The 55,192-nt window shown below is 71.5% G+C and carries 60 protein-coding genes and 1 rRNA gene (1 of these 61 cut by a window edge); 28 read left to right on the top strand and 33 right to left on the bottom strand.

Features of this window, described 5'->3' with window-relative positions; translation table 11 throughout:
• Positions 1–1,200, top strand: partial view of a PP2C family protein-serine/threonine phosphatase gene (locus ACIPUC_RS25200; protein WP_446592357.1) — the 3' portion only. The gene continues 108 nt to the left of window position 1, outside the view; only the last 1,200 of its 1,308 coding nucleotides appear in the window; its start codon lies off the left edge, out of view; the stop codon is at positions 1,198–1,200.
• Between the two features lie 12 nt (positions 1,201–1,212).
• Here the strand turns inward: ACIPUC_RS25200 and ACIPUC_RS25195 are convergent, their stop codons facing one another.
• From ACIPUC_RS25195 to ACIPUC_RS25185, 3 genes are all read right to left on the bottom strand, one after another.
• Complete coding sequence (locus ACIPUC_RS25195; RefSeq protein ID WP_446592355.1) at positions 1,213–1,551, bottom strand: DUF2516 family protein; 339 nt, start codon at positions 1,549–1,551, stop codon at positions 1,213–1,215.
• Positions 1,552–1,692: 141 nt separating this feature from the next.
• Positions 1,693–2,262, bottom strand: coding sequence for a hypothetical protein (locus ACIPUC_RS25190; protein ID WP_446592354.1), 570 nt, complete (start codon positions 2,260–2,262; stop codon positions 1,693–1,695).
• A gap of 23 nt (positions 2,263–2,285) precedes the next feature.
• Complete coding sequence (locus tag ACIPUC_RS25185; RefSeq protein WP_446592353.1) at positions 2,286–2,705, bottom strand: helix-turn-helix domain-containing protein; 420 nt, start codon at positions 2,703–2,705, stop codon at positions 2,286–2,288.
• A 141-nt stretch (positions 2,706–2,846) separates the two neighbouring features.
• On the opposite strand from ACIPUC_RS25185, the gene ACIPUC_RS25180 reads away from it, so the two are divergent.
• Complete coding sequence (locus ACIPUC_RS25180; RefSeq protein WP_446592351.1) at positions 2,847–3,242, top strand: helix-turn-helix transcriptional regulator; 396 nt, start codon at positions 2,847–2,849, stop codon at positions 3,240–3,242.
• 90 nt (positions 3,243–3,332) lie between these two features.
• On the top strand, positions 3,333–3,749 hold the full coding sequence (locus tag ACIPUC_RS25175; protein WP_446592350.1) for a VOC family protein: 417 nt from the start codon (positions 3,333–3,335) through the stop codon (positions 3,747–3,749).
• A 16-nt stretch (positions 3,750–3,765) separates the two neighbouring features.
• Here the strand turns inward: ACIPUC_RS25175 and ACIPUC_RS25170 are convergent, their stop codons facing one another.
• From ACIPUC_RS25170 to ACIPUC_RS25160, 3 genes are all read right to left on the bottom strand, one after another.
• Positions 3,766–4,527, bottom strand: a complete 762-nt coding sequence (locus ACIPUC_RS25170; RefSeq protein ID WP_446592349.1) for a putative protein N(5)-glutamine methyltransferase — start codon at positions 4,525–4,527, stop codon at positions 3,766–3,768.
• A gap of 46 nt (positions 4,528–4,573) precedes the next feature.
• On the bottom strand, positions 4,574–5,818 hold the full coding sequence (locus ACIPUC_RS25165; RefSeq protein WP_446592348.1) for a GNAT family N-acetyltransferase: 1,245 nt from the start codon (positions 5,816–5,818) through the stop codon (positions 4,574–4,576).
• Between the two features lie 71 nt (positions 5,819–5,889).
• A complete protein-coding gene (locus tag ACIPUC_RS25160; RefSeq protein ID WP_446592347.1) occupies positions 5,890–6,432 on the bottom strand; it encodes an RsiG family protein in 543 nt (180 codons plus the stop codon).
• A 186-nt stretch (positions 6,433–6,618) separates the two neighbouring features.
• On the opposite strand from ACIPUC_RS25160, the gene dtd reads away from it, so the two are divergent.
• Positions 6,619–7,044 (top strand): D-aminoacyl-tRNA deacylase, encoded by a 426-nt coding sequence (gene dtd, locus ACIPUC_RS25155; RefSeq protein ID WP_446592345.1) that lies wholly within the window; start codon positions 6,619–6,621, stop codon positions 7,042–7,044.
• 13 nt (positions 7,045–7,057) lie between these two features.
• On the opposite strand, the gene ygfZ is transcribed toward dtd, so the two are convergent.
• From ygfZ to ACIPUC_RS25090, 13 genes are all read right to left on the bottom strand, one after another.
• Entirely contained in the window at positions 7,058–8,026 is a 969-nt protein-coding gene (gene ygfZ, locus ACIPUC_RS25150; RefSeq protein ID WP_446592344.1) for a CAF17-like 4Fe-4S cluster assembly/insertion protein YgfZ, read from the bottom strand.
• Between the two features lie 21 nt (positions 8,027–8,047).
• Positions 8,048–8,521, bottom strand: coding sequence for a Fur family transcriptional regulator (locus ACIPUC_RS25145; RefSeq protein ID WP_446592343.1), 474 nt, complete (start codon positions 8,519–8,521; stop codon positions 8,048–8,050).
• A gap of 90 nt (positions 8,522–8,611) precedes the next feature.
• Positions 8,612–9,184, bottom strand: coding sequence for an FABP family protein (locus tag ACIPUC_RS25140; protein WP_446592341.1), 573 nt, complete (start codon positions 9,182–9,184; stop codon positions 8,612–8,614).
• A gap of 286 nt (positions 9,185–9,470) precedes the next feature.
• On the bottom strand, positions 9,471–10,391 hold the full coding sequence (locus tag ACIPUC_RS25135) for a hypothetical protein (protein WP_446592339.1): 921 nt from the start codon (positions 10,389–10,391) through the stop codon (positions 9,471–9,473).
• Positions 10,388–11,227, bottom strand: coding sequence for a hypothetical protein (locus ACIPUC_RS25130; protein WP_446592338.1), 840 nt, complete (start codon positions 11,225–11,227; stop codon positions 10,388–10,390). Before ACIPUC_RS25130 ends, ACIPUC_RS25135 begins: the two co-directional genes overlap by 4 nt.
• Positions 11,224–12,048 carry a hypothetical protein gene (locus ACIPUC_RS25125; RefSeq protein WP_446592337.1) on the bottom strand — a complete coding sequence of 275 codons (825 nt, stop codon included), beginning with the start codon at positions 12,046–12,048 and terminating at the stop codon, positions 11,224–11,226. Before ACIPUC_RS25125 ends, ACIPUC_RS25130 begins: the two co-directional genes overlap by 4 nt.
• A 113-nt stretch (positions 12,049–12,161) precedes the next feature.
• Positions 12,162–12,425, bottom strand: coding sequence for a DUF3099 domain-containing protein (locus tag ACIPUC_RS25120; RefSeq protein WP_362589897.1), 264 nt, complete (start codon positions 12,423–12,425; stop codon positions 12,162–12,164).
• Between the two features lie 110 nt (positions 12,426–12,535).
• A complete protein-coding gene (locus tag ACIPUC_RS25115) occupies positions 12,536–12,826 on the bottom strand; it encodes a DUF1416 domain-containing protein (RefSeq protein ID WP_446592335.1) in 291 nt (96 codons plus the stop codon).
• Positions 12,827–12,895: 69 nt separating this feature from the next.
• Entirely contained in the window at positions 12,896–13,741 is an 846-nt protein-coding gene (locus ACIPUC_RS25110) for a sulfurtransferase (protein WP_446592334.1), read from the bottom strand.
• Between the two features lie 237 nt (positions 13,742–13,978).
• On the bottom strand, positions 13,979–14,062 hold the full coding sequence (locus ACIPUC_RS25105) for a putative leader peptide (protein WP_350206375.1): 84 nt from the start codon (positions 14,060–14,062) through the stop codon (positions 13,979–13,981).
• Between the two features lie 161 nt (positions 14,063–14,223).
• Positions 14,224–14,940 carry an LmeA family phospholipid-binding protein gene (locus ACIPUC_RS25100; protein WP_446592333.1) on the bottom strand — a complete coding sequence of 239 codons (717 nt, stop codon included), beginning with the start codon at positions 14,938–14,940 and terminating at the stop codon, positions 14,224–14,226.
• A 63-nt stretch (positions 14,941–15,003) separates the two neighbouring features.
• The gene (locus ACIPUC_RS25095; protein ID WP_446592332.1) at positions 15,004–16,449 is read right to left on the bottom strand and encodes a hypothetical protein; all 1,446 of its coding nucleotides are present in this window, start codon (positions 16,447–16,449) and stop codon (positions 15,004–15,006) included.
• A 10-nt stretch (positions 16,450–16,459) separates the two neighbouring features.
• On the bottom strand, positions 16,460–16,714 hold the full coding sequence (locus tag ACIPUC_RS25090) for a MoaD/ThiS family protein (RefSeq protein WP_446592331.1): 255 nt from the start codon (positions 16,712–16,714) through the stop codon (positions 16,460–16,462).
• Between the two features lie 495 nt (positions 16,715–17,209).
• Here ACIPUC_RS25090 and ACIPUC_RS25085 point away from each other — a divergent pair, with 495 nt between their 5' ends.
• The 5 genes from ACIPUC_RS25085 (at position 17,210) to ACIPUC_RS25065 (ending at position 22,606) form a co-directional block, all read left to right on the top strand.
• Positions 17,210–17,986, top strand: coding sequence for a response regulator transcription factor (locus ACIPUC_RS25085; protein WP_446592330.1), 777 nt, complete (start codon positions 17,210–17,212; stop codon positions 17,984–17,986).
• A 109-nt stretch (positions 17,987–18,095) separates the two neighbouring features.
• Positions 18,096–19,118, top strand: coding sequence for a LacI family DNA-binding transcriptional regulator (locus ACIPUC_RS25080; protein WP_446592329.1), 1,023 nt, complete (start codon positions 18,096–18,098; stop codon positions 19,116–19,118).
• Between the two features lie 134 nt (positions 19,119–19,252).
• Positions 19,253–20,371, top strand: a complete 1,119-nt coding sequence (locus ACIPUC_RS25075; RefSeq protein ID WP_446592328.1) for a S1C family serine protease — start codon at positions 19,253–19,255, stop codon at positions 20,369–20,371.
• A 61-nt stretch (positions 20,372–20,432) separates the two neighbouring features.
• Entirely contained in the window at positions 20,433–21,167 is a 735-nt protein-coding gene (locus tag ACIPUC_RS25070) for a response regulator transcription factor (RefSeq protein ID WP_446592327.1), read from the top strand.
• Positions 21,164–22,606 carry a sensor histidine kinase gene (locus ACIPUC_RS25065; RefSeq protein ID WP_446592326.1) on the top strand — a complete coding sequence of 481 codons (1,443 nt, stop codon included), beginning with the start codon at positions 21,164–21,166 and terminating at the stop codon, positions 22,604–22,606. Before ACIPUC_RS25070 ends, ACIPUC_RS25065 begins: the two co-directional genes overlap by 4 nt.
• On the opposite strand, the gene ACIPUC_RS25060 is transcribed toward ACIPUC_RS25065, so the two are convergent.
• Together ACIPUC_RS25060 and ACIPUC_RS25055 are read right to left on the bottom strand one after the other, a co-directional pair.
• Entirely contained in the window at positions 22,586–23,464 is an 879-nt protein-coding gene (locus tag ACIPUC_RS25060; RefSeq protein WP_446592325.1) for a phosphatidylinositol-specific phospholipase C, read from the bottom strand. The two genes, ACIPUC_RS25065 and ACIPUC_RS25060, sit on opposite strands and share 21 nt — an antisense overlap.
• A 124-nt stretch (positions 23,465–23,588) precedes the next feature.
• Positions 23,589–24,158 (bottom strand): TetR/AcrR family transcriptional regulator, encoded by a 570-nt coding sequence (locus tag ACIPUC_RS25055; protein ID WP_446592324.1) that lies wholly within the window; start codon positions 24,156–24,158, stop codon positions 23,589–23,591.
• A 115-nt stretch (positions 24,159–24,273) separates the two neighbouring features.
• Between ACIPUC_RS25055 and ACIPUC_RS25050 the strand changes: the two genes are divergently transcribed.
• Positions 24,274–25,053: an alpha/beta fold hydrolase gene (locus ACIPUC_RS25050; RefSeq protein WP_446592323.1), complete on the top strand. Its 780-nt coding sequence runs from the start codon at positions 24,274–24,276 to the stop codon at positions 25,051–25,053.
• An 82-nt stretch (positions 25,054–25,135) separates the two neighbouring features.
• Here ACIPUC_RS25050 and ACIPUC_RS25045 read toward each other — a convergent pair whose 3' ends face one another.
• Positions 25,136–26,950, bottom strand: coding sequence for a bifunctional metallophosphatase/5'-nucleotidase (locus ACIPUC_RS25045; RefSeq protein WP_446592322.1), 1,815 nt, complete (start codon positions 26,948–26,950; stop codon positions 25,136–25,138).
• A 171-nt stretch (positions 26,951–27,121) separates the two neighbouring features.
• Here ACIPUC_RS25045 and mshD point away from each other — a divergent pair, with 171 nt between their 5' ends.
• The 7 genes from mshD (at position 27,122) to pstB (ending at position 36,009) form a co-directional block, all read left to right on the top strand.
• Entirely contained in the window at positions 27,122–28,051 is a 930-nt protein-coding gene (gene mshD, locus ACIPUC_RS25040) for a mycothiol synthase (protein ID WP_446592321.1), read from the top strand.
• Positions 28,052–28,309: 258 nt separating this feature from the next.
• Positions 28,310–30,586, top strand: a complete 2,277-nt coding sequence (locus tag ACIPUC_RS25035; RefSeq protein WP_446592320.1) for an RNA degradosome polyphosphate kinase — start codon at positions 28,310–28,312, stop codon at positions 30,584–30,586.
• Positions 30,587–30,590: 4 nt separating this feature from the next.
• Positions 30,591–31,634, top strand: a complete 1,044-nt coding sequence (locus ACIPUC_RS25030; protein ID WP_446592319.1) for a CHAD domain-containing protein — start codon at positions 30,591–30,593, stop codon at positions 31,632–31,634.
• Positions 31,635–31,867: 233 nt separating this feature from the next.
• Positions 31,868–33,001 carry a phosphate ABC transporter substrate-binding protein PstS gene (pstS, locus tag ACIPUC_RS25025; RefSeq protein WP_446592317.1) on the top strand — a complete coding sequence of 378 codons (1,134 nt, stop codon included), beginning with the start codon at positions 31,868–31,870 and terminating at the stop codon, positions 32,999–33,001.
• Between the two features lie 130 nt (positions 33,002–33,131).
• A complete protein-coding gene (gene pstC / locus ACIPUC_RS25020; protein ID WP_446592315.1) occupies positions 33,132–34,121 on the top strand; it encodes a phosphate ABC transporter permease subunit PstC in 990 nt (329 codons plus the stop codon).
• Positions 34,121–35,203: a phosphate ABC transporter permease PstA gene (gene pstA / locus ACIPUC_RS25015; protein WP_446592314.1), complete on the top strand. Its 1,083-nt coding sequence runs from the start codon at positions 34,121–34,123 to the stop codon at positions 35,201–35,203. Before pstC ends, pstA begins: the two co-directional genes overlap by 1 nt.
• A 29-nt stretch (positions 35,204–35,232) precedes the next feature.
• Positions 35,233–36,009 (top strand): phosphate ABC transporter ATP-binding protein PstB, encoded by a 777-nt coding sequence (gene pstB, locus ACIPUC_RS25010; protein WP_362876627.1) that lies wholly within the window; start codon positions 35,233–35,235, stop codon positions 36,007–36,009.
• A gap of 131 nt (positions 36,010–36,140) precedes the next feature.
• Here pstB and ACIPUC_RS25005 read toward each other — a convergent pair whose 3' ends face one another.
• The gene (locus ACIPUC_RS25005) at positions 36,141–37,139 is read right to left on the bottom strand and encodes an anion permease (protein ID WP_446592312.1); all 999 of its coding nucleotides are present in this window, start codon (positions 37,137–37,139) and stop codon (positions 36,141–36,143) included.
• A 5-nt stretch (positions 37,140–37,144) separates the two neighbouring features.
• On the bottom strand, positions 37,145–37,765 hold the full coding sequence (locus ACIPUC_RS25000; protein ID WP_008742369.1) for a DUF47 domain-containing protein: 621 nt from the start codon (positions 37,763–37,765) through the stop codon (positions 37,145–37,147).
• Positions 37,766–37,959: 194 nt separating this feature from the next.
• Between ACIPUC_RS25000 and ACIPUC_RS24995 the strand changes: the two genes are divergently transcribed.
• Positions 37,960–38,283: a metal-sensitive transcriptional regulator gene (locus ACIPUC_RS24995; RefSeq protein ID WP_446592310.1), complete on the top strand. Its 324-nt coding sequence runs from the start codon at positions 37,960–37,962 to the stop codon at positions 38,281–38,283.
• A 26-nt stretch (positions 38,284–38,309) separates the two neighbouring features.
• Here the strand turns inward: ACIPUC_RS24995 and ACIPUC_RS24990 are convergent, their stop codons facing one another.
• Together ACIPUC_RS24990 and ACIPUC_RS24985 are read right to left on the bottom strand one after the other, a co-directional pair.
• Positions 38,310–38,465 carry a hypothetical protein gene (locus ACIPUC_RS24990; protein ID WP_199808149.1) on the bottom strand — a complete coding sequence of 52 codons (156 nt, stop codon included), beginning with the start codon at positions 38,463–38,465 and terminating at the stop codon, positions 38,310–38,312.
• Between the two features lie 147 nt (positions 38,466–38,612).
• Positions 38,613–39,443, bottom strand: coding sequence for a hypothetical protein (locus tag ACIPUC_RS24985; RefSeq protein WP_446592309.1), 831 nt, complete (start codon positions 39,441–39,443; stop codon positions 38,613–38,615).
• 132 nt (positions 39,444–39,575) lie between these two features.
• Between ACIPUC_RS24985 and ACIPUC_RS24980 the strand changes: the two genes are divergently transcribed.
• Together ACIPUC_RS24980 and ACIPUC_RS24975 are read left to right on the top strand one after the other, a co-directional pair.
• Entirely contained in the window at positions 39,576–39,818 is a 243-nt protein-coding gene (locus ACIPUC_RS24980) for a hypothetical protein (RefSeq protein ID WP_446592308.1), read from the top strand.
• Between the two features lie 84 nt (positions 39,819–39,902).
• The gene (locus ACIPUC_RS24975) at positions 39,903–40,121 is read left to right on the top strand and encodes a hypothetical protein (protein WP_446592306.1); all 219 of its coding nucleotides are present in this window, start codon (positions 39,903–39,905) and stop codon (positions 40,119–40,121) included.
• A 122-nt stretch (positions 40,122–40,243) separates the two neighbouring features.
• On the opposite strand, the gene ACIPUC_RS24970 is transcribed toward ACIPUC_RS24975, so the two are convergent.
• The 4 genes from ACIPUC_RS24970 to ACIPUC_RS24955 all read right to left on the bottom strand — a co-directional run bounded on the left by ACIPUC_RS24970 (position 40,244) and on the right by ACIPUC_RS24955 (position 43,926).
• Complete coding sequence (locus ACIPUC_RS24970; RefSeq protein WP_446592304.1) at positions 40,244–40,984, bottom strand: phosphatase PAP2 family protein; 741 nt, start codon at positions 40,982–40,984, stop codon at positions 40,244–40,246.
• A gap of 204 nt (positions 40,985–41,188) precedes the next feature.
• A complete protein-coding gene (locus ACIPUC_RS24965; RefSeq protein WP_446592659.1) occupies positions 41,189–42,199 on the bottom strand; it encodes a C40 family peptidase in 1,011 nt (336 codons plus the stop codon).
• A 250-nt stretch (positions 42,200–42,449) separates the two neighbouring features.
• On the bottom strand, positions 42,450–43,244 hold the full coding sequence (locus tag ACIPUC_RS24960; protein WP_446592302.1) for a thioesterase family protein: 795 nt from the start codon (positions 43,242–43,244) through the stop codon (positions 42,450–42,452).
• Positions 43,245–43,317: 73 nt separating this feature from the next.
• On the bottom strand, positions 43,318–43,926 hold the full coding sequence (locus tag ACIPUC_RS24955) for a LysE family translocator (protein WP_446592301.1): 609 nt from the start codon (positions 43,924–43,926) through the stop codon (positions 43,318–43,320).
• 63 nt (positions 43,927–43,989) lie between these two features.
• Here ACIPUC_RS24955 and ACIPUC_RS24950 point away from each other — a divergent pair, with 63 nt between their 5' ends.
• Positions 43,990–44,484 (top strand): GNAT family N-acetyltransferase, encoded by a 495-nt coding sequence (locus ACIPUC_RS24950; RefSeq protein ID WP_446592300.1) that lies wholly within the window; start codon positions 43,990–43,992, stop codon positions 44,482–44,484.
• Between the two features lie 2 nt (positions 44,485–44,486).
• Positions 44,487–45,314, top strand: coding sequence for a pentapeptide repeat-containing protein (locus ACIPUC_RS24945; RefSeq protein ID WP_446592298.1), 828 nt, complete (start codon positions 44,487–44,489; stop codon positions 45,312–45,314).
• A 427-nt stretch (positions 45,315–45,741) separates the two neighbouring features.
• On the opposite strand, the gene ACIPUC_RS24940 is transcribed toward ACIPUC_RS24945, so the two are convergent.
• Complete coding sequence (locus ACIPUC_RS24940) at positions 45,742–46,899, bottom strand: alpha/beta fold hydrolase (RefSeq protein ID WP_446592297.1); 1,158 nt, start codon at positions 46,897–46,899, stop codon at positions 45,742–45,744.
• 536 nt (positions 46,900–47,435) lie between these two features.
• On the opposite strand from ACIPUC_RS24940, the gene ACIPUC_RS24935 reads away from it, so the two are divergent.
• The 6 genes from ACIPUC_RS24935 to ACIPUC_RS24910 all read left to right on the top strand — a co-directional run bounded on the left by ACIPUC_RS24935 (position 47,436) and on the right by ACIPUC_RS24910 (position 54,453).
• On the top strand, positions 47,436–47,744 hold the full coding sequence (locus ACIPUC_RS24935) for a hypothetical protein (RefSeq protein WP_008742356.1): 309 nt from the start codon (positions 47,436–47,438) through the stop codon (positions 47,742–47,744).
• Positions 47,745–47,841: 97 nt separating this feature from the next.
• Complete coding sequence (locus ACIPUC_RS24930) at positions 47,842–48,648, top strand: hypothetical protein (RefSeq protein ID WP_446592295.1); 807 nt, start codon at positions 47,842–47,844, stop codon at positions 48,646–48,648.
• A complete protein-coding gene (locus ACIPUC_RS24925; protein ID WP_446592293.1) occupies positions 48,638–49,963 on the top strand; it encodes a hypothetical protein in 1,326 nt (441 codons plus the stop codon). The genes ACIPUC_RS24930 and ACIPUC_RS24925 overlap by 11 nt, the downstream gene beginning before the upstream one ends.
• A complete protein-coding gene (locus ACIPUC_RS24920) occupies positions 49,960–51,522 on the top strand; it encodes an SCO6880 family protein (RefSeq protein ID WP_446592291.1) in 1,563 nt (520 codons plus the stop codon). The genes ACIPUC_RS24925 and ACIPUC_RS24920 overlap by 4 nt, the downstream gene beginning before the upstream one ends.
• A gap of 19 nt (positions 51,523–51,541) precedes the next feature.
• On the top strand, positions 51,542–52,963 hold the full coding sequence (locus ACIPUC_RS24915) for an ATP-binding protein (protein WP_446592290.1): 1,422 nt from the start codon (positions 51,542–51,544) through the stop codon (positions 52,961–52,963).
• Positions 52,964–52,965: 2 nt separating this feature from the next.
• Positions 52,966–54,453 carry a type VI secretion protein gene (locus ACIPUC_RS24910; RefSeq protein WP_446592289.1) on the top strand — a complete coding sequence of 496 codons (1,488 nt, stop codon included), beginning with the start codon at positions 52,966–52,968 and terminating at the stop codon, positions 54,451–54,453.
• Here the strand turns inward: ACIPUC_RS24910 and ACIPUC_RS24905 are convergent, their stop codons facing one another.
• Positions 54,454–55,008, bottom strand: a complete 555-nt coding sequence (locus ACIPUC_RS24905) for a GNAT family N-acetyltransferase (protein WP_446592288.1) — start codon at positions 55,006–55,008, stop codon at positions 54,454–54,456.
• An 87-nt stretch (positions 55,009–55,095) separates the two neighbouring features.
• A 5S ribosomal RNA gene (gene rrf / locus ACIPUC_RS24900) occupies positions 55,096–55,192 on the bottom strand; the annotation flags it as partial.

The raw sequence follows: 55,192 nt of genomic DNA, 5'->3' as shown, positions 1-55,192 counted from the left end.
ACGCACACGACCCCGCTGACCCTCCTGGTCATCGAGGACGACCCCGCCGGCGGCCTCACCGTCCCCGAGATCCTCGACAGCGACGGCCACCGCATCCGCCTCCGCACCGCCCGCAACCTCACCGAGGCCGCACGGCTGCTCACCCCCGACGTCCACTGCATCCTGCTCGACCTGGCCCTGCCGGACACGGGCCCCCGCACCGCGGCCGCCACCACCACCGCCGCGGACCAGCTGGCCAACCTGCGCCAGGTGCTCCGCATCGCCCCCCGCCACGCCGTCCTCGTCCTCACCGCCGAGGCGGACGCCGAGCGCGCCGCCGAGGCCGTCCGGGTCGGCGCCCAGGACTTCCTCTTCCGGGACGAGCTGGACGGCCGGCTGCTGAGCCGCGCCATCCGGTACGCGGTGGAGAGAAAACGGGCCGACATCGCCCAGTACAAGCTTGCAGAATCGAAACTGCGCGCCCAGGAGAACGCCCGCCTGGAACGCGGACTGCTCCCCAACCCCCTCCTGGAGGGCTCGGACCTCCGCTTCGCCGCGCGCTACCGCCCCGGCCGCAGCCGGGCCCTGCTCGGCGGCGACTTCTACGACACCGTCCGCACCCCCGACGGCACCGTGCACGCCATGATCGGCGACGTCTGCGGCCACGGCCCCGATGAAGCGGCCCTCGGCGTCGAGCTGCGCATCGCCTGGCGCGCCCTGACCCTGGCCGGCCTGTGCGGCGACGACCTGCTGGCCACGCTGCAGGAGGTCCTGGAGGTGGAACGTCCCTGCGAGGAGATCTTCGCGACGCTGTGCACGGTGGACATCGCCCCGGACGGCCGCCGCGCCGGCCTGTGCCTGGCCGGCCACCCCGCACCGCTGATCTCCAGGCCGGGCCGCCCCGCGCGACTGCTCCCGTACGAGAACAGCGGCCCGGCGCTCGGACTGCTGCCCAAGGCCCGCTGGCCCCGGCGCCAGGTCGAGCTCGGCGGTACGTGGAGCCTGATGCTCTACACCGACGGGCTGATCGAGGGCCGGATCGGCGCGGGCAAGGAGCGCCTGGGGCAGGACGGCATGGTCGAGATGATCAACCGCCACCTGGACGACGGCCTGAGCGGCGAGAACCTGCTGGAGGCCTCGGTCACCGAGGCCCGCCGCCTCAACGGCGGCGAGCTCACGGACGACGTGGCCGTGGTCCTGCTCTCCCGCGGCGCGTCCTGACGGCCTGCCCGGTTACCGTCCGCCGTTGTACGGCCCGTACGGACCGTCGCTGCTGCTGCCGCCGCTGCGCCGCCCGCCGCCCGAGACCTGCTTGAGCGCGGGGCGCACGTCGACGAAGAACACGATGGTGGCGACCAGCCCGGCGATCTGCAGGAACAGCATCCCCAGGAAGAAGTCCACGAGGACGGTGATCCCGAGGATGACCAGCCAGAACGTCTTGGTCTGCTTGTCGGCCGCCCGGTACGCGTCCTCGCGCGCGATCAGCGCGAACACGAAGGCCACGACGGCGAGCACCAGCATGGCGAGCCCCAGCATCGGGATCACGCCTTGATCGAACCCGTCCATCAACATCGCTTCGACCGCCTTCTCACGCTCTTGCCTCGCACTGCCGGCGGGATGCCGCCCGCTTCCACGCTACCGGCACCGCCGCCCTCACGAACGACAACGGGCCGGACACCTTCAAGGTGCCCGGCCCGCCGACGCTCAAGCGCTTCAGCCCTCGTCGCCCGCCGTGGCGGCGGCCTTCTTGGCCGTGCTCTTGCGCGCGGTGGTCTTCTTCGCCGCGGTCTTCTCCTCGGAGGCGGACGCCTCCGCGGCGGCCGGCTCGGCCTCGGGCTCCGGCTCGACGGCCACGGCGATCTCGACGATCTCCTCGGAGACCTCGCCCCGCCACGCCCGGACGGCCTGCTCACCGTGCTCGGCGACCTTGTCGTACGTCTCCTTGGCGCGGACCGCGTACTCCGCGGCCACGCCGACGCCGCGCAGCGCCAAGTCCTGCGCGGTCTCCCCGAGCTTCTTCGCGTCGATCGCGCCGAACACCTCGGCGACCTTGGCGCTGACCGCCTCCTGCGCCTCCTTGGCCGCCGCCGCGGCCTTCTCCTGCACGACCTTGGGGTCGGTGTTCTTCACGGCCTCGATGCGCGCCGGGGCCTCGGCGCGCAGCTGCTCGATGAGCCCCGGCACCTTCTTGGCCTGCTGCACGGCCAGGTCGGCCGTACCGGCGGCGAAGTAGAGGGGAGTGGGGTCGGTGAGGGTCTTCTTCAGGTCATCGGCGATGGCCATGTGCTGGTCCTCCCGGATCAAGTTCAGTTCGTTTGCGACGGCTTCTCGCCGGCGGGCGCGTCGGGTACGCCGGGTACGTCCGGCACCTCGGGCGCGTCGAGCGCGTTCTCCTTGCGGAACGACTCGTAGATCTGGAGCAGCACCTGCTTCTGCCGCTCGTTGATGGACGGGTCGGCGAGGATGACGGCCCGCGTCTCCACCTCGTCCCGGTCCCGCTCATCCAGGATCCCGGCCTGCACGTACAGCGTCTCCGCGGAGATCCGCAGCGCCTTGGCCAGCTGCTGGAGGATGTCCGCGCTCGGCTTGCGCAGCCCGCGCTCGATCTGGCTCAGGTACGGATTCGACACCCCCGCCGCCTCGGCCAGCTGCCGCAGCGAGAGCTGGGCCTGCCGACGCTGCTCACGGAGGTACTCGCCGAGGTTTCCGACGTTGAGCGATGCCATGCCCCGATCCTGCCCGACTCTGCTAACTATTGCAAGCGACTGCTTGCAGCATCTCCCACCCGCGGCCGTCACCCGCGGCTGCCGCCCCCGTGACCCGCTGCCGTCCCCCTGACTGTCGGAGCGCCGTGCCATGCTGGTGCCGTGACCCTGGAGGACCTGGTACGGCTGCGCCGCGCCCGGGACGTGATGGACCGCGACTACGCGCTGCCGCTCGACGTCCCGGCGCTGGCCAAGGTCGCCCTCATGTCGTCCGGGCACTTCTCCCGCAGCTTCCGCGCCGCCTACGGCGAGACCCCGTACACCTACCTGATGACCCGCCGCGTCGAGCGGGCGAAGGCGCTGCTGCGCCGCGGCGACATGAGCGTGACCGACGTGTGCTTCGCGGTCGGCTGCACCTCGCTCGGGTCGTTCAGCTCGCGCTTCACCGAGCTGGTCGGCGAGACACCGAGCGCCTACCGGGCCCGCCCCCACGAGGCGGGCGCCCCGATCCCGGCGTGCGTCGCCAAGGTCCTCACCCGACCGGTCAGGAACAGGTAGCGGCAGCAGAAGCGGCAGCGGGCAGCGGGAACACGCCGACGGATCAGCATCGGAGAAGCGGGTTCCGCCGCCGTCTCGTAGCGTCGGGGCATGGACATCAAGCTCTCGACCTGCTTCATCGCCGTCGACGACCACGACAAGGCGCTCGCCTTCTACCGCGACGCCCTCGGCCTGGAGGTGCGCAACGACGTCGGCTTCGAGGGGATGCGCTGGGTGACCGTCGGCTCCCCGTCGCAGCCGGACGTGGAGATCGTCCTCGAACCGCCGCTCGCCGACCCCAACGCCTCCCCGGCCGACCGGCAGGCGATGGCCGAACTGCTGGCCAAGGGCCAACTGCGCGGCGTGATCTTCTCCACGGACGACGTGGACGCCACCTTCGAGCGGATCCGGGCGGCGGGCGGCGAAGTCCTCCAGGAGCCGGTCGACCAGCCCTACGGCGTCCGCGACTGCGCCTTCCGCGACCCCTCGGGCAACATGCTCCGCTTCAACCAGCCCCGCAAGCGGTAGACCGGGCAGAGCACGCTCAGCGCCCGGCGATCACCACCGTCGCGTACAGCTCCTCCGAGGTGGCCACCCGGGTCTTCAGGCCCGCCGAGGCCAGGGCCGAGGCGGTCGACGGGCACTGGCGGGCGCTCGTCTCGATGAGCAGGCGGCCGCCCGGCGCCAGCCAGGCCAGGGCGTCCGCCGCCACCCGGCGGTGGACGTCCAGGCCGTCCGGGCCGCCGTCCAGGGAGACCAGCGGCTCGTGCTCCCGGGCCTCCGAGGGCATGAAGCCGATCTCCTCCGTCGGCACGTAGGGGGCGTTGACCACCAGCACGTCCACCCGCCCCCGCAGCGACGCCGGGAGCGGGGCGTACAGGTCGCCCTCCCACACGCTGCCGCCGTACGGGGCCACGTTGCGCCGCGCGTACGCGAGCGCCGCCGGATCGATGTCCGCCGCGTGCAGTTCCACGCCACCCGGCACCCGCGCCGCGACCGCGGCACCCAGGGCGCCGACCCCGCAGCACAGATCCAGCACCACGGCGCCCGGCCGGGCCGGCGCCACCGCCTCCGCCACCAGGAACTCGCTGCGCCTGCGCGGCACGAAGGCCCCCGCACCCACGTCCACGCGCAGCCCGCAGAACTCCGCCCAGCCCACCACGTGTTCCAGCGGTTCGCCGCCGACCCGCCGGGCCAGCAGCTCCGCCAGGTGGCCCTCGTCCCGGGCGGCGGCGCGCAGCAGGTCCGCCTCCTCCTCCGCGAAGACGCAGCCGGCCGTACGCAGTTGTTCCACCAGATTCGTCAAATACCTCAGTCCTCGGTTCTCTTGCGCGTCAGAAGGAGTCTGCACGTCAGAAGACGTCCGGGCACCACGGCCGGCGCGCCGTACGGAACACCGCGTCGGCCAGCGCCAGCGCGCCCGGCCGCAGTTCGGCCACCCGCCCCAGCGCGCCCAGCCGCACCGCGGACTCGTCGCCGAGGTACAGGGAGCCCAGCGCGGACACGTCCAGCCGCAGGTCCACCGGGTCCTCGGTGCGCTCGCACCCGCCGGTCCCCGCGTCCAGCCGGTAGCGGCCGTCCGCGAGCCCAGCCGCGTCCTCGACCTCGAGCACGAGCACCCCCGGCACGGCGTACGTCCGCGCGCGCAGCGCCCGTACGACGTCCAGCAGCCGCACCCACAGGAAGTCCGCCGAGGTCAGCGGCCGGGCGGACCGCGGATCGGGCAGGAACTGCGTGACGAGGTCGTCGGGGGCCCGGCCGCCGGTGCGGACCTTCAGCACCCAGTCGATGGAGCACAGGAAGTGCCACAGCGCCCGCTCCGCGTCCGGCGTGACCGCGATCAGGTCCTTGACCTGCACGGTATTCAGCGGAACCTTCGCGTCCGTCCAGTGGTCGTCGGCGGTGTAGACGGCCAGCCCGGCCACCTCGCCCGCCGCCGTCCGGTACACGGCGTGGAACTTCTCCTGGTACGGGAGGTGCGACATCTCCTCCAGGCCGGTCGCCAGGCTCCACCAGCGCCCGTCCCGGTCCACCGCCCCATGCGTGACCGCGCGCAGCCGCTCGTGCAGCTGCGGCCCCACCTCGCGGACCCGGGCCGCGTCCACCAGCTCGATCCGCCCGCCGTCCGCGGGCCCCGACCAGCGCCGGTCCAGTCCGGTGCGCGGTACGTCGATCTCCCATTCCGAGATCGAGGCGGCGGGCCCGTACCCGTACCGCCCGTAGATCGGGTACTCGGCGGAGATCAAGGTGGACAGCACGTCCCCGCGCGCGCGGGCGGCGGCGAGTTCGGCGGCCATCAGCCGGGTCAGCAGGCCCTGGCGGCGGTGCGTGGGCAGCACGGTGACGTTCGAGACGGCGCTGGCCGGGACGGCCGCCCCGCCCGGCACGGTCAGCCGCTGGTCGAAGGAGCGGAAGGTCGCCACGCAGCGGCCGGTACCGGCGTCGAAGGCACCCAGCATCCGGGCGAGGTCGCTGTACTTGGCCCGGAGGGCGACATCGGACTCCGTCACCCGGCCCGGGGTCAGGAACCCGGTCCTCAGGGTCCGCATCCACTCGGCGAGTTCGGACTCGGCGATCGGCCGCACTTCAGCACTCATGACAGGCCACGCTAATCGCCCGACCGGCCCCGAGTCGCCCGGTTTTCCGGCGGCCCCGCGCGGGGTGTGCCTCAGACCAGCAGGTCGTCCACCTGCGCCTCGCCCTCCCGGTAGCGGCGGGTGATCTCCGCGCTGCAGTCGTCCACGGTGCGCTGGAGCTGCTGCCGGCGCCGCGAGACCTGCTGCTCGTAGCGCACCAGCTTGCCCATCCCGTCGTAGAGCTCGCCGTCCGTGCGCGCGGCCAGGTCCGAGAGCTCCACGTCGGCCAGCATCTCGGCCGCGAGCAGCCGGTACTCCTCGCTGTGCGGGGTGCCGAGCGTGACGTGCCGGGCGGAGGCGCTGCGGCTGGAGGGCGCGTCGGCGAGGATCTCGGAGAGCCGGTCCACCACCGGCGCCTCGGGGTCGGTACGCCGGGCCAGCTCGGCCCGGAGGATGTCGATGCGGCCCTGCAGCAGGCGGCGCACGTAGCTCAGATCGGCCTCGTCGCGCTGCGCGTCGCGGCGCAGCGCGCGCAGCTCCGGCAGACCGAGGCCGCTGGTCGGCGCGCCGGCCGGGGCCGCGCTGTCGGCGGTGCGCTGCGCGGGCGGTCGTACCGCGGCAGCGACAGCGGCCATGGACGACGCGGCAGCGGGTGATGCAGGTACGGAGGTACCAGAAGTATTCATACGAACGAGTCCGTCCCCTCGACCGGTGCGGCCACCCGCACCGCCTGCGTGCATGGTGCCACTCTCCGTGGCCCCCATGCAGTCCCACTCCACCCGATCGGCCCCGGACGGGTGCACGGCTGGTACACAGGTGGTATGCGAGCTGTGGTTCAGAGGGTGGACGGCGCGAGCGTCGTCGTGGACGGCGAGGCCGTGGGCGAGATCGTCGGCGAGGGGCTGTGCGTCCTGGTCGGGGTGACCCACGACGACACTCCGGAGAAGGCGGCGCTGCTGGCCCGCAAGCTGTGGTCGGTGCGGATCCTGGAGGCGGAGAAGTCCTGCAGCGACGTGAACGCCCCGCTGCTGGTGATCTCCCAGTTCACGCTCTACGGAGACGCCCGCAAGGGCCGTCGGCCCACCTGGAACGCGGCCGCGCCCGGACCGGTGGCCGAGCCGCTGGTCGAGGAGGTCGTGGCGCAGCTGCGGGCGCTGGGCGCGACGGTGGAGACCGGCCGCTTCGGGGCGGACATGCGGGTCTCGCTGACCAACCACGGACCGTTCACCATCGTCATCGACGTCTAGTTGCGACCGGACGTCACGGCGCTACGACGACCTCCTGCGCGGCGGCCGTCTTGCCGGCCAGCAGCGGCGCGTCCACCGGGACGTTCCGCTTGACCAGCGCGAGCGCGATCGGGCCCAGCTCGTGGTGGCGCACGGCCGTGGTCACGAAGCCCAGCTGCCGGCCCTCCTCCCCGTCTGCGGCGAGCCGGACGGGCGCGCCGTGCGCGGGCAGGACCACCTCGGAGCCGTCCAGGTGCAGGAAGACCAGGCGGCGCGGCGGCTTCCCCAGGTTGTGGACGCGGGCCACCGTCTCCTGGCCGCGGTAGCAGCCCTTCTGCAGGTGCACGGCGGTGCCGATCCAGCCGAGCTCGTGCGGGATGGTGCGGTGGTCGGTCTCCAGGCCGAGCCGCGGCCGGTGCGACTCGACGCGCAGGGCCTCGTAGGCGAGGAGCCCGGCGGCGGGGCCGTGGCCGGCGGCGAAGGCCTCCAGCGCGGTGCGCGGCAGGAAGACGTCGCGGCCGTGTGCGGTCTCCCGTACGACGTACTCCTTGGCCACCTCGGCGATGGAGCCGGCCGGCAGGTGCACGACCGCGAACTCCTCGGTGCGGTCGGCGACTTCGACCCGGTAGAAGAACTTCATGGACTCCAGGTAGCCGATCAGCTCCCCCTGGGTGCCGGGCTCCACGTGCGCCCACGTCGTCTCGCCGTCGTCGACGAGGTACAGGGCGTGCTCGATGTGGCCGTTGGCGGAGAGGATCAGCGCCTCGGTGGCCTGCCCGGCCGGCAGCTCGGTGACGTGCTGGGTGAGCAGCAGGTGCAGCCAGCTCAGCCGCTCCGGGCCGGTGACGGTGACGACCCCGCGGTGCGAGAGGTCGACGAAGCCGCGGCCGTCCGCGAGGGCGCGCTGTTCGCCGTACAGCTCGCCGTAGTGGGCGGCGACGCCCTCGTCGCGGCCTTCGGCCTGCACGGCGCCGGGGAGATGGAGCAAGGGGCTGCTGGTCATGGGACCAAGCGTACGACTCGGCTACGCATGCCCGGCACGGTGCTTGGCGGCGCACTTCTTGCACAGGCCGAAGATCGCGAAGTGCTTCATGTCGGTCTCGAAGCCGAAGGTGTCGCGGAGCTTCGCGGTGAACTCGGAGGCGATGTCCACATCGGCCTCGATTACGTCGCTGCAGTCGCGGCAGACCAGGTGGATGTGGTGGTGCCGGTCGGCGAGGTGGTACGTGGGCGCGCCGTGCCCGAGGTGGGCGTGCGAGACGAGCTTCAGCTCCTCCAGCAGCTCCAGCGTGCGGTAGACGGTGGAGATGTTGACGCCGGAGGCGGTCTTGCGCACTTCGGCGAGGATCTCGTCGGGGCTGGCGTGCTCCAGGGCGTCGACCGCTTCCAGCACGAGCTGGCGCTGCGGTGTCAGGCGGTATCCGCGCTGCCGCAGGTCGGTCTTCCAGTCGACGCCTTCGGCGCGCCCGGCGTCGCCCTCGGCCCTCTCGGTGCTCACCACCCGGCCAGTGTAAGCGCGGGAAGGGGACCGCAGGACTGCCCGCGGTCCCCTTTCCCGTCGGCTGAGAACGGTCAGCGCATCAGCGCATCAGCGGAAGAAGGCGATGCCGTCGTCCGGCATGTCCGGGAGGTTGCGCGCCATCTCGGCGACCTCCTCGGGAGTGACGACCTTCTTCAGCTGGGCCGACATGTACGGGCGCAGCTCCACCTCCGGAGTGGCCTTCTCACCGACCCACATCAGGTCGCTCTTCACGTAGCCGTAGAGCCGCTTGCCGCCGCTGTACGGGCCGGAGGCCGCGGTGCGCGCGACGGCGTCGGTGACCAGGTCGATCTGGGGCTTCTGGTCGGCGAGCTCGCCGTACCAGACCTCGATGACGCCCTGGTCGCGGACCATGACGATCTCGACCTGGCGGTCCTTGTCGATGCGCCAGTAACCCGACTCGGACTCCAGCGGCCGCACCTTGTTGCCCTCGGCGTCGAGGACCCAGGTGCGGGAGGTGTACTCCAGGAAGTCCCGGCCGTCGTGGCTGAAGACGACCTCCTGGCCGAAGTTGCACTTCTCCTCACCGGGGAAGTCGAAGACTCCCGCTCCCTCCCAGTTGCCGAGGAGGAAGGCGAGGGGGACGAGGCCCGGGTTCAGGTCGGACGGGATCTGGATCATGGATGGCTGCTCAGGCGATCTGTGGGAGGGGTTCCGGGGCGGTCGTCGGCTGGGCGGACGCTCAGCGCTGACCCTGGTACAGCTTCTTGACGGCCAGGACGGTGAAGGCGAGGACGCCGACGCAGACCAGGACCAGCAGGGAGGTGAAGACTGCCTCAAGCACGGGGTGCTCCTCGGAGGATTCGTTTGGGGGTCCTCCACGGACGGAGTCCGGGGAGGGTACGGCCGGTCCCCAAGCCTACTGGCCCGGGGACCGGCGCACTCTGCGAGGTCGGCCGGACCGACCTCAGCTCAGCAGCTGGCTCTGGAGGATCACCGTCTGGTGGAAGGGAATGACCGGCAGCCCACCCTTGCGGGACTGGACGACCACTCCCTGGACGTCACCCATCTGCAGGCAGCCGAAGCGGACCTGCTCGTCCCCGAAGGGCTTGGCCTCCTCGTAGAGGCTGTATTCGCTGGAGCTGACGGTGCCCGATCCGGCGAAGCCGCCGCTCCCGATGTTGCTGAACTGCTCCGTCTTGGCCTTGCTCCACGACAAGTCGACCGAGAGCGAGTCGGCGCCGGTCAGCCGGGTGTTGATGCCGCAGCCGCGGAAGGTGTCCACGAAGCTGGAGGAGTGGAAGCGCAGCAGGTAGACGCGGGTCCGCGTGCCGTCGGGCATGGTCCAGGACCGGCCGGTGATCTGGCGCAGCCCCTCGTACTCGAAGCCCTCCTTGAGCTTCGGCCGGTCGTCGGGGGCGTACTCCTCCAGGAAGGCGTCCGGCTCCACCTTCCCGTCCTTGTCCGCCTTGACGGTGCCGTCGGGCCGGGACCCGTCGGGGGCGGGGAGCAGCAGGCCGCTCAAGGCGGCGTAGTGCGTGCCGTCCGGGTTGTCGGTGGCGCCGGGCAGCGGGGCTCCGGCCGGCAGCTCGGGCTTGGCCAGCTCCGGGTAGGTCCAGCGGCCGTCGGGCAGCGTGGACAGCCCGGGGATCTTGGTCCGCTCCGGCTGGACGACCCCGTACGCGGTGCCCGCGCCGACGGCGGCGAAGACGAGAACGGCGGCGGTCCACCGCAGCGCGGCGAAGAGCTTCCGTCGGTCCTTCGGCGCGGCCGGCACCGGCTCGGGAGCCGGCTCGGGCACCGGCTCGGGAGCCGGCTCGGGCACCGGCTCGGCCACGAGGTCCGGTCCCTCAGCGGGTGCGGCGTCGGTGGTGCTGTGCTCGGTCACACGGACTCCCCGGGGGACTTCAGGTGGTTCAGCTGCTTCGTGAACAGACCGACGGCCGTCTTCACGTCGAACCGGTGCCGGGGACCGTACGAACGGAAGGTCACCAGCACGTCGCCCTCGACGGCCACGCAGTCGAGGGATTCGATCGTCTCGGGCTTCTGCGAGGCGGTCCGCTCCTCGACGATGTCCAGCAGGACGCACTTGGCCTGCGGGAACCCTTCGACGGCGGGCGCCTCCTTCTTCTTCTCGCCCAGCGCCACGAGGACGTCGAGGAGCTTCTTGTTGAGGTCCGCGAACTTGACGAGTGCCTGCGGGTCCGCCTGCGTGAGCTCGATCTCGGTGATCGGGCCGGCGTACGAGAGGGTGTAGCTGCGACCGGCCACGCCCTTGAGCTTCAGCTCGGCCACGGCCTTGTCCCTCTCGGCGCGCTCGGCGGCGGAGAGCCCCGTCCGGGAGTCCTTCACGGCCTGGACCGCGCGCTCGCCCGACACGTAGAAGTCGTTGCCCTCGTCCTCCAGGTCGGGACCCAGCTCATAGCTCGCGGGGACCGGCAGCAGCTTGCCCGTGAGCTCGTTGGGCGGCACGGTCGGCACCGGGGCCGCCGAGGCGGTCGGCCGGGGGCCGTCCGGTACCCAGTAGCGCGTCGGGGAGGTCCGGTCGGCCTGGTCGATCCTGCCCGCGGCCCAGAAGCCGCCGCCCGCGAGGACGGCCAGGCCGAGCCCGCCCGCGACCAGGGCCGTCGTCCTGCGGTTCACCCTGCGCGGCGGGCGCGGGGAGACCGGTGCGTCCTGCTCCGACGCCGGACCGGTCACGGCGTCGTTCTCCTGCTCGGTCACAGCCGCTCCATCTGCCGCTTGGCCAGGTCGGTGATCTCGGCCTGGGAGACGTCACCCCGGTTGTTCGTGAGCTCGACGTCCATCACGATGTCCCCGCGCCGGAGGATGGCCCGGGCCTGGCGCAGCGGGTGGTACCCCGCCTTCGTCTTCGGCTTGTAGAGCCAGCCGCGGCCGTAGCCGTCGGGTACGCCGGGCAGCGCGAAGCCGTCGTTGCCCGCGCGCTTCTCCTCGTCCTGGTACGAGGACTGGCCTTCCTGGTATTCCTGGGCCGAGTGCTGGTCCTGGAACTGGAGCAGCCGGATCTCGATGAAGTCGTGCTCGCCCTGCCGCCAGCCCGCCGTGGCGATCCGCCGCACGTCCTGGGCGATGGAGTCGAAGCCGCGGTCAGGGGACTCGTAGTAGGCCGCCGCGAACATGTCGAGCGACTCGTAACCGGAGTAGCCGTCCTTCGCGCCGCCCGGGGCCTCCAGCAGCTTCTTGGCGAGGTCCTCCTCCGCCTTGTCCCAGCGGTTGGCGTTGACGGAGCGACGGGTGGTCGCCTCGTTCGGCGCGATCGGCGACGGCACGACGATCTTCTGCTGGGCCAGCGGCGGGAGCGCGGTGGGTTCGCGGTGGTACTGGACCGCGTAGCCGGTGACCGTGCCGGCGAGGATGCCGAGGACGGCCGCGCCCGCGATCAGGACGGTGGTACGGCCCCGGCGGCGCGGTGCGGCGGCGGGCTCGGTGGCCCCGGCGGCCTCCGCGGCCAGGTCCGGAGTGTCCGATTCCGGGGTGGTCTCCTCCTCTTTCCGCTGCTCAGGGATGGTCTGTTCGTGTTCCAAAGGAGTCCCCCCACAGGACAGGAGGCGCAGGCCGACTACCCGCGCGTACCCATGACCCGTGCCGGAGGAGACCGGTTGCATGAATGCTCATTACATTCTTATCTCGCTGGGTTTCACTCCTCGGGACGCCGCTTTCCGTCCAGTTCGTCCCACCACTCGTCGGACTTCGGGTCCCCCGAGGGGTCGTCCCACCAGCGGTCGTCCGGGCCGCGCCGGTTCGCGATCACCGCGGCGACCGGCGGGATGACCATGGCGACCACGCACAGGGCCACGGCGGCCTCCACCGACCACAGGCGCACGAAGGACCAGGCGGAGACGAAGAGGAACAGGCATCCGCCCATGAGCAGGAAGTAGACGCGTCGGCGCCGGGCGTACATGCCTCCAGCCTAAAAGCAGACGGCACGAAGGGCCGCACCCCGTTCCAGTGGCGTCCAACCCCTGGGGTGCGGCCCTTCGGCCGATCAAAAGGCGATCACATGTGCGGTGCTCAGACCGCGATCGCCACGTCCGTCACGCCGCCGGCCTCGGCGACCACGACCTTGCGGTCCGCCGTGCCGCCCGGGACGAGCGCGCGCAGCGTCCAGGAGCCGGTGGCCGCGTAGAAGCGGAACTGGCCGGTCGCCGAGGTCGGGACCTCGGCGGTGAACTCGCCGGTCGAGTCCAGCAGGCGGACGTAGCCGGACACCGGCTCGCCGCCCTTCGTGATCTGACCCTGGATCGCGGTCTCACCGGGCTTGAGCGTCGCGAGGTCGGGCCCGCCGATCTGTGCTCCACACATGTCTCTGTCCTGTCCTAGAGAGAAGTTCTGACTGCTACGGGCCTACGAGGCCCTGCGTGCCCGGCAGGGTTACTTGTTGGCGCCGAGCTCGATCGGCACGCCGACCAGCGAGCCGTACTCGGTCCAAGAGCCGTCGTAGTTCTTGACGTTCTCCTGGCCCAGGAGCTCGTGCAGCACGAACCACGTGAGCGCGGAGCGCTCACCGATGCGGCAGTAGGCGATGGTGTCCTTCGCCAGGTCGACCTGCTCCTCCTGGTAGAGGGCGGTCAGCTCCTCGTCCGACTTGAAGGTGCCGTCGTCGTTGGCGTTCTTCGACCACGGGATGTTGCGGGCGCTCGGCACGTGGCCGGGGCGCTGCGACTGCTCCTGCGGGAGGTGCGCCGGGGCGAGCAGCTTGCCGGAGAACTCGTCGGGCGAGCGCACGTCGACCAGGTTCAGGGAGCCGATCGCGGCCACGACGTCGTCGCGGAAGGCGCGGATCGAGGTGTCCTGGGGCTTGGCCTTGTACTGGGTGGCCGGGCGGTTCGGGACGTCCTTGCCGTCGACCAGGTCGCGGGAGTCGAGCTCCCACTTCTTGCGGCCGCCGTCGAGGAGCTTCACGTCCTGGTGGCCGTAGAGCTTGAAGTACCAGTAGGCGTAGGACGCGAACCAATTGTTGTTGCCGCCGTAGAGGACGACGGTGTCGTCGTTGGAGATGCCCTTGGCGGAGAGGAGCTTCTCGAAGCCCTCCTGGTCCACGAAGTCGCGGCGGACCGGGTCCTGGAGGTCGGACTTCCAGTCGATCCGGACGGCGTTGGTGATGTGGTTCTTGTCGTAGGCGGACGTGTCCTCGTCCACCTCGACGATGACGACGTTGGCGTCGTTCAGGTGGGCCTCGACCCAGTCGGCGTCTACGAGGACGTCGCTGCGGCTCATGGTGTCTCCTCCGGGGCAGTGTGCGGCGGGGCTGTGCTGGGGGTGCTGGCGATGCTGGCTGTGCTGCGCACTGCCGGCTGCGGTTGCTGGTGCTGCCGGCTGGTGCGGGCGTGCGTACGTCCGGGTGCGCTCGCGGATCCGGTCCGGCGCGAGGATGGCGTCAGGGGATCAGGAGGCAGGTGCGGTCACGCGGGAAGGGCCGTCGTCCGGCGCTGGTGGAGCGGATGCGCTCACACGTCACATGGATCGACAGAGCATGGCGGCGACGCGACACAGGTCTACTGCCCGCCGCTTCGTGAGGTCCGCCTGCTGATGCTTCATAGCCATGGATCGTAGGGACGAAACGGCCGCCCTGTCACCGGTGTGTCATATTCCGAGACAGGATCGTCCGAATATTGGGATCGCGGCTCTCGGGGCGGCCGCCGCGCCGCCCTCCGGAGCCCTCGCGGGGCCCGTCCTTCTGCGGATCGGACCCCGCCGTCTCACGATCCGGCCAGTACCACGTCCGTGCCGCCCAGCGTGAGGTGCACACCGGCCTCGTCCGAGGTCAGGGCGGAGAGGTGCAGCCCGGCGGGCAGTCCGCCGTCGATGTTGCGGTCGAAGTCGGTCTTGTTGCGGACCAGCTTCTCGACCCCCGGGATCCCCTCGCCCGGCACCGCGTCGGCGCGCACCCGGACGATCTTGCCGCCCTTTCCGTCCTGCGCGTCCTCGAGGGTGATGGTCGACACCACGCTGCGCTCCAGCGTCCGGCCGACGACGTTCACCGACGCGGTCACCCGCACCTTGCCCGGCGCCCCGCCGTAGGACAGGGTCGCGCCGGTCTGCGAGGCCGCGGTCAGGTCCGCGTACGTGATGAGGCCGGTGCCCTCGGCCCGCTTGGCGGTGCCGCCGCTGTAGTCCCCGTTCAGCTTCACGCTGCGGAACGTGGCGTCGAGCTCGGAGAGCCGCGTCTTGCGGCCGTCCGCGGCCACCTCGACGCCCCGGAGCTTGAGGTCGACCCGCTCCAGGTCGTGGCTGAGCGCCTGGGTCAGGAACGGGAAGCCGGAGATCTCCACCTCAGAGCTGCCGGCCAGTCCCTGCCGGGCCTGGATCCGGTCGGCCAGCCGGTTCTCGGCATAGCTCACCGCCCACCGGTCGGCTCCCACGAACAGGGCTCCCAGAACCACCCCGATGATCATGACGGCGCGCAGGAAACGCACGTGCCCTCCCCCTACTAGTCGGTACGTGCGTTCTAGTGGACCATGCCCCGTGTCGGGCAGGGATCAGCTCACCACCCGGCCGATCAGGTACACGGTGGGAGCGGCGGCCGCCAGCGGCAGTGCGACACCGGCCGTCATGTGGACGAACTTCGACGGGTAGTCGTACGCCGCCACGCGCAGCCCGACCAGCGCGCACACCCCGGCCACGAGGCCGAGCAGCGCCCCGCCGCCCACCCCGGCTCCGGCCAGCGGGCCGATGGCGATGCCCGCACCGGCGGCCGCGGCCAGCGAGACGCCGACCGAGGGCGCGGGCGGCAGCGGCAGCGCGCGGGCGAACACGGCGACCGCGACGGCGGCCGCGCCGACGGTGACGGCGGCGGTGTCCGCGGCCAGGTAGCCGGCGCAGGCGATGGCGAGGGCGGCGGAGGCCACCGAGGCCATCAGGCCGTACATCCGCTCGTCGGGATCGGCGTGACTGCGCAGCTGGAGCACGAGGGTGAGCAGCACCCAGGCTCCGAGGGTGCCGATGATCGCGCCGGGGCCGTACGCCTCGTCCACCGCGAGCACCGCCACGTCGGCGACGAGGGCTCCGGCGAAGGCCACGGCGATGCCCTGCCGGGCGGGCCACATGCCGTTGAGGCGGAACCAGCCGGCCGCGGTCAGCCCCTGGAGGGCGATCAGCGGCAGGAGCAGGGCGTACTGGCCGACGGCGGCGGCCACGGCCAGCAGCACGCCGAGGACGGCGGTCAGTATGGCCGGCTGCGGACCGGGGTCGATGATCGGCGACAGGCCCTCGGCGCGGGCCTTGGCCGGGTCGACGGCGCGCAGGGTGTTGCCGCCGAGTGTGGGCGGGGAGTACTCGGGCGCCTCGCCGGCGGGCTCCGTCGGCGCGGGCAGTACGGGGGGTACGGGCGCCTCGTCCGCCAGGGCCTCCACGGGCGGCAGGTACGCGGTCTGCTCGACCGGGGCCTCGGCCGCCTGGGGCGGCAGGTACGCGGTCGTCTCGGCCCGGTCCGGGCCGGGCGCGGGCGCGGGGACGGCGGCCGGGGCCTCGTCGCGGAACCAGCCCTCGGGCACGGCCGGCTGCTGCGCGGGAACCGTACCGGCGCCCGGGCCGGGGTACGGCGGCAGATACGCGGTCTGTTCGGCGGCGGCGGCCGGGGCCTCGGCGGGCTGGGACCAGTCCTGGGCCGGAGCCGGAGCCGGCACCTCGTCACGGAACCAGCCCTCCGGCGCGGACGGCGCGTAGGCGGCGGCCTGCTCGGCGGCCGGGGCCTCGTCGCGGAACCAGCCCTCGGGGGCGACCGGCTGCCCCGGCACCCCGCCCAGCGGCGGATGCACCGGCTGGTACCCGGTGTCCCAGGTGTCGGACTGCCAGGTCTGCGTCCCGTACGGGTCCTGGTACTGCTGCTGCTGTTGCTGCTGCTGCAGTTCGTACTGCTGCTGCTCGTACTGCTGCTGCTCGTACTGCTGCTGCTCGTACCGCTGCTGTTCCTCAGGCGTGCTCATCGGCTCCCGCTCACCCGCCCGCGAACGGCGGGAGCACCTCGACGGTGCCCCCCTCGCTCAGCAGGACGGAATCGTGCGGGCGCTTGCCCACAGGCTCGTCATTCACCAGGAAGGAGCAGCGCAGCAGGACCCGGGTCAGCTCCCCGGGGTGGCGTTCCCGCACGGCGTCGAGCGCCTCGGCCAGGGTGCGCGCCGAGTACGGCTCCTCCGCCGTCTCGGCCGCGGCCTTGGCCGCCGCCCAGTAGCGGATGGTTCCGTTTGCCACTGCAGCTCCTATCGTCGGCTCTCTACCGTCGGCCTCCATGATGACCCCTCCGCGCACCCGCACCGGTGTGCCTCCGCGCGCCCCGGGTGCGCCCCCGGGACCGGCGGTCCCGCCCGGCGGGCCGCCGATCCGGCGAAACCGGGGCATAGCCCCAGCTACCGCTGGGAGGCGCCCCCAGGTCAGGGGCGTGGCAGGAACCACAGAAGAGGACGCGGCGAGACCTCGGCCCGGAAAGCACCGGTGGGCTATTCTGCTGGCGAGAGGATCCGGGCAATGTTGCCCCCGGGTCCTTTTGTGCTTTCAGCACGTTGAACGAACCGGAAACAGTGGTATCCATCGGGGCCTCAGGGCGCGGGGCCCGGATGGAGACCGGCAGAGTCACCCGAGTCACCGTACGAAGCAGTACCGCGCACGTCCTCGACGGGACCGAGGAGGAACCGACGTGATGGACCAGCGATCCGTGCAGAACCGCCCGACCCGGGCAGGTGGTCAGGCATGAGCTCTCTTCTGCTGCTGACCAACGCCCTGCAGCCCTCCACCGAGGTGCTGCCCGCCCTCGGCCTGCTGCTGCACAACGTCCGGGTGGCCCCCGCCGAGGGCCCGGCCCTCGTGGACACCCCCGGCGCCGACGTCATCCTCGTGGACGGCCGCCGCGACCTGCCGCAGGTGCGGTCGCTGTGCCAGCTGCTCCGCTCCACGGGTCCGGGCTGCCCGCTGATCCTCGTCGTGACCGAGGGCGGCCTCGCGGCCGTCACCGCGGACTGGGGCATCGACGACGTGCTCCTGGACACCGCCGGTCCCGCCGAGGTCGAGGCACGGCTGCGGCTGGCGACCGGCCGTCAGCAGCTGGGCTCGGACGACTCCCCCATGGAGATCCGCAACGGCGACCTGTCGGTGGACGAGGCCACGTACTCGGCGAAGCTCAAGGGCCGGGTCCTGGACCTCACCTTCAAGGAGTTCGAGCTGCTCAAGTACCTCGCGCAGCACCCGGGCCGGGTCTTCACGCGGGCGCAGCTGCTGCAGGAGGTCTGGGGCTACGACTACTTCGGCGGCACCCGGACGGTCGACGTGCACGTACGGCGGCTGCGCGCGAAGCTCGGCCCCGAGCACGAGTCGCTGATCGGTACGGTCCGCAACGTCGGCTACCGCTTCGTCACGCCGGAGAAGGTCGAGCGGGCGGCCGCCGAGGCCGCGGCCCAGGCGGCGGCGAAGGTGGCGGCCCAGGCCGCGGCACACGCCGGCGCACAGGCCGGCGCACAGTCCGCTTCCTAGGCCTTCGCACGGGCCGGGGGGCCGTCACCCGGTCGGCCGAAGCTCCTGTGAGCATCCACTCCGCAGACGCCCTGCCCAGAGGGAGGTCACCCCGCGTAGACTTCCGCGCGTGGCCAAGGTGACGCGGGATGACGTGGCGCGACTTGCGGGTACCTCTACCGCCGTCGTGAGCTACGTCATCAACAACGGACCCCGGCCGGTTGCCCCGGCCACGCGCGAGCGTGTACTCGCCGCGATCAAGGAGCTGGGCTACCGCCCGGACCGGGTCGCCCAGGCGATGGCCTCGCGGCGCACCGACCTCATAGGCATGATCGTCCCCGATGCCCGGCAGCCGTTCTTCGCGGAGATGGCACACGCGGTCGAGCAGGCCGCCGCCGAGCGCGGAAAGATGGTGCTCGTCGGGAACTCCGACTACCGCGACGAGCGCGAGGTCCACTACCTGAGGGCGTTCCTCGGGATGCGGGTCTCGGGCCTGATCCTGGTCAGCCAGGGCATGAGCGAACGCGCGGCGTCCGAGATCGAGGCCTGGGACGCGCGGGTCGTGCTGCTGCACGAGCGTCCGGAGGCGATCGACGACGTCGCCGTCATCACGGACGACATCGGCGGCGCCCAGATGGCGACCCGGCACCTGCTGGAACACGGCCACGAGTACGTCGCCTGCATCGGCGGGGTCGAGAACACCCCGTCGGTCGGCGACCCGGTGGCCGACCACGTCGAGGGCTGGCGCCGGGCCATGCTGGAGTCCGGCCGTTCGGTGGAGGGCCGGCTCTTCGAGGCCCCGTACAACCGGTACGACGCGTACCGGGTGGCCCTGGAGGTCCTGGCCGGCCCGAACCGCCCGCCGGCGATCTTCTGTGCCACGGACGACCAGGCCATCGGTGTGCTCCGGGCGGCGCGGGAGCTCCGTATCGACGTGCCCGGAGAACTCGCCGTGGCGGGCTTCGACGACGTCAAGGAGGCGGCCCTCACGGACCCGCCGCTGACCACGATCGCCTCGGACCGCCCGGCGATGGCCCGCGCGGCGGTGGACCTCGTCCTGGACGACGCCCTCCGCGTGGCCGGCTCCCGCCGCGAACGCCTGAAGCAGTTCCCGTCGGCCTTGGTCATCCGCCGCTCCTGCGGCTGCCGCTGAGCCGTCCCTTCCGGATCTTGCCCCCGGCCCGGGAACGGCGCCGGGCTCGGGCTTATATCGGGCATACGCGGTTCTGTCGGGCTTCTCAGGCCAGGCTCAGGAAGCTCTCATGATCCGCGGCCAGAGTCGTGGCCATGACCGAGAGCTTCCGCCGCGAAGGCGAGTACCCGCAAGAGCACCGCCCGACCCCGGCCGGGGCGGCCTACCCGCCGCCGCCCTCGTACCCGCCCGCCGCGCCGGGCTGGCACGAGGCGCACCAGCCTCCCGTCATCCGGGGCGAGACCGTCCCGGCGGCCCAGGCCCCGGCGGAGCCCCCGGCCCCCGCCCGCCACCGCGCCAAGAAGCCCGTCGCGCTGATCGCCGCCGTCGCCCTCGCGGCAGCCGTGGTCGGCGGCGGCACCGCAGCCGCCGTCCAGCAGCTGATGGGCACCCCCGCCGCCGGCACCGGCGGTGTCAACGGCACCAGCGTCTCCCGGTCCAGCACCGGCACGGTCTCCGGCGTAGCCGAGCAGAACAGCCCGTCCGTGGTGCGCATCGACACCCGCACCGGCTCCGGCCAGGGCACCGGCTCCGGCATCGTCATCACCGCCGACGGCGAGATCGTCACCAACAACCACGTCGTCAGCGGCGCCTCGCAGATCCAGGTGACGATGAGCGACGGCAAGACGTACCCCGCAAAGATCGTCGGCACCGACCCCGACAAGGACCTGGCCCTGATCAAGCTCCAGGGGGCGAGCAGCCTCAAGCCCGCCGTGCTCGGCGACTCCGGCAGCCTGAAGGTCGGCGACCAGGTCGTCGCCATCGGCTCCCCCGACCGCCTCACCGGCACGGTCACCAGCGGCATCGTCTCCGCCCTCGAGCGCGAGGTGAACGTCGCGAAGCCGGAGCAGCAGTCCCCGCGGCAGGGCGACGGCGGCTGGCCGTTCTCGTACGGCGGTCAGCAGTTCAACGGGAACACCGGCTCGGACACGGCCGCGTACAAGGCCATCCAGACGGACGCCTCCCTCAACCCCGGCAACTCGGGCGGCGCGCTGTTCAACATGAACGGCGAGGTCGTCGGCATGCCCTCGGCGATCTACTCCCCCAACAGCGGCGGCGCCGCCGGCAGCGTCGGCCTCGGCTTCGCCATTCCGGTCAACACCATCAAGGCCGACCTGGACTCCCTCCGCAAGGGAGGCCCCGGCGGCACGGGCTCGGCCGGCGGCAGCAGCGGCAACGGCAGCGCCGCCAACGGCTTCGGCACCTCGTACTAGCCCGTCGTGCGAGGCTGGGAGACACCCGCCCGCACCGCAGACCACCCCTGGGGGACCACCCGTGCATGCCACCGAAGGCGACCAGCACCGCATCCTCGTCGTCGACGACGAGCCGGCCGTCCGCGAGGCCCTGCGCCGCAGCCTCGCCTTCGAGGGGTACGCCGTCCAGACCGCGGTCGACGGGATCGACGCCCTCGACAAGGCGGCCTCGTACGCCCCCGATCTGATCGTCCTCGACATCCAGATGCCCCGGATGGACGGCCTGACGGCCGCCCGCCGGCTGCGCGGCGCGGGCAGTGTCACCCCGATCCTGATGCTCACCGCCCGCGACACCGTCGGCGACCGTGTCACCGGCCTCGACGCGGGCGCCGACGACTACCTCGTCAAGCCGTTCGAGCTGGACGAGCTGTTCGCCCGCGTCCGCGCCCTGCTGCGCCGCAGCTCCTACGCCGCCCCGCAGGCGGGCGACGAGAGCGCCGAGGACGCGCTGACCTTCGGCGACCTGCGCATGGACCTGGCCACCCGCGAGGTCACGCGGGCCGGGCGCCCGGTGGAGCTGACCCGTACCGAGTTCACGCTGCTGGAGATGTTCCTCGCGCATCCGCGCCAGGTCCTGACCCGCGAGCAGATCCTCAAGACCGTCTGGGGCTTCGACTTCGAGCCCAGCTCCAACTCCCTGGACGTGTACGTGATGTACCTGCGCCGCAAGACCGAGGCGGGCGGCGAGCCCCGCCTGGTCCACACCGTGCGCGGGGTGGGCTACGTACTGCGCGCCGGCGAGAGCGGTCCCGAGTGAGCCGAGTGGGCCCCGCCGCCAGATTCCGCGCCCTGCCGCTGCGCTCGCGCCTCGCGCTGCTGGTCACGGTGGCGGTGGCGCTCGCCGTGGCGGCCGTCGCCGCGGTGTCCTGGGTGATGGTGCGCACCCAGCTCCGCGACCAGCTGGACAGCTCGCTGCGCGCCACCAACGCGGAGGCCCAGGCCAACCAGGTGTACGGGGCGATCGGCTGCGTCGCGGGCGGCGCCCTGCCGGACCGGCCGGCCAACAACCTCAGTGCCCAGGTGCAGATCGTGCGGGCGGACGGCAGCCACTGCTGGGTCGACGGCAAGAACACCCTGGAGGTCACCAGGACGGACCTGGAGGTCGCCCAGCGCCGCCGCGGCCCGGCCCTGTACGACGCGACGACCTCCGACGGGGTCCCGGTCCGCGTCTACGCCCAGCCCGCCCTGGTGGACCGGCAGCCCGCCGCACTGATCGTGGCGAAGCCCCTGGCCGATGTCGACAAACCCCTGTCCACCCTGGCCTGGATACTGCTCCTGGTCTCCGGCATCGGCGTGGTCGGGGCGGGCGCGGCCGGGCTGTGGGTGGCCCGGACGGGACTGCAGCCCGTCGACGAGCTGACCGGCGCCGTCGAGCACATCGCCCGGACCGAGGACCTGACCGTCCGGATCCCCGACGAGGGCGACGACGAGATCGCCCGCCTGTCGCGGTCCTTCAACTCCATGACGGCCGCCCTCGCCTCCTCCCAGGAGCGGCAGGCCCAGCTGATCGCCGACGCCGGGCACGAGCTGCGCACTCCGCTGACCTCGCTCCGGACGAACATCGAGCTGCTGGCCCGCAGCGAGGACACCGGCCGGGCCATCCCGCCCGAGGACCGCAAGGAGCTGCTGGCCTCCGTCAAGGCGCAGATGACGGAGCTCGCCGCGCTGATCGGGGACCTCCAGGAGCTGTCCCGTCCCGACGCCGTCTCCCCCGGCCCGCTCCAGGTGGTGGCCCTGCACGAGATCGCCGGGGCCGCGCTGTCCCGGGCCCGGCTGCGCGGACCCGAGCTGTCCTTCAGCTCCGACCTGAGGCCCTGGTACGTACGGGGCGAGGCGGCCGCGCTGGAGCGGGCGGTGGTCAACGTCCTGGACAACGCGGTGAAGTTCAGCCCTCCGGGCGGCGCGGTGGAGGTGACGCTGCGGGCGGGCCGGCTGAGCGTACGGGACCACGGTCCGGGCATCCCGGAGGACGACCTCCCGCACGTCTTCGAGCGGTTCTGGCGCTCCCCCTCGGCCCGCGCCCTGCCCGGCAGCGGCCTCGGCCTGTCGATCGTGGCCCGTACGGTGGCGCGCGCGGGCGGGAGCGCCGAACTGCGGGCGGCGTCCGACGGCGGCCAGGGCACGGAGGCGGTGCTCCGCATCCCGGGAGCCCCGTCCCCGCCGCCGCCCGGGCCCTCAGTTGTGCCGGATCAGTGAGGCGACCAGGCCGGAGCGGGTGTTGGGGAAGTCCATGGGGACGATCCCGAGCCCGGTCCGGCCGGCCATCTCCCCGCCGTCGACGAAGGCGTGCACCTGCGGGTTGAGCCGGTCGGAGTTCCAGCGCGGCGGCATGTACGCCGAGGTGCTGGTGTAGTTCACGAAGAGCTTGCCGGGCTGCTGGACGGCCTTGCGGAAGTGGTTCTCGATCTTGCCGCGTTTGGCGAAGGGCTCGGCGTTCCAGTCGTCCTGGATGTCGAAGACGTTGCCGTCGCCGTAGCGCAGGCCGGGCAGTCCGCCGTTGTCGGCGAGCAGGACCACCTTGCCGCGGGCCTGGCCGAGTGTGGGCAGGGTGTCGGCGATCCGGAACAGCGGGCGCCAGCCGCGGTTGTCCAGGTAGTCGTCGAAGACGGCCCGGAAGGTGGCGTCGCTGTCGGTGGAGTACTCCTGCTTGAGCCGCATCAGGACGGTCTCGGAGGGGCGTGCGGCGAGGAAGTTCCAACAGGTGGCGAGCACGTCGCCGAACATCAGGTTCTGGTAGAAGGACCCGTGGTGGATGGCGAACGAGCCGCCCGTCACGCGGCAGCGGACGTCGAGGAAGCGGATGCCGGAGTCGAGCTGTTCGGCGATCGAGGTGTTCTGGCAGGCGACGTAGAGCCCGCCCTGGCGGGCGCCGGAGTCGTGCGTGCCGGGGATGGTCATCCGCTGGAGGGGCGTCGCGTCGCCGAGGCCCGCCATCCAGTCCTGGGTGCCGAGTGCCGTGGCTGCGGCGGGTGGTGTTCCCAGCCCGACGGCAACGCCCGCGGCCAGTGCTCCGACCAGAAACGCCCGCCGGTCCAGTCCCGTGCCCATGCCCATGCCCGCCCCTTTGCCGACCCAGTGGTGGGACCGGATTATGGCGTGCGGAACCAGCCTTTACTACCCGTCGGTAGAGGCGAAGTTCGGAGCAACCCCCCTGCGATTACGTCCAGTTGGGACGGACCTAGCCGTCCAGCAGCTCCGCCATCGCACGAAGCCCCTGCGCGATCGCCCGCCCGTCGGGCGTGTGCTCCGGGTCGGTCAGGTGCTGGACCATCACCCCGGTGAGCAGTGCGAGATGCACCGACCCGAGGGCCCGTACGTCCTCCTCGCCGACCGCGTCCTCGGACACCCCGCGCAGCTGCGCCGCCACCATGCGCCGGGACCGGCGCTGGCCCTCGGCCAGGGTCGCGAGCAGTTCGGGCGAGGACTGCGCGTGCACGAAGGCCTCGATGTTGGCGATCCACAGCCAGCGCATGTCGCCGAAGTCCCGGATCTTGCGGTCCCACGTGTCGGCGTAGCGCTCCGCGGCGGTGTCCCCCTGGCCGGCGAGCCGGCCGGCGCCCGCCGCCCACTCGTCCATCGCGGCGAAGAGCGCCTGGTTGAGCAGCGCCTCCCGCGATCCGAAGTGGTAGCCGATCGCGGCCATGCTGACGTTCGACGCCGTGGCGATGTCGCGCACGGTCGTGCGGAAGTAGCCCTTCTCCTCCAGGCAGCGGCGCGCTCCGGCCAGCAGGTCCTCGCGATTTCCCATGCCGGGATCGTAGCCGCGGAGGTTTTTGGGCAAGCGCCCAAGACATGCGTATTGCGCGCTTGCCCAAATCCTGGCAGGCTGCGGTCATCGGAAGATCGAAGAACGGGAGACCGCCATGCAGCGCCACGAGCTGAAGATCGACGACCGAACCCTCTCCTACCTGGACTTCGGCGGCACCGGCCGCCCGCTGTTCGCCCTGCACGGCGGCCTCTCCGAAGCGGCCTCCTACGCGGACCTGGCCGCCGCGCTGCGCGGCGAGTGGCGGGTCATCGCCCCCGACCAGCGCGGCCACGGCGACTCCGACCGCACCCCCGCGTACGACCGCGCGGGATACGTGGGCGACGCCGTGGCCCTGCTGGAACACCTGGACCTGGGCGGCCCGGTGCCCGTCCTCGGCTTCTCCCTCGGCGGCACCAACGCCTACCACCTGGCCGCCGCCCGCCCCGACCTGGCGTCCGCGCTGATCAACGTCGACTCCCCCGTGGAGGTCGTCCGCAGGGACGGCCCGGACTTCTGGGCCTTCCTCCACCACCTCCCGTACACCGCGCCGACCCGCGAGGAGCTCATCACCGCCCTCGGCCCGATGGGCCCGACCTACGCCCCCGCCCTGCGCCCCGAGGGCAGCGGCTGGCGGCTGCCGTTCCACCCGCAGGACACCCTGGCCACCCTGGCGGGCGCGTACGGCGACCGCTGGGACGTCTGGCTCGCCAGCGACTGCCCGGCACTGCTGATCCACGGCCTGCGCAGCGAGGCCCTCTCGCAGGAGCAGGCCGACGCGATGGTCTCCCGGCGGCCCGGGACCTCGTACGCCGCCCTGGACACCGAGCACTTCGTGCCCTTCCAGGACCCGGAGGGCTTCGCGAAGGCCGTCCGCGCCTTCCTCGCGACCCTCTGAAGACCTCCGCACACGCCGGAGGGGCGGCGGGCCGTCGGGCCCACCGCCCCTCCGGGCGTGCTGTACGCGGGTGTTGCCGGTGCTACTTGATGACCGTGATCCGGTCCGCCGCCGGCGGGACGATCGGGTTCGCCGCCGTCGACTTGCCCAGGTAGGCGTTGAAGCAGTCCAGGTCGGGCGCGCCGACCAGCTTGTTCTTGTGCTCCTTCAGGACGGTGAAGCCGTCACCGCCGCCCGCGAGGAACTCGTTCATCGCGACCCGGTAGGTCTTGGCGGGGTCGATCGCCGCGCCGTTCAGCTTCACCGAGTCCACGACGATGCGGTCCGCACCGGTCTTGGTCATGTCCAGGGTGTACGTGAAGCCCTTCGACACCTGGAGGATCTTCGGGTTCACCCCGTTGACCGGGCCGCTGACCTGCTGCTGCAGGGCGGTGATCAGCTGCGCGCCGGTCAGGTCCACGATGTTCATCATGTTGTTGAACGGCTGGACCGTGTACGACTCGCCGTACGTCACGACACCGTCGCCCTCGGCCCCGGAAGCCTTGTAGGCGAGGTCGGCACGGATGCCGCCCGGGTTCATGATGGCCAGCTGCGCGCCGCCCTTGTCGGCCGGGGCGAGCGCCTCGAGCTGCGCGTCGGCGATCAGGTCGCCGAGCGGCTTCTCCGGCGCCTCGGAGCCGCGGCCCGCGATGTCGGCGGAGATGAAGCCCTGCGGGCGGTTCGCGATCGGGGCGGCGAGGGTGTTCCAGCGCTGGATCAGCTCGGTCATGTCCCCGGCCTTGGCCAGATCACGGGTGACGACCTTGTTGACCGGCTTGGGCGAGCTGACCGGCGTACGGACGATGTCCTTGGTCTGCCGGTCGTAGGTCAGCGTGGTGTCCGTGAACAGCCGGCCGTAGGAGGCGGCCGAGGTCACCATGCGCGGGTTGCCCGCCGGGTCGGGGATGTTGCACGCGTACGCCTGGTGCGTGTGGCCGGTGACCAGCGCGTCGACCTTGGGGTCCAGGCTCTTGGCGATGTCCACGATCGGACCGGAGATGCCGGCGCCGGCGCCCGGGACGTCGCAGTCGTAGTTGTACGCGCCGCTCGCGGGCAGACCGCCCTCGTGGATCAGCGCGACGATCGACTTCACGCCCTGCTTGTTCAGCTCGGCGGCGTACTTGTTGATCGTCTCGATCTCGTCGTTGAACTTCAGGCCCTTGACGCCCTCGGCGGTGACGACGTCCGGAGTGCCCTCCAGGGTGACGCCGATGAAGCCGATCTTCACGTCCCCCTTCTTCCAGATGAAGGTGGGGTTCATCATCGGACGCTTGGTCTTCTCGTCCGTGACGTTGGCGGCGAGGAACTTGAACTCGGAGCCCGCGAACTCCTTGCCCTCCTCGTAGCAGCCCTCGACCGGGTGGCAGCCGCCGTACGCCATGCGGCGCAGCTCGGCCCTGCCCTCGTCGAACTCGTGGTTGCCGACGCTGGTGACGTCCAGGTCGAGCTTGTTCAGCGCCTCGATGCTCGGCTCGTCGTGGAAGAGCCCGGACAGCATCGGGCTGCCGCCGATCATGTCGCCGGCGGCGGCGGTGACGGAGTACTCGTGGCCCTTGCGGGCTTCGCGCAGGGCGGTCGCGAGGTACTCGACCCCGCCCGCGGGTATGGCTTTGGTGGTGCCGTCGGCCTGACGTTCGGTCACATTGCCGGAGGAGCCCTGCGGGGGCTCCAGCGTGCCGTGGAAGTCGTTGAACGACAGCATCTGCACGTCGACGGTCCGGCTCTTGGCGGCACCGCCACCACTCGCGGCCCCGGCCGGCAGAGCGGCGGCGACCATCGCCCCGGCCCCCGCCGTGATGGCCAGAGCGGTGAGGGTCAACCGGCGGGTGCGGCGGTGCCGTTGTGGCGTCGCTGACATTTAGTCCCCTTTGTGGACAGCGAGACAAACTTGGGAGGTCCGCCGCAGCCTATGGTCAACGCGCGTAGCACGACAGGGGGTATCGGGTATCGAGGTGGTTACGCGCAGAAGACGGACCTCTGCCCGGGGCCGCACCCGCCCCGGCGCCCGCCGCGGTCGTAGGCTCAAGGCATGACTGACGCAGCAGCGGCCCTGGAGCCGGGACGGCAGATCGAGACCCTCGACGAGCTGACGGAGGAACAGGCCGAAACCGTACTCGCCCTCATCGAAGACGCCGCACGCACCGACGGCACCACCGCCGTGTCCGAACAGGGCCGCCTCCAGCTGCGCGGCGGGCCGCGCGCGGGCATCCGGCACTTCCTGCTCACCGAGGGCGGCCGGCTCGCCGGATACGGGCAACTGGAGGACACCGACCCGGTGGAGGCCCCGGCCGCCGAGCTCGTCGTCCACCCGGCGCTGCGCGGCCGCGGCCACGGGCGGGCCCTGGGCACGGCCCTGCTGGCCGCCTCCGGCAAGCGGATCCGGGTGTGGGCGCACGGCGGAAAGTCGGCCGCCCGGCACCTCGCCCAGGTGCTCGGCCTGACCCTCTTCCGCGAGCTGCGCCAGCTGCGCCGGCCGCTCGGCGCGGACGCCGACCCGCTGCCGGAGCCGGTGCTGCCGGCGGGTGTGACCGTACGGACCTTCGTGCCCGGCACCGACGACGCGGCCTGGCTCGCGGCGAACGCGGCCGCCTTCGCCCACCACCCCGAGCAGGGCGCGCTGACCCAGCGTGACCTGAACGACCGGATCGCGCAGCCCTGGTTCGACCCGGAGGGCTTCTTCCTCGCCGAGCGCGCCGGAGAACTGGTCGGCTTCCACTGGACGAAGATCCACCGGGCCGAGCAGCTGGGCGAGGTCTACGTGCTCGGCGTCCGCCCCGGCGCCCAGGGCGGCGGCCTCGGGAAGGCCCTGACGACGATCGGCCTGCGCCACCTCGCCGCGGCGGGCCTGCCGACGGCCATGCTCTACGTGGACGCCGACAACCCGGCGGCCCTGGCCGTCTACGAGGGCATGGGCTTCACGACCCACGAGGTGGACCTGATGTACCGCACGGAGAGCTGACAGGGCCGGAGGCCGGCCGGCGCAGTGCCGAACCCAGCCCCGCCGGCGATCGGGGCGCGGGGTCCGGGGCGGAGCCCGGCAGCGGACCCGCACCCGGGCCCGGATCCGGACCGGCACCCCGGCGGAGCCGGGAAGCCACACGCCATTAACCGGGCATTCAGACGCGCTTGCGACTCTCCCCGCATGCACCCCCGACTCCGACTGACGGCCGACACTTCCGACGCGCCTGTCCTCCCGCTCGCGCGGAAGAATGGAGTCATGAGCCACAAGCCCAGCGCAGGCCCCACCGAGGTCCCCGCCCAGCACCCGTCCCACACGTCCGCCGCCCCCGCGGGAACGCCGGGCAACATGGCCGTCACGGGCGCCCACGCGCGCATAGGCTCCATCAGCGCGCACCGCCCGCACGTCGACCTCGAGCCCGATCTCGACGCCGACCTGGACGCCTACGACGACAAGGACGGCGGCGAGCTGCCGCCCGGCCGGTTCCTCGACCGGGAGCGCAGCTGGCTCGCCTTCAACGAGCGGGTGCTGGAGCTCGCCGAGGATCCGACGACGCCCCTGCTGGAGCGCGCCAACTTCCTGGCGATCTTCGCGAGCAACCTCGACGAGTTCTTCATGGTCCGCGTGGCCGGCCTCAAGCGCCGCATCGCGACCGGCGTCGCCACCCGTTCGGCCTCAGGACTGCAGCCCCGCGAGGTGCTGGACCTCATCTGGACCCGCTCGCGCGAGCTCATGGCCCGGCACGCCGCCTGCTTCCAGCAGGACATCTCCCCGGCCCTGGCCGAGCAGGGCGTCCACCTCATCCGCTGGCCGGACCTCACGGAGAAGGAGCAGGCGCGCCTCTTCACCCTGTTCCGCAACCAGATCTTCCCGGTGCTGACCCCGCTGGCGGTCGACCCCGCGCACCCGTTCCCGTACATCTCGGGCCTCTCGCTGAACCTGGCCGTGGTCGTGCGCAACCCGGTCAGCGGCCACCGCCACTTCGCCCGGGTCAAGGTCCCGCCGCTCCTCTCCCGCTTCCTGGAGGCCTCCCCGCAGCGCTACGTCCCGCTGGAGGACGTCATCGCCGCGCATCTGGAGGAGCTGTTCCCCGGCATGGAGGTGCTCGCGCACCACATGTTCCGCGTGACCCGCAACGAGGACCTCGAGGTGGAGGAGGACGACGCCGAGAACCTCCTCCAGGCCCTGGAGAAGGAGCTCATGCGGCGCCGCTTCGGCCCGCCGGTGCGCCTGGAGGTCGAGGAGTCCATCGACCCGGGCGTACTGGACCTGCTGGTGCAGGAGCTGAAGGTCAACGCCTCCGAGGTGTACCCGCTGCCCGGCCCGCTGGACCTGACGGCCCTCTTCGGGATCGCCTCGCTGGACCGGCCCGAGCTGAAGTACCCGAAGTTCGTCGCCGGCACCCACCGGGACCTGGCCGAGGTCGAGTCCGCCTCCGCGCCGGACATCTTCGCCGCGCTGCGCGAGCGGGACGTGCTGCTGCACCACCCGTACGACTCCTTCTCCACCTCGGTGCAGGCCTTCCTGGAGCAGGCCGCCGCCGATCGGGACGTGCTCGCGATCAAGCAGACGCTGTACCGCACCTCCGGCGACTCGCCGATCGTGGACGCCCTGATCGACGCCGCCGAGGCCGGCAAGCAGGTCCTCGTACTCGTCGAGATCAAGGCCCGCTTCGACGAGCAGGCCAACATCAAGTGGGCGCGCAAGCTGGAGGAGTCCGGCTGCCACGTCGTCTACGGCCTCGTCGGCCTCAAGACCCACTGCAAGCTGTCCCTCGTCGTCCGCCAGGAGGGCGACCAGCTGCGCCGCTACTCGCACGTGGGCACCGGCAACTACCACCCCAAGACGGCCCGGCTGTACGAGGACCTCGGCCTGCTCACCGCCGACCCGCAGGTCGGCGCGGACCTCTCCGACCTCTTCAACCGGCTGTCCGGCTACTCGCGCCGCGAGACCTACCGCCGGCTGATGGTGGCGCCCCGCTCGCTGCGCGACGGGCTGATAGCCCGGATCGACAAGGAGGCCGCCCACCACCGGGCCGGCCGCCCCGCGTACGTGCGCCTGAAGATGAACTCGATCGTCGACGAGGCCCTCATCGACTCGCTCTACCGGGCCTCCCAGGCCGGAGTGCCCGTCGACATCTGGGTGCGCGGCATCTGCGCGGTGCGCCCCGGAGTACCCGGGCTCTCGGAGAACATCCGGGTCCGCTCGATCCTCGGCCGCTTCCTGGAGCACTCCCGGGTCTTCGCCTTCGGCAACGGCGGCGAACCCGAGGTGTGGATCGGCAGCGCCGACATGATGCACCGCAATCTCGACCGCCGTATCGAGGCACTGGTCAGGGTCGCCGACCCGGCCCACCGCGCGGCCCTGGACCGGATGCTGGAAACCGGGATGTCCGACGTCACCTCCTCCTGGCACCTGGGCCCGGACGGCGAATGGACCCGGCACAGCACGGACGCGGAAGGCCAGCCGCTGCGGCACGTACAGGAGATGCTCATAGACGCCCGGAGGCGCCGGCGTGGCTCAGCCAAACCATGACCCGATGGCAATGACGGGATGCGCGGGTGACGTGCTCGGCGCGTACCTGCGCACCCAGGCCACCGCCTTCCTGCGCGGGCTGCGCCTGCACGAGGAGGGGGGGTCCCCCCGGACGGGGGTGCCCCCGGCGGCAGCCGGGGGAGAGTCCGGGGGCGGGGCCGACGCCTCGGAACGAAGCGATGCGGCGCGCAGCCTGCGGGGGGCCGCGCGCCGGATCAGCGGATCCCTGGCCACCTTCCGGGTGGTGACCGAGTCGTCCTGGGCGGACGGGCTGCGCACCGAGCTGGTGTGGCTGTCCTCGACCCTGGCCGACGAGCACGCGTACGCCGCCCGGCTGGCGCGGCTGATGGACGCCCTGCACCGGCTGTCGGGCACGGCCGAGCTCCCGGCGCCGCGGGGTACCGCCGGTGCGCTCACGGTGGGCTCGGCGCGCGCGGGCGCGCTGCTGGAGCGCCAGCTCACCCTGGCCCGTACGCGCGCCCACTCGGCGACCCTCCAGGCCCTCGGCTCCGCCCGTTTCCACGCGGTGGCGGACGCGGTGGCGGTGCTGGCCTCGGAGGTCCCGCTGGATCCGATCGCGGCCCGGGGCCGCATCGAGGACGTCCTGGTGCCGCTGGCCGCGGTGGCCGAAACCCGACTGTCCGCGGCGGTCGCGGCGCTGCCGTCGCCCGAGGACACCCACCCGTACGACGCGGACTGCGACGGGCCCTGGCACGAGGTACGCCGCCTGCTGCGGGTCCACCGGTACGCGCGGGAGGCGCTGGGCGAGGACGTGACGCGCGCGGCCGCCGCGGGCGAGGCCCTGGAGCGCCACCGCGACGCGTCGGAGGCGGCGGCGGCCTCGGCGACGGCGGCCCGTACCCCGCGGATCGCCCCGGCGACGGCCTACGCCCTGGGAATCCTGCACGCGGACCAGCGCCACGCGGTGGAGTCCGCCCGTTTCGACTTCCGGCAGATCTGGGTCCCGGCCCCGGTGGACGCTGCCGCGGGCGTTCCCGTGGACGCTCCCGCGGGCGCCCGCGGCCACGCCGAGATAACGGCCGGGTAACGGAGGCTTACGGCCGTGGGCGACCGCTCCGGTTCGCACCGGGTCGTCCGCCACGGTTCACCGTCCGTTCACTCGGGCCGGTCGGCCGCTTCACCTGATCTGACTAATTTCGGCTGTGCACGGTGCGAGCCGCCCGGCGTACGAGCGACTCGGCCGTGCAAAAGACGTAGTCCTCTTCGCACGCCGCCCCGATACAGAAAGCGGCCGGCGGCTTCTGGAAGGAACACCCGAAAGTGAAGCTTCAGCGCAAGAGCATGCTTCGTGCCTCCGCCCTCGGGGCGCTCGTCGTGTCCGGCGCCCTGGTCCTCACGGCGTGCGGCTCGGACGACAACACGAAGACCGCGGACGGCACGGCGAAGCCGTCCGCCGCCGCGGGCGACATCAAGTGCGACGACGCCAAGGGCAAGCTCCTGGCCTCGGGCTCTTCCGCGCAGAAGAACGCGGTCGAGCTGTGGGTGAAGAACTACATGGCCGCCTGCCCCGGCGTCGAGGTGAACTACAAGTCGTCCTCCTCCGGTGAGGGCATCGTCGCCTTCAACCAGGGCACCGTCGGTTTCGCCGGCTCCGACTCGGCGCTGAAGCCGGAGCAGGTCGAGGAATCGAAGAAGATCTGCACCGGCGGCCAGGGCATCAACCTGCCGATGGTCGGCGGCCCCGTCGCCCTCGGCTTCAACATCGCCGGCGTGGAGAAGCTGAACCTCGACGCCGCCACGATCGCCAACATCTTCAACGACAAGATCAAGAAGTGGGACGACGAGGCGATCAAGAAGCTGAACCCCGGCGTCACGCTTCCCTCCACCGCGATCCAGGCCTTCCACCGCTCTGACGACTCCGGCACCACGGAGAACGTCACCAAGTACCTCAAGGCCGCCGCCCCCGACGCGTGGCCGCACGAGGCCGCGAAGAAGTGGGCCGCCCCGGGCGGCCAGGCCGCGTCCGGCTCCGCCGGTGTCGCCGCCCAGGTCAAGCAGGTCGACGGCTCGATCGGTTACTTCGAGCTCTCCTTCGCCAGCTCGCAGGGCATCAAGACGGTCGACCTGAACACGGGCGCCGCCGCCCCGGTCAAGGCCACCGGCGAGAACGCCTCCAAGGCCATCGCCGCCGCCAAGATCGCCGGCACCGGCTCCGACCTGGCGCTGAAGCTCGACTACACCACCAAGGCCGAGGGCGCCTACCCGCTCGTCCTGGTGACGTACGAGATCGTCTGCGACAAGGGCAACAAGGCGGAGACCCTGCCGACCGTCAAGTCCTTCCTGAACTACACCGCCTCGGACGCGGGCCAGAAGGTGCTCCTCGAGAACGGCTACGCGCCGATCCCGGCCGAGATCAACACCAAGGTCCGCGAGGCCATCTCCAAGCTCGGCTGATTCCTGACCCTCCCGGTGCCGGGCGGATCCTGTCCGATCCGCCCGGCGCCCGAGGACCCTCCCCCTCCACCCGGGGGAATCCGGTGCACCGCCGCCAGGGGGCCTGCCCCCCACACAGACCGGAAAGACCATGGCTTCCACCACACCCACCCAGATAGACGCGGCTCCGCCCGTCTCCAGGAGCAAGGGATCCACCGGCCGCGCCGGTGACAAGATCTTCGCCGGGCTCTCCAAGGGCTCCGGCATCCTGCTTCTGGTGATCATGGCGTCGATCGCCGCCTTCCTCACCTACCGCGCCACGATCGCCCTGTCGGAGAACGAGGGGAACTTCCTCACCACCTTCGACTGGAACGCGTCGGCCAACCCGCCCGTCTTCGGCATCGCCGTCCTGCTCTTCGGCACCGTCGTCAGCTCGATCATCGCGATGGCCATCGCGGTTCCGATCGCTGTCGGCATCGCCCTGTTCATCTCGCACTACGCGCCGCGCAAGCTGGCCGCCCCCCTCGCCTACGTGGTCGACCTGCTGGCCGCCGTGCCGTCGATCATCTACGGCATCTGGGGTGCGCTCTTCCTCGTCCCGCAGCTGGCAGGCCTGAACCTGTGGCTCGACGAGTACCTCGGCTGGACCTACGTCTTCGACAAGACCCAGATCGGCGTGGCCCGCTCGCTCTTCACCGTCGGCATCCTGCTCGCGATCATGATCCTGCCGATCGTGACCAGCGTCAGCCGTGAGGTCTTCCTCCAGGTCCCGCGCATGAACGAGGAGGCCGCCCTGGCCCTCGGCGCGACCCGCTGGGAGGTCATCCGGATGTCCGTGCTGCCCTTCGGCCGCTCCGGTGTCATCTCCGCCTCGATGCTCGGCCTCGGCCGCGCGCTCGGCGAGACCATGGCCGTCGCGACCGTCCTCTCCCCGAGCTTCCTGATCTCGTTCCACGTCCTCAACCCGGGCGGCGGCACCTTCGCGCAGAACATCGCGGCGAAGTTCGACGAGGCCAACGAGTTCGGCCGGGACGCGCTGATCGCCTCCGGTCTGGTCCTCTTCCTGCTCACCCTGCTGGTCAACGGCGCAGCTCGCCTGATCATCGCTCGTCGCAAGGACTTCTCGGGGGCGAACGCCTGATGAGCCACGCACTCCAGGACCAGCGGCCCGTCCGGGCCCCGAAGTCCGCCGCCCCCAGCAGCCTCACCCGAGGCGGCCTGCCCCGCTGGGCCCCGGCCGGCATCGCGGTCCTCTCGCTCGCCCTCGGCAGCGGCATCGGCCTCGTCTTCGACCTGCACAGCAAGGTCCAGTGGGGTCTGATCGCGGCCCTGCTCTTCGTCGCCATCACGTACACCGCCAGCGCGGTCATCGAGAACCGCCGCCAGGCCAAGGACCGCGTCGCGACCTCCGTCGTGTGGGTCTGCTTCATCCTCGCGGTCGTCCCGCTGCTGTCCCTGATGTGGACCACGATCAGCCGCGGCGTGAAGCTCCTCGACGGCAGCTTCCTGAGCCACTCGATGAACGGCGTCACCAGCTTCGACCAGGGCGGCGGCGTCTACCACGCCCTGCTCGGCACCATCGAGCAGGTCGCCCTCGCCACCTTGATCGCCGCGCCCATCGGCCTGCTGACCGCCGTCTACCTGGTCGAGTACGGCAAGGGCTCGCTCGCCAAGGCCGTGACGTTCTTCGTCGACGTCATGACCGGCATCCCCTCCATCGTCGCGGGTCTGTTCATCCTGACGACCTGGAACCTGATGCTCGGCTTCGGCCCCTCCGGCTTCGCCGGCGCCATGGCCCTGTCGATCCTGATGATGCCCGTCGTGGTCCGCTCCACCGAGGAGATGCTCAAGCTCGTCCCGAACGAGCTGCGCGAGGCCGCCCTCGCCCTCGGTGTGCCGAAGTGGCGCATGATCCTCAAGGTCGTGCTCCCCACCGCCATCGGCGGCATCTCCACCGGTGTCATGCTGGCAGTGGCCCGTATCGCCGGCGAGACCGCGCCGATCATGCTGCTGGTCTTCGGCTCCCAGCTCATCAACGGCAACCCCTTCGAAGGCGCCCAGTCCTCGCTCCCCCTCTACATCTGGGAGCAGTACAAGGTCGGCAGTGAAGCCTCCTACGACCGGGCATGGGCCGCAGCGCTCGTCCTGATCGCCTTCGTCATGATCCTCAATCTGGTGGCCCGCGGCATCGCCCGCTGGAAGGCCCCGAAGACCGGTCGCTGACGCGACCACATGAAAGCGAAGTGACCCCCATGGCGAAGCGAATCGACGTCAGCGGACTGTCCGCCTTCTACGGCACCCACAAGGCCATCGACGACATCTCGATGACCGTGGAGCCCCGCTCCGTGACCGCCTTCATCGGCCCGTCCGGCTGCGGCAAGTCCACCTTCCTGCGCACCCTGAACCGCATGCACGAGGTCACCCCCGGTGGCCGCGTCGAGGGCAAGGTGCTGCTGGACGACGAGAACCTGTACGGCGCCGGCGTGGACCCCGTCGCGGTCCGCCGCACGGTCGGCATGGTCTTCCAGCGTCCGAACCCCTTCCCCACCATGTCGATCTTCGACAACGTGGCAGCGGGCCTGCGCCTGAACGGCTCCTTCAAGAAGTCCGAGCTCGCGGAGATCGTGGAGAAGTCCCTCCAGGGCGCCAACCTCTGGAACGAGGTCAAGGACCGCCTGAACAAGCCGGGCTCCGGCCTCTCCGGCGGCCAGCAGCAGCGCCTGTGCATCGCCCGCGCCATCGCGGTCGAGCCGCAGGTCCTGCTGATGGACGAGCCCTGCTCGGCCCTCGACCCGATCTCCACCCTCGCCATCGAGGACCTGATCGGCGAGCTGAAGGAGCGCTTCACGATCGTCATCGTGACGCACAACATGCAGCAGGCCGCCCGCGTCTCGGACCGCACCGCCTTCTTCAACCTCTCGGCGGTCGGCCAGCCCGGCAAGCTCATCGAGATCGACGACACGGACCGGATCTTCTCGAACCCGTCCGTGCAGGCGACCGAGGACTACATCTCCGGCCGCTTCGGCTAAACCGCGAGATGTCACAGGCGTCCTGCGGTGCTGCATGGCGGTGCCACCGCAAGGCGAAAGAAAGAAAAGGGCCGGCTCCCCCTGGGTGGGGGGAGCCGGCCCGCTTTCGTTCTGCCCTGCCTGCCTCGTCGCTAGACGAAGGCCAGGTTCACGATCCAGAAGCTGACCGCCGCGACCAGGGCCGCGGCCGGCATCGTGATGAACCAGCCCAGGATGATGTTCTTGGCGACGCCCCAGCGCACCGCGTTCACCCGCTTGGTCGCACCCACCCCCATGATCGCCGAGGTGATCACGTGGGTGGTGGAGATCGGCGCGTGGAAGAGGAACGCCGAGCCGAACATGATCGAGGCACCGGTGGTCTCGGCCGCGAAGCCCTGCGGCGGGTCCAGCTCGATGATCTTGCGGCCGAGCGTGCGCATGATGCGCCAGCCGCCCGCGTACGTACCCAGCGACAGCATCACGGCGCACGCGACCTTGACCCAGATCGGGATCGCGGCGTCGGCCGCCTGCACATCGGCGATGACCAGCGCCATCACCACGATGCCCATCGTCTTCTGGGCGTCCTGGAGGCCGTGGCCCAGCGCCATGGCCGCCGCCGAGACCGTCTGCGCGATACGGAAGCCGCGCTTGGCCTTGTGCGGGTTGGCCCGGCGGAAGATCCACAGGATGACCACCATCACCAGGTAGCCGGCCACCAGGCCGACGACCGGGGAGACGAACATCGGGATGACGACCTTGTCGACCACGCCGTCCCACAGCACGCCGATGCCCCCGGCCAGCGCCGCGCCCACCATGCCGCCGAACAGCGCGTGCGAGGAGGAGGAGGGCAGGCCGAAGTACCAGGTGATCAGGTTCCAGACGATCGCGCCGACCAGCGCCGCGAACAGGATCCACATCCCCCGGTTGCCGTGGGGCGTCTCGATCAGGCCCTTGCTGACCGTCTTGGCGACCCCGCTGCCCAGAAAGGCCCCGGCGAGGTTCATCACGGCGGCCATCGCCAGCGCCGCGCGCGGGGTCAGCGCCCGCGTCGAGACGGAGGTAGCGATCGCGTTCGCGGAGTCGTGAAAACCATTCGTATACGTAAAGCCGAGCGCGACACCGATGGTCACGACCAGAGCGAAGGTGTCCACGAGGTTCAGGACTCCTTGACCGCGATGGTCTCCACCGTGTTCGCAACGTGCTCGAACGCGTCGGCCGCCTCTTCGAGCACGTCGACGATCTGCTTGAGCTTCAGCACCTCGATGGCGTCGTACTTGCCGTTGAAGAGCTGGGCGAGCAGCTTGCGGTGGATCTGGTCGGCCTGGTTCTCGAGGCGGTTGACCTCGATCCAGTACTCGGTGAGGTTGTCCATCGTCCGCAGGTGCGGCATGGCCTCGGCGGTCAGCTCGGCCGCGCGCGCCAGCACCTCGATCTGCTGCTCGACGCCCTTGGGCAGCTCCTCCACGTTGTAGAGGACGACCAGGTCGACCGCCTCCTCCATGAAGTCCATGATGTCGTCGAGCGAGGAGGCGAGGTTGTAGATGTCCTCGCGGTCGAACGGCGTGATGAAGGAGGAGTTCAGCTGGTGGAAGATCGCGTGGGTCGCGTCGTCTCCCGCGTGCTCCGCAGCCCGCATCCGCTCCGCGATCTCGGCCCGGGCGGAGGAGTCCGCTCCGAGCAGTTCCATCAGGAGCTTGGAGCCCGTGACGATGTTGTCCGCGGATGCGGCGAACATGTCGTAGAAGCTCGTCTCCCTGGGGGTCAGACGAAATCGCACGTGAGGTCCTCGGGGTGCATTGGATTCGGTCAGGCTGATGCTAGGCGCATCCCCCGGCCACGGCTAACCGGCGGTTCCCCAGTGTCCTCCATCAGGCAGAGTGAGGATGAACGACCCCTGCCGGTGCGGCCAGGGCCCAGTACCCTATACCCATGAGGGGTATGCACCCCTCGCTCCGGACCACGGGAGGACGCATGACGACCATCGAGGCGGAGGGCTCCCGCGACGGCGGCGCCGTCCACGGCTACCACCACCAGAAGGACGAGCACCTCAAGCGGCTGCGCCGGATCGAGGGCCAGATCCGCGGCCTCCAGCGGCTCGTCGACGAGGACGTCTACTGCATCGACATACTCACGCAGGTCTCGGCGAGCACGAAGGCGCTCCAGTCCTTCGCGCTCCAGCTGCTGGAGGAGCACCTGCGCCACTGCGTCGCGGACGCGGCCGTGAAGGGCGGCACGGAGATCGACGCGAAGGTCGAGGAGGCCACCAAGGCCATCGCCCGCCTCCTGCGCACCTGAACCCGCACCGGTCCCAGACACGGCGGTCAGCCGGACCAGATGCCCATCAGCACCTCGTCGATCCGGTCCTGGCTCAGCCGCTCCTCGGCAGCGGCCGAGGCCGCGATGATCAGCTCACCGCACAGCTCGATCTCGGCGAGCGCCACATGATCCTGCACCGTCGTACCGCCTGCGGGAGTCACGCGTGTCACCTCAATCTGCCGTCTTCGGTCGTCGGCGCTCGACTTCTCAGCGTAGGGAGGGCAGGGCGCGCGGCGCATGACACGGATGGACCATTTCCAGCTCCCCATCCACCGGGACCGATGGCCGCCACGGCCCCGACCGCACCGCTAATCGGCGATCTTCCCGGCGTAAATGTCCCCGCTTGCGGGCAATACGACGGTCACCGGCGTCCCGAACCCGTACAGCAGCGTGGTCGACGAGACATCGATCACGCCATTGTTGACGTACGTGAAACGGTGGCGGACCTTCCGCAGCCGCCCCTCCTCGTCCAGGTACGCGTCGAACGGCACGGTGTCCGTGCTGAACCCTTTCGCCGCCGCCTCCAGCGCCCCTCGCGCCTCCGCCGACGCACTCCTCGCGGCCCGCCCGATGTCGGTGGTCCCCCGGTAGTGCCGCACCTTCGTACCGGCCACCTCGGTCTCCCCGACGTACGTCGCCTCCTGCACGCCCCGCAGCAGCTCGGCCGCGACCAGCGGATCGGTGGCCCCGCCCGTGACCAGGTTCCCGTCGGCGAGGGTCGTCGTGTCGACACGGACCCACTTGTCGTCGGGGACGCCCGCGCCCCGGTTCTTCATGTAGAGCGCGCCCGGCACCAGCAGTTCGGTGATGGGCCGGTGCTCGGCCTTGCCCTTCACGTCGGCCGGGAGCATGACCAGCAGCTGGCCCATCCGCTTCTTGAAGTCGACCCCGCCCTCGCCGCGGATCGTGACCCGGGTCCCGCCGGTGGCCATCTCCATGGCCGTACGGGCCCGGGCGCTGCCCGTCCTCGTCAGCGCGTCGGCGGCCCCGCGGACCACCGCCGCCGCGTCCGCGGGGGGCCGGTCGTCGCTGCCGGCGCCCGCGCACCCGCCCATCGCCGTGACCGCCAGGGCGACGCCGAGGGCACACACCGCCTCACCCGCACGCTCGCGCCGCCGCCTGTGCTGGTGCACCACCATCGCCTGCCAACCCCCAACGCATGACCGCTGTTTGCCCGAGGCCCCCACCCGCTCCGGTTAACGAGGTCAGGGGTTTCCCGTCACGGCCCGCTGTACTCCGCCCCCCGGCGGCGACCCAGGTACCGTGGAGACGTGGAACCGCACACCAAGGCGCCCCTCGCCCTTCCGCTTCCCTCCTCCCCTCCGCTCCCCTCCGCCGTGCCGCACCAGCCGCACCAGCCGCACCAGCCGCAGCCGCCCACCACCGGGCACGCCACCTCCACCGCCGACCGCGGATCGTTCTGCCTTGCCGTCTGCAGCTGCGGCTGGAAGGGCCCGGCGCGCCGCTCCCGCGACCTGGCCCGCAAGGACGCCGCCCAACACGCCGCGGGGTAGCCGGGATACCGCGGGAACGGCCGCGGGTAGCCCGTTCGGACGGCCCGGCTGGCCGGGGCGCGCGGGAGCGGATGCCCTGGACTCATGCCAGGACCCGCAGCCCGCGTCGCGGCCCTTCTCTGGGCCCTGCTCCTCTCGCTGACCCCGGCCGCCGCGGCCTGGGCCCGGCCGGTCGGCTCGGCGGACGGCCCGGCCGACGTGGCCCTGGCCATCGGGCTCACCAGCGCCGCGGCCGCAGCCACCGGGGTGTGGCTGCGCTCCCGCTACCGCCGCGACGCCGAGGCCGACGGCGGCGACCGGTGACGCCCCGGGCCCGCCCGGCGGCGGTGCGCTTGTGCTTCGGCGCGGCGGGACTGTGCCTGGTGGCGGCCCTGCTGCTCGCCGTATGGGACTCGTACGGGGCGTGACCTCGCCCTCGTCCCTGCCTAGGCGGCGAGGTCGCTCTCGTGCGGGCGCTGGCCGGCCGGCGGGGTCTGGGTCTGCGTCAGGCCGACCGGCCGGGGCAGCAGCCCGCCCTTCGCCCGTACGAGGCGCCCCAGGCGCGGGGAGCCGGCCACCGCACGCACCACCGGGGTCAGCAGCGCCATCGCGAGCGGCGCGAGCACCAGGACGACGGCGGTGCCGAGCGCGAACCCGCCGATCACGTCCGTGGGGTAGTGGACGCCCGCGTACACGCGGCAGACGCCCTCGGCGACGGCCAGCGCGATCCCGATGAGCCCGATCCTGCGGTGGGCGACGAACAGGCCCACGCCCAGGGCCATCGCGAGGGTGGCGTGGCCGCTGACGAAGGAGTAGTCGGCGCCCGCGAGCTCGGCTCCGAACCCCGTCCCGGGGGCCGTGTCGAGCACCTGGAGCCCTTCGTTCTCCCGGAACGGCCGCGGCCGTCCCACGAATTCACGCAGCGGCGCGTTCACGAGCAGCGCCAGCCCGGCGGCCAGCGGGGCCCACACCAGGGCCGCGAAGGACTCGACGGCCGTGCTCTCGTCCTGGCGGCGGGCACCGCGCCAGCACCACAGGACCAGCAGCACCAGGGCCAGCGGGATCCCGTACTCACCGACCAGGCCGACCGACCGGTCCACCCAGTCCGGCGCGCGCAGGGCTAGTCCGTTGATCTCGTACAGCAGGCTGACATCCACATTCGGCCCACCGGTCGTGAGTCCAGCCATGGTGATGCGGCCCCTTGCCCTTGCCGTGGTTCCCCTGCGGGCGCACGCCGGTGTGCGCCCCTTCGCCCCCCGCTTGATCAACCCCCGTGTCCATGGAACGCCCGTTCTGGCAACTACGTTCCACTCTCCACCGAATGATCACTCCAACGTTATCGAAGAGAGACTCATCGTCGCAGCTCAGGGCCTTGGCTTAACGGAGCGTGGCTAGGGCGACTTGCTCGCTCCGGCACGGTCCGGAAGGGCCTCCGCACCGTCCTTCGTCACGCGCGTCGCGCCGAAGTAGTCGGGCGTGTCGATCTTGTCGAAGCGGATCACGGCTCCGGTGTACGGGGCGTTGATCATGTAGCCGCCGCCCACGTAGAGCCCGACGTGCCGAATCTCCCGGGAATTCGTCAGATCATCGGAGAAGAACACGAGGTCACCGGGCAGCAGTTGGTCACGAGAGGGATGCGGACCGGCGTTGTACTGGTCGTTCGCCACGCGCGGCAGCTCGATCCCCACCGTCTCGTACGCGGCCTTGGTCAGCCCCGAACAGTCGAACCGCCCGCCCTGGTCGGGCGTTCCGTTGCCGCCCCACAGGTACGGCGTGCCAAGCTGCTTCTGCGCGAAGTAGATGGCCCCGGCGGCCTGTTGCGAAGGCGCGACGCGCCCGACCGGCCGGGCGAAGCTCTTCGCGAGGGTCGTGATCGTCTTCACGTAGCCCTGGGTCTCCTTGTACGGCGGCACGCCCCTGTACTTGATGACCGCGTAGGCCCCCGCGTTGTAGGCGGCCAGCATGTTCGACGTCGCGTCACCGGGCACGCCCGCCACGTCCTTGGCCAGCTCGCAGTCGTACGAGGCCGCCGAGGGGATCGCGTCGCTCGGGTCCCAGATGTCGCGGTCCCCGTCCCCGTCACCGTCGATGCCGTGGCCCGCCCACGTCCCCGGGATGAACTGCGCGATGCCGCGCGCGTCCGCCGGGCTGACGGCACTCGGGTTCCAGCCGCTCTCCGAGTACAGCTGGGCGGCGAGCAGCGCCGGGGTTATGGCGGGGCACAGGTTGCCCCACTTCTCCACCAGAGCCTGGTACTTGGCGGGCACGGCCCCCTTCGCGAGGCCCACGGCACGGCCGCCCGCCCCGGCGGCCCCGACCAGGCCAGCGGCGGCCGAGTACGTCCCCACGACGAGCAGCGCCACGAAGGTCAGACACAGCCCGATCCCGATCCCACCGGCCATCCAGAATCTGCGCACCCGTCAACCCTCCCCCATTCCCGTCACTTCAACGTGTGATTCGGCCGTGTCGCATGTCCTACTACCCCACTCGGAAACCCGAACAGGCGATGCGGGCGCACCTCACCGCCTCATCCTCGACGCGACCGCAGTCCACCGTCCAGTCCGCACGGGCGGCGCACGGGCGGCCGGCGGACGGACGGCGGACGGAGGCGGACGAGGCGGACGAGGCGGACGAGGCGGACGGGCGCACCGGCTACCGCGGAGCGACGAACAGGCTCTGCGCGCTGCGCCCGATGGGGCCCTTCTCGTCGTGCAGCCGGGCGTCGACGAGCCCGATGCCGGCCGCGTCCACGCTCGTACGGGATTCCACGCAGGCCCATTCGCCGACGGGGTGGCGGTGCAGATGGACCGTCAGGTCCCCGTTGACGAAGACGAACCGGGCGAAGTCCAGAACCGAGCTGATGCCGTTGCCGGAGTCGGCGGCGACCAGCACCCGGTCCAGTGGACGGGTCTCCTCCGCGGCGACGAGCGGCACCCGCATCCGCATCCAGCAGGTGCCGGGGCCGAGCTCCACGAAGGCGCCCTCGGTGAAACGGGCCTCCATGGCCGTGTGGTAGCCGGTCTCCCACGGCACCGGGAAGAACGGCACCGCCTCGGCCTCCCCGGGCGGCGGCAGCTGCGGACCCGGCGCCACGGCCGGCACCGCCTCCTCGGCCACCCGGATGCGCAGGGCCCGCGCCACCATCACCGGCGCCGCCGCACCCGCCGGGGTGAGGGAGGCCTCGACCACCTCGGTACCGCGGCCCGCCCGGAGCACGCTGGTGGTGATCTCCAGCGCGCCGATCGGCACCGGCCGCAGGATCTCGTACGTGATCCGGGCCACCCGCATGTCGGCGCGGGCGCCCGGCCGCTCCTCGACGGCCCGCCCGAGCAGGGCGGCCGGCGGACCGGCGTGCTGCGAGCCCGGGTCCCACGGCCCGCGCGTGTACTCCGTGGCCAGGAACCGGCCGTCGTCGACCCGCTCGAAGAACCCCTCCGCAGCACCCATGAGTCCAACGCTACCGACAGGTAACCGGCACCACCACCCCTTGCCTGATCACCGGTCAGCCATCAGCGGACGATCACCGGGCGAATCCCAACCCCACTCCCAGCCCCACCAGCACCGACCCGATGGCCCGGTTCAGCGCCTTCTGCGCCTTCAGCATCCGGTCCCGCAGCCGGGAGTTGGAGAAGAACAGCGCCACCGCCCCGAACCAGCCCAGGTGCGCGGCCGACATGAACAGCCCGTAGCCGGCCTGCTGCCACACCGGGGTGCCCGGGTTGACCACCTGGGTGAAGGTCGACACCACGAACAGCGTCGTCTTCGGGTTGAGCACATTGGTCAGGAACCCCGACCGCATCGCCCCGAGCCGGGTCAACTGCGGCTTGGACTCCAGATCCACGACCACCTCGGCCCGCGCCCGGAACGTGCGTATCCCGATCCACACCAGATAGGCCGCGCCCGCCAGCTTGATCACGGTGAACAGGGTGGTGGAGGAGGCGATCAGCAGACCGACCCCGAGCATCGTGTAGGAGACGTGGACCAGGACGCCGGCCGCGACCCCGGCGGCGGCGAACAGCCCGGTGGGCCGCCCGTACAGGTAGCTGTTGCGGACCACCATGGCGAAATCCGCGCCGGGACTGATCACGGCGAGCAGGGTGATAACGGCGACTGCGATCACTTCTGTCATGGCCCGATGCTCACCGCCGGCCCTTCCCGGATCAACCCCGTGCGCTCTCCGCATACTTGAGAAATGACCTCGCCGCAGCTCCTCTCCCTGCTCCCCTACCAGCCCGCGGAGGACGCACCGCTGCTGCGCAGGTGGGTGACGACCCGCGCCGAGCTGATCACCTGGGCAGGCCCGTCCTTCTCCTGGCCCCTGGACGACGCGCAGCTCGCCGCCTACGCCGCCGAACCCGAGCGCCGCATCTGGACCGCCGTGTCCGCCGGCAACCACCGCGTCGGACACGTCTCCGTCTCCGGCACCCGCCTCGGCCGGGTACTGATCGCCCCGGAGGCCCGCGACCAGGGTCTCGGCAGAGCCCTCGTCTCCCGGGCCGTCGACCTGTGCTTCGGCGAGCTGGCCCTGCCCGAGATCAGCCTCGGCGTCTGGGCCCACAACGCGGCGGCCCTGCAGATCTACGAAACGCTCGGCTTCCGCACCGTCGAGCGCCTCGCGGGCGTCGAGGAGGTCGACGGCGTCCCGTGGACCGCCGTCCAGATGCGACTCACGCCGCCCGACCGGTAACAATGGAACACGTGTCCACGCGTCTCCCCGTCCTCCCCGTGCTCCAAGCCGACTGCGCGAACTGCTTCGCGCTGTGCTGCGTCGCCCTCCCCTTCGCCAAGTCCAACGACTTCGCCGTGAACAAGCCCGCCGGAACCCCGTGCAAGAACCTCCGGGACGACTTCCGCTGCTCGATCCACACCCGGCTGCGCGATACGGGCTTCCAGGGCTGCACGGTCTTCGACTGCTTCGGGGCGGGCCAGCAGGTGTCCCAGGTCACCTTCGACGGCCGGGACTGGCGGACCCACCCCGAGACCCGGGCGCAGATGTTCGACGTCTTCCCGGTGATGCGGCAGCTGCACGAGCTGCTCTTCTACGTGGCCGAGGCCCTCACCCTCCCGCCCGCCGCCCCTCTCCACCCCCAGCTCCGCGAGGCACTCGCGGAAACCGAGGAGTGCACCCGCGCGGACGCGGCCACCCTCGCGGACCTGGACGTCGGCGCCCTCCGCCAGAAGATCAACACCCTGCTCCTGAAGACCAGCGAGCTCGTACGGGCCAAGGTGCCGGGCCGCAAGAAGAACCACCGCGGAGCCGACCTGATGGGCGCCCGCCTCTCCGGCGCGGACCTGCGCGGCGCGAACCTCCGCGGCGCCTACCTGATCGCCGCCGACCTCAGCCGCGCCGACCTCCGCACGGCCGACCTCATAGGCGCGGACTTCCGCGACGCCAACCTCCGCGACGCAGACCTCCGCCACGCCCTCTTCCTCACCCAACCCCAACTCAACGCAGCCCAAGGCACCCCCACCACCCGCATCCCCCCACACCTCACCCACCCCACCCACTGGACCTAACCCCCCACCGCCACTCCATCCCGGCCCCGCCCGGCCATCCAGCCCCGCCGGTCCACTCCAGCCCCCGGCCCATCCCAGCCCCAGCCGCACACCCCGGGCCCGCCCGGCCATTCCAGCCCCGCCGGCCCACTCCAGTCCCGCGGCCCATCCCAGCCGCGTCGGCCCACTCCTGTCCCGCAGCCCCTCCGGCCCAGCCCAGCACCAGCCGCACACCCCAAGCCCGCCCGGCGATCCCAGCCCCGCCGGCGTTTGAGGCGCGGGGTCTGGGGCGGAGCCCCAGGTCTTTCCAGCCCTGCCGGCGTTTGAGGCGCGGGGGCCCGGGGGCGGAGCCCCAGGTCTTTCCAGCCCCGCCGGCGTTTGAGGCGCGGGGGCCCGGGGGCGGAGCCCCCGCAACGGCGCCGCACCCGCGACGGCCGCGGCGGGCCGGCTACACCCGGGCCAAGAACCCCCGCACGGCGGTATAAAATCCCACTGCATCCCCCAGCCGCACGCAGTGCCCGGCCGGCAGCTCAACCAACCGCACCCCCGCCCTCCGCACGGTCATCTCCCGCGCGTGCTCCCCCGACAGCACCCCGCTCCGATCCCCCCGCACCAGCAGCGTCGGCCGCCGCACCGCCAGCCAGTCCCCCCAGTGGTCCCCGTTCAGCCTCCGCTGCGACTCCACCACGTCCTCCACGACACACGCGGTCCCCCACCCGTCCGCGTACTCCCGCAAGGCCCCCGCCAGGTACGGCGCCGCACTCCCCACCCCCGCGAGGAACCCGGCCGCGGTGGCCGCCCGCCGCGGCCACTCCCGCGCGTACGACAGGTCGTCGTCGACGACCGCCCCGACGTCCTCGACCACCACCGCCCGCACCAGATCCGGCCGCCGCGCCGCGAGCTGATACGCGTTGACCCCGCCCAGCGAGTGCCCCACCACCACCGCGGGCCCCAGCCCCAGGTGCTCCAGAACCGCCGCCGCATCCGCCACGTACCCCTCGCGCGTATACGCCTCGGCCCGGTCCGACTCCCCGTGCCCCCGCTGGTCGAGCGCGATCACCCGCCACCGCGGACCCACCTCCCGCGCCAGGTCCCCGAAGCTGCTGCCGTCCTGGAAGTGCCCGTGCAGCGCGAGCAGCGGCGCCCCCGGACCGCCGAAGTCCGTATAGGCCAGCCGCCGCCCGTCCGGCATCCGCACCGCCCCCGGCAACGGCCCCAGCTTGTCTATGACCCGCCGGCGCAGCAGCTGGTACTCCTCCCAGCGCCTCGGCAGCCGCCCGCCCGGCCGCTTCCCCATCAACCGCCCCGGCGTCACCGTCTGCCCGCGCCGGAACTGCTCCCGCGTCAGATCGACCTGTATCCCCCCGGGCATCACGTTCCAGCAGTGGAACCCGTGCTGCTCCCCGTCCAGCCAGACCTCGCCGACCATCAGCTCGCCGCCGACTATGTCCTGCACCACCAGCGCCGTGATGTCGCAGTGCCCCCAGGCCGGGTTGTCGGCGGTCCAGGGCGCCCGCTCCACATCGTCCGGCGAGCAGGTCTCGGCCGACCATCCAGCCCGGATGGCCGCCTCCACATCGGCAAGGCTCCACGGAGTCGTCGTCATGCCCCCAGCGTGCCCCACCCCACTGACAACGCCCGCTCATACCGATCCAGCACATGCGCGTGCGGCACCGCCGGCCCCAACCCCCGCCGGATCCGGCAGTGCCGCACACCGCCGACGAGCTCTTCCTCGTACGCGAGTCCCCGCTCCATGCCCGCCGGTGTCGGCCCGCCCTCGAGCGCCGCAACACCCCGCACGCCCTGAAAGACTGACGAAATGTCGGACAAAACTCACCGACACGGTCCAACGACACGCGAACCACTGCGCCGAACGGCGGCCCCTCCACTCACCCCCCGCACGGCGGGACGGCAATCATTGCCCGGCGTCACCCCCCGTGATACACAGAGTGACCATACGTTCTTTCGCATACACACCGCACCTGCGCAGGTCAGAGCACAGAGGCGGGAAGCGGGCCGGGAGATCGGGTAAAGAGAGCCGTCAAGTCGACGACGGCGGCGGTTTCATCAGCGAAGATAGTGCGTGACCCCTGCCGTCGGGCACGGGCTTCCGGAACTACCCATACAGGGGCGGTGAGTTACATGATCCTGGCAGCCGAAAAGGGCGACATCACCACCATCATCGGCGGAATCGCCCCGAACTGGGGGCCGTTCGGCAGTCTCGGCAACGAAGCGAAGGTCATGATCGAAGTGGTCATGGCCGTAGCGATCCTCCTCTGCCTCGGCATCGCCATCTGGGGCGCGGCCAAGCAGCGCATCGGCGCGACCGCCCTGCGCGACACGTTCAGCGCGGAACAGGGCAAGGGCCTGATCGTGGCCGGCCTCACGGGCGTCTTCATCATCGGCTCCCTGGGCACCCTCTTCACCATCGTCTACGGAATGGCCGTCTAGCCGGGCCACCTCGGCCGTACCTGATCAGGAATCACCACACCGCGCCTACGCGCGAACCAGCACTACCGTCGTACGACGCGGAGGGGGCCGAAACGGAATGAGCAGCGAGGACCAGTACGGCGGCACGGGCCAAACCCGTACCCGCCTCCCGGACTCCCCCGCCGACCCGTACGGCCCCACCCGCCGCACCCCGCGCACCCCCCGCAGCCTGATCACGGTCGTCGGCGTGGTCGTCCTCCTGATCGCGGCCATCGCGTTCGCGAACCAGGGCCCGGACACCCCGACCTCCCCCCCGACGGACAACGCCCCGTCGTCCTCCTCCACGACCCCCACGGGCACGACCCCGGTCACGGGCAAGAACGGCGGCGTGGCGTCGGGCTTCGCCCAGGACCAGCAGGGCGCCCAGTCCGCCGCCGCCAACTACGCGGTGGCACTGGGTTCTGACGGCATGTTCAACCCGGCTCGCCGGCACGCCATCGTCGACGCGGTCGCGGACGAAAGCAGCCGGACGAAGCTGCAGGCGGGATTCGACGCCGACTACTCGGCCGGCCTGCTCTCCCAGATCGGCCTGACAAAGGACGGACTGGCGCCGGCGGGCGCCACCTTCGTCAACCGGACGGTTCCGGCCGGGACCAAGGTGAAGAACTTCGCAGGTGGCGCCGCGTCGGTCGACGTGTGGTGCATCGGCATGTTCGGCCTGACCGGCGAAAAGTCCACTCGTCCCGTCACCAGCGGCTGGTTCACGATCTCGCTGACGCTCAAGTGGAACGGCTCCGACTGGAAGGTCGTCGAATCCTCGCAGAAGGACGGCCCCACCCCGGTCACCGGCGACAACCCCGTATCCACCTCCGACGAGATCGGCAGCGCGGTCACCGAATTCGGAGGGTTCACTTATGCCCGGTAGTCACCGGCTCCCGCTCCGAAGGATCGGCGCCACCGCCGCGGTCATCCAGACCGCGGTCATTCTCGTGGCCACGCGTGCCGCGGCCGCCCCGACCCCGACTCCTACGCCCACTCCGGCGCCGAGCACGAGCAACGACCCGTGCTCCCTGATCGCCGGGCCGGCCCGGGAGTACTGCGACCGGGGCTCCGGCCAGGCCCCCCGCACGGGCCTGGCACCCAGCGACCCGGCCGACGCCCTCAACCCCCTCGCCTCCCTGGCCAAGGGCTGCGCCGACGCCGCCGCCTGGATCGTCGGCAAGCTCAGCGAAGCGGTCAACGCCACGGCCAACGTCGACTTCACCAACCCCACCTTCCTCAAGCAGTACGCCGTCGTCTTCGCCGCCTCCACCATCCTGACCCTCGTCCTCTGGCTCTTCGCCGTAGCCAAGCGAGCCGTCCGCGGCGTCCCCCTCACCACCGCCCTGTCCGAGGCGATCGGCTTCCTCTGGCTCACCGTCCTCGCCTCCGCCTTCACCCCCCTGATCCTCTACACGATCGTCTCCGCCACCGACGGCGTCACCGAGGTCATCGCCTCCGCCACCGGCGGCCAGACCGACGTCTTCTTCGGCTCCTTCGCCGAAGCCCTCAAGAAGGGCGACGACATCGGCGGCGGCCCGATCATGCTGATCGTGGTCGCCCTCGTCACCGTCCTCGCCGCCGGCATCCTCTTCCTCGAGCTGTTCATCCGGGCCGCCCTCCTCTACGTCGGCGCCCTCCTCGGCGTCGTCGTCTACGCGGGCCTCGTCGACCGGAACCTCTGGGGCCACGTCCGCCGCTGGGCGGGCATCATGATCGCCGTCATCCTCGTGAAGCCGGTCATCGTCATCGTCCTCGGCCTCGCCGGAGCCCTGGCCGGCGAAAAGGGCCCCGACGCCTTCTCCGCCGTCGTCACCGGCCTCGCGATCATCCTCCTGGCGATCTTCGCCTCCGCGATGATCTACCGCTTCGTACCCGGCTTCGGCGACGAGATCGTCTCCGCCCGCTCCAACCGCAGCAAGGCCACCGACGGCGCCCAGGCAGCCGCCGTCATCAGCTCCCCCGCCTCCCTCGTCTCACAGGGCATCAAGACCCACAGCAGCCGCGGCGCCCACCGCGGAGGCGACGGCGGCGGCAGCACGCCCCGCCCCGCCAACCCCATCTCCGGAGGCGTGGCCGCCCACAGCAGCCGCCCCACCTCCGGCGGCGGGTCCGGCGGCGGATCTGTCCCCTCCGCCGCACCCCCGCCCCGCACGAGCACGAGTTCGAGTACGAGGAACACAGGAGGTGACGGGCGTTGACGACCCAGTCCCACCAGATGCACCCGGTCGCGCCCCGCCGCACGTATCTCATCGGCCGGGCCCGGCCGAACGCGATCGTCGGCAAGAACCGCGAGACCGGCGAGATCGCCCTGATCATCGCCGGGGCGTTCTTCGGCATGATGAGCGGACTGCTCGTCCCCGACCTCACCCTGCGCATCGTCAGCCTCGCCGGCTTCCCCATGCTCGCGCTCGCCGCCGTGTACGTCCCGTACAAGGGCCGCACCTTCTACCGCTGGTTCGAGATCAGCCGCAGCTACAAGCGCACCCTGCGACGCGGTACGACCTACCGCTCGGGCGCCATGGAAGCCGGCGTCCGCGGCGCCGACGGCCGCGAGGTCGAGGTCGGCCCACCCCCCGGCATCGGACGCATCAACTGGCTCGCCGCCCCCTTCGGCCCCGACGAGATCGCCGTACTCCTCCACGCGGACCGCAGAACCGTCACCGCCGCCATCGAGATCGAGGGCCCCGGCGTCGGCCTGCGCGACAGCGAGGACCAAGAGGCCCTCGTCGACCGCTTCGGCACCCTCCTCAAGCACGTGGCCAACGGCGACGGCTTCGTCACCCGCCTCCAGATGCTCGCCCGTACGCTGCCCGCCGACCCCGACGCGCACGCCAAGGACGTCGCCCTGCGCGGCGACACCCAGGCCCCCGGCTGGCTGCGCGACTCGTACGACCAGCTCCAGTCGATGGTGTCCACCTCCTCCGAGCAGCACCGCGCCTACCTCGTCGCGTGCATGCACTACACCCGCGAACTCGCCGCCGAGGCCCACACCATCGCCCGCGCCGCCACTCCCCACAAGGGCCGCAAGCTCAACCGCGACGCCGGCCTCGCCATCGTCATGGCCCGCGAGCTGACCGACATCTGCGCCCGCCTCGCCGAAGCCGACATCCGCGTCCGCCAGCCCCTCGGCCAGGGCCGCCTCGCCTCCCTCGTGCACTCCATGTACGACCCCGACCACCCCATCGACCACATCCAGGCCATGACCAAGCGCAACGCCTGGCCCGCCGAACTCGACGCGGTCGAACCCACCTACCTCCAGGCCAAGACCCGCGAATCCTCCACCCGCGCCCCCTGGTGCCACGCCACCGCGTGGGTGAAGGAATGGCCCATGACCCCCGTCGGCGTCAACTTCCTCGCCCCCCTCCTCGTCCACACCCCCGACGTCATCCGCACGGTCGCCGTCACCATGGACCTGGAACCCACCGAGATCGCCATCGAGCGGATGCTGACGGAGAAGACGAACGACGAGGCCGACGCGAGCCGCGCCGCCAAGATGAACCGCACCGTCGACCCCCGCGACATCGCCGCACACGGCCGGCTCGACCAGAGGGGTGAAGATCTCGCCAGCGGAGCTGCCGGGGTCAACCTCGTCGGGTACATCACGGTGTCCTCGCGATCACCCGAAGCCCTCGCCCGCGACAAGCGCACCATCCGCGCCTCCGCCGGCAAGTCCTACCTCAAACTCGAATGGTGCGACCGCGAGCACCACCGCGCCTTCGTCAACACCTTGCCGTTCGCCACCGGCATCCGACGCTAGCTGGAGGGAAGTGCCGCCCATGCGAGATCCCATGTCCGCGCTGACGGACGCCTTCACCAGCTTCCTCTTCGGCAAGGTCGAGACCACCCGCCTGCCCGTACGCACCTCCACCGGGCAGGCGCAAGCCGTCTACCTTCCCACCGCCGCCCCCGGACTCGGCGACTCCGGAGTGATCATCGGACGCGAGGTCTACAGCGGCAAGGGCTACATCTACGACCCCTTCCAGCTGTACGGCCAGCAGCTGCCCGCTCCCCACTGGCTGGTCCTCGGCGAATCCGGCAACGGCAAATCCGCCCTCGAGAAGACGTACGTCCTGCGCCAGCTCCGCTTCAAGGACCGCCAGGTCGTCGTCCTCGACGCCCAGGGCGAAGACGGCGTCGGCGAATGGAACCTCATCGCCCAGCAGCTGGGGATAACCCCCATCCGCCTGGACCCCATCGCCGCCAACGACGACGGGATCCGCCTCAACCCCCTCGACCCGGCCATCACCACGACCGGCCAGCTCGCCCTGCTCCGCACCATCATCGAGGTGGCGATGGGCCACGGCCTCGACGAGCGCGCAGGCTTCGCCCTCAAGGTCGCGCACGCCTACGTCGTCGACACCATCCGCGACCGCCAGCCCGTCCTCACCGACATCGTCGAGCAACTGCGCCACCCCGAAGCCGAATCGGCGCTCGCCATGAACGTCGACATAGACGATGTCCGCGCCTGGGGCCTCGACGTCGCGCTCGTCCTCGACCGCCTCGTCGACGGCGACCTCCGCGGCATGTTCGACGGCCCGACCACCGTCGGCATCGACCTCGACGCGCCGCTGATCGTCTTCGACCTCTCCCACATCGACCGCAACTCCATCGCGATGCCGATCCTCATGGCGATCGTCGGCGTCTGGCTGGAGCACACCTGGATCCGGCCGGACCGCAAGAAGCGCATCTTCCTGGTCGAAGAGGCCTGGCACATCATCAACAGCCCCTTCGTCGCCCAGCTGTTCCAGCGCCTCCTGAAGTTCGGCCGCCGCCTCGGCCTGTCCTTCGTCGCCGTCGTCCACCACCTCTCCGACGTCGTCGACGGCGCGGCCGCACGCGAAGCCGCGGCCATCCTGAAGATGGCCTCCACCCGCACGATCTACGCCCAGAAAGCGGACGAAGCCCGCGCCACCGGCCTGGTCCTGGGACTCCCCCGCTGGGCGGTGGAAATCATCCCGACCCTCACCCCGGGCATCGCCGTCTGGGACGTCAACGGCAACGTGCAGGTGGTCAAACACCTGATCACCGAGGCCGAACGCCCCCTCGTCTACACCGACCGCGCCATGACCGAGTCCTCCGCCCCCGACCGGCTCCACGACGACATGCTCGCCGCCGAAATCGAGGCGGAGGAACGCGCCCTGTCCATCGAACGCCGCCGGGGCAACGGCGGCCCGGGTTCCGCGACCACGGTGGCCTGACCATGCACGACGCACGGCGTACGGAGCCCCCCGCCCGCGCCGGGGGCATCCCGGACGGCCTGCTGATCGGCCTGCTGGCCTTCCTCCTCGGCCTCGCCGTCCTGGTCTGGTCGGCCACCGGCCTCGCCGCGTTCTTCGCCAAGGGCGCCTGGCCGGACACCGTCACGTTCACGCGCACCCCGGAGGCCGTCCGCGCCCTGATAGCGCAACCGCACGACGTCCCGGGCGCCTGGCCCGACACCGACCCCGCGGCCCTCTCCGGCTGGGGCCTGTTCTGGGGCCTGTTCCTCAGCCAGCTCCTGGTGCTGTTCGTCCTCACCGTCTTCGCCATCGGCGTGATCGCCCGCACCAAATCCCGCCGCGCCCTGGCCAGACGGGCTGCCGCACAGGCCCCCGTACCGTACGAACCCGCAGCACCGGCACCGGCACCCGAGCACCACCTCCAGCCCCACGTCCCGGCCGCTGCCCCGGCCCCGGCCTCGGCACATCCAGCACCGCCGGCGTTCGAGGCGCGGGACCCGGGCCGGAGCCCCGGCAACGGCGCCCCGCCGATCGCCCCCACCACGGCCCCGCAGGCCCGCCTCGCGTACGGCGGCCCCAACGACCGGCTCCGCGCGGCAGCACACCGCATCCGCGAGGCAGAAGGCGCGGCCCTGATCGTGACCTCCTCGCCCACCCTCTGGGCCGATACCAAGGACGCCCGCGCCAAACTCGGCCCGGTCCTCCTCTACGACCCCCAGCACCTGTGCGACACCCCGGCCCGCATGCACTGGAACCCGGCCGAGGGCTGCGCCGACCGCGAGACCGCCGCCGCCCGCGCCATCGCCCTGCTGGCCCCCGTACGCCCCCAGGCCCGCATGGACGCCGCGGTCGCCGACACGGCCGAAACGCTCCTGCGCAGCTGGCTCCAGGCGGCCGCCCTCGACGACCGCCCCTTCAAGCAGCTCCACCGCTGGACCCAGGGCAACAATGCCCAAGACCCGGTCCGCATCCTGCGCACACACCCCCAGGCCGCCCCCGGCGCCGCCGGCGAGCTGGAGAGCGCCCTCACCGCGCACCCCGAACGCCGTGAGCTGGCCCAGCACCTGACGGCCCGGTCCCTCTCCTGCCTGACCTCGATCCACATCCGCGAGGCCTGCAACCCGAACCGAACCGATTCCCTCACGCTGGCTTCGTTCGTCACCGAAGGGGGCACCCTCTACATGGTGGGCGAACCGCTGGAAGACCCCCGCACCCACCCGGGTGCGATGCCTCTGCTCACCGCACTCGCCGCTGACGTGGTCGAGCACGGCCGCCGCATGGCCGCACGGTCATCCCACGGTCGGCTCGACCCACCACTCGCGCTGATCCTCGACGACATCGCGGCGGTCGCCCCGATCCCCCAGCTCCCGGACCTGCTGACGGACGAGACGCTCCCCCTCCTCGCCCTGTGCCGCAGCCGCGAGCAGGCCCGCTCCCGCTGGCCGGAAGCGCTCCTCCCCCAAGCCTGATCAAATCCTCGGAAACACGTACTCCATTTCCTTCGCCCCCGCGTTCCCTGGCACGGGCACGACCTTCCCACTCGCCTCGAACCCGAACCGCCGATAAAAGGCCGCGGCCCGCGCGTTGTCCTCGTGCACGAAGAGCCGTACGCACTCCAGCGCCGGCTCGTCCAACGACCAGGCCCAGTCCAGCGCGGCCGCGAACAGCGCCTCGGTCAGCCCTGTCCCGCGCTGCTCGGGCCGTACGAACACGCCGACGAGATGCCCCTGGGGCCGCTCGATGACCTGCTCGAAGATGTCCGTGGTCCCTGCTTCCTCGACGAGCACCGTCACCGACCCGGCCCACGCACCCCCGACCCCCTCGGCAACGAACTGCCGCGCCGCCCGCCCGTGCGAAGCCCCCGCGGCCCGGGCCTGCCAGTGCTCATCGGGCCTGGCCTCGGCCTGCGCCACGGTCTCCAGGAAAGCCAGCGGCGCCGCGGGGTCGTTCAGCGCGGTGATCCGCAGCTCCTTGACCTTCATCCACTCGTCGCCGCGCACCGGACGCACCACGTATTGATCCATGATCGAAGATCCTAATACCGACCCGGAAACGCAGAAAAGCCCCGCACCGAACCCCGGAGGGTTTGGTGCGGGGCTTCCGCAATGATTGTTCGGCGGCGTCCTACTCTCCCACAGGGTCCCCCCTGCAGTACCATCGGCGCTGAAAGGCTTAGCTTCCGGGTTCGGAATGTAACCGGGCGTTTCC

Source organism: Streptomyces sp. LARHCF249 (genome assembly GCF_052871255.1).
The sequence above is the reverse complement of the archived record's forward strand: the minus strand, read 5'-3'. Positions and strand labels throughout refer to the sequence as shown.

Coding starts and splice junctions, on each gene's coding strand:
- ACIPUC_RS25195 (WP_446592355.1), bottom strand. CDS start 1,551: ATGTTGATGGACGGGTTCGATCAAGGCGTGATCCCGATGCTGGGGCTC.
- ACIPUC_RS25190 (WP_446592354.1), bottom strand. CDS start 2,262: ATGGCCATCGCCGATGACCTGAAGAAGACCCTCACCGACCCCACTCCC.
- ACIPUC_RS25185 (WP_446592353.1), bottom strand. CDS start 2,705: ATGGCATCGCTCAACGTCGGAAACCTCGGCGAGTACCTCCGTGAGCAG.
- ACIPUC_RS25175 (WP_446592350.1), top strand. CDS start 3,333: ATGGACATCAAGCTCTCGACCTGCTTCATCGCCGTCGACGACCACGAC.
- ACIPUC_RS25165 (WP_446592348.1), bottom strand. CDS start 5,818: ATGAGTGCTGAAGTGCGGCCGATCGCCGAGTCCGAACTCGCCGAGTGG.
- ACIPUC_RS25160 (WP_446592347.1), bottom strand. CDS start 6,432: ATGGCCGCTGTCGCTGCCGCGGTACGACCGCCCGCGCAGCGCACCGCC.
- dtd (WP_446592345.1), top strand. CDS start 6,619: ATGCGAGCTGTGGTTCAGAGGGTGGACGGCGCGAGCGTCGTCGTGGAC.
- ygfZ (WP_446592344.1), bottom strand. CDS start 8,026: ATGACCAGCAGCCCCTTGCTCCATCTCCCCGGCGCCGTGCAGGCCGAA.
- ACIPUC_RS25140 (WP_446592341.1), bottom strand. CDS start 9,184: ATGATCCAGATCCCGTCCGACCTGAACCCGGGCCTCGTCCCCCTCGCC.
- ACIPUC_RS25120 (WP_362589897.1), bottom strand. CDS start 12,425: ATGTACGCCCGGCGCCGACGCGTCTACTTCCTGCTCATGGGCGGATGC.
- ACIPUC_RS25115 (WP_446592335.1), bottom strand. CDS start 12,826: ATGTGTGGAGCACAGATCGGCGGGCCCGACCTCGCGACGCTCAAGCCC.
- ACIPUC_RS25110 (WP_446592334.1), bottom strand. CDS start 13,741: ATGAGCCGCAGCGACGTCCTCGTAGACGCCGACTGGGTCGAGGCCCAC.
- ACIPUC_RS25105 (WP_350206375.1), bottom strand. CDS start 14,062: ATGAAGCATCAGCAGGCGGACCTCACGAAGCGGCGGGCAGTAGACCTG.
- ACIPUC_RS25095 (WP_446592332.1), bottom strand. CDS start 16,449: ATGAGCACGCCTGAGGAACAGCAGCGGTACGAGCAGCAGCAGTACGAG.
- ACIPUC_RS25085 (WP_446592330.1), top strand. CDS start 17,210: ATGAGCTCTCTTCTGCTGCTGACCAACGCCCTGCAGCCCTCCACCGAG.
- ACIPUC_RS25075 (WP_446592328.1), top strand. CDS start 19,253: ATGACCGAGAGCTTCCGCCGCGAAGGCGAGTACCCGCAAGAGCACCGC.
- ACIPUC_RS25060 (WP_446592325.1), bottom strand. CDS start 23,464: ATGGGCATGGGCACGGGACTGGACCGGCGGGCGTTTCTGGTCGGAGCA.
- ACIPUC_RS25055 (WP_446592324.1), bottom strand. CDS start 24,158: ATGGGAAATCGCGAGGACCTGCTGGCCGGAGCGCGCCGCTGCCTGGAG.
- ACIPUC_RS25050 (WP_446592323.1), top strand. CDS start 24,274: ATGCAGCGCCACGAGCTGAAGATCGACGACCGAACCCTCTCCTACCTG.
- ACIPUC_RS25045 (WP_446592322.1), bottom strand. CDS start 26,950: ATGTCAGCGACGCCACAACGGCACCGCCGCACCCGCCGGTTGACCCTC.
- mshD (WP_446592321.1), top strand. CDS start 27,122: ATGACTGACGCAGCAGCGGCCCTGGAGCCGGGACGGCAGATCGAGACC.
- ACIPUC_RS25035 (WP_446592320.1), top strand. CDS start 28,310: ATGAGCCACAAGCCCAGCGCAGGCCCCACCGAGGTCCCCGCCCAGCAC.
- ACIPUC_RS25030 (WP_446592319.1), top strand. CDS start 30,591: ATGGCAATGACGGGATGCGCGGGTGACGTGCTCGGCGCGTACCTGCGC.
- pstC (WP_446592315.1), top strand. CDS start 33,132: ATGGCTTCCACCACACCCACCCAGATAGACGCGGCTCCGCCCGTCTCC.
- pstA (WP_446592314.1), top strand. CDS start 34,121: ATGAGCCACGCACTCCAGGACCAGCGGCCCGTCCGGGCCCCGAAGTCC.
- pstB (WP_362876627.1), top strand. CDS start 35,233: ATGGCGAAGCGAATCGACGTCAGCGGACTGTCCGCCTTCTACGGCACC.
- ACIPUC_RS24995 (WP_446592310.1), top strand. CDS start 37,960: ATGACGACCATCGAGGCGGAGGGCTCCCGCGACGGCGGCGCCGTCCAC.
- ACIPUC_RS24985 (WP_446592309.1), bottom strand. CDS start 39,443: ATGGTGGTGCACCAGCACAGGCGGCGGCGCGAGCGTGCGGGTGAGGCG.
- ACIPUC_RS24975 (WP_446592306.1), top strand. CDS start 39,903: ATGCCAGGACCCGCAGCCCGCGTCGCGGCCCTTCTCTGGGCCCTGCTC.
- ACIPUC_RS24970 (WP_446592304.1), bottom strand. CDS start 40,984: ATGGCTGGACTCACGACCGGTGGGCCGAATGTGGATGTCAGCCTGCTG.
- ACIPUC_RS24965 (WP_446592659.1), bottom strand. CDS start 42,199: ATGGCCGGTGGGATCGGGATCGGGCTGTGTCTGACCTTCGTGGCGCTG.
- ACIPUC_RS24960 (WP_446592302.1), bottom strand. CDS start 43,244: ATGGGTGCTGCGGAGGGGTTCTTCGAGCGGGTCGACGACGGCCGGTTC.
- ACIPUC_RS24955 (WP_446592301.1), bottom strand. CDS start 43,926: ATGACAGAAGTGATCGCAGTCGCCGTTATCACCCTGCTCGCCGTGATC.
- ACIPUC_RS24950 (WP_446592300.1), top strand. CDS start 43,990: ATGACCTCGCCGCAGCTCCTCTCCCTGCTCCCCTACCAGCCCGCGGAG.
- ACIPUC_RS24945 (WP_446592298.1), top strand. CDS start 44,487: ATGGAACACGTGTCCACGCGTCTCCCCGTCCTCCCCGTGCTCCAAGCC.
- ACIPUC_RS24940 (WP_446592297.1), bottom strand. CDS start 46,899: ATGACGACGACTCCGTGGAGCCTTGCCGATGTGGAGGCGGCCATCCGG.
- ACIPUC_RS24935 (WP_008742356.1), top strand. CDS start 47,436: ATGATCCTGGCAGCCGAAAAGGGCGACATCACCACCATCATCGGCGGA.
- ACIPUC_RS24930 (WP_446592295.1), top strand. CDS start 47,842: ATGAGCAGCGAGGACCAGTACGGCGGCACGGGCCAAACCCGTACCCGC.
- ACIPUC_RS24925 (WP_446592293.1), top strand. CDS start 48,638: ATGCCCGGTAGTCACCGGCTCCCGCTCCGAAGGATCGGCGCCACCGCC.
- ACIPUC_RS24915 (WP_446592290.1), top strand. CDS start 51,542: ATGCGAGATCCCATGTCCGCGCTGACGGACGCCTTCACCAGCTTCCTC.
- ACIPUC_RS24910 (WP_446592289.1), top strand. CDS start 52,966: ATGCACGACGCACGGCGTACGGAGCCCCCCGCCCGCGCCGGGGGCATC.
- ACIPUC_RS24905 (WP_446592288.1), bottom strand. CDS start 55,008: ATGGATCAATACGTGGTGCGTCCGGTGCGCGGCGACGAGTGGATGAAG.